The organism is Kluyvera sp. CHPC 1.251 (assembly GCF_036759945.1).
In the GTDB taxonomy this organism is placed as follows: Bacteria; Pseudomonadota; Gammaproteobacteria; order Enterobacterales; family Enterobacteriaceae; genus Kluyvera; species Kluyvera sichuanensis.
The window spans coordinates 75,608-116,199 of the sequence record NZ_JAPKIC010000009.1; the positions used below are offsets into that span (position 1 = coordinate 75,608).

The 40,592-nt window shown below is 58.2% G+C and carries 36 protein-coding genes and 1 tRNA gene; 25 read left to right on the forward strand and 12 right to left on the reverse strand.

Annotated elements, in window-relative coordinates; all coding sequences use genetic code 11:
- Nucleotides 1–99: 99 nt before the first annotated feature.
- The 7 genes from V6940_RS17295 to hypA form a co-directional block, all read right to left on the reverse strand.
- Nucleotides 100–528, reverse strand: coding sequence for a TOBE domain-containing protein (locus V6940_RS17295; protein WP_123650573.1), 429 nt, complete (start codon nt 526–528; stop codon nt 100–102).
- 56 nt (nt 529–584) lie between these two features.
- Nucleotides 585–2,675: a formate hydrogenlyase transcriptional activator FlhA gene (gene flhA / locus V6940_RS17300; RefSeq protein ID WP_333496685.1), complete on the reverse strand. Its 2,091-nt coding sequence runs from the start codon at nt 2,673–2,675 to the stop codon at nt 585–587.
- Between the two features lie 116 nt (nt 2,676–2,791).
- A complete protein-coding gene (gene hypE, locus V6940_RS17305; RefSeq protein ID WP_333496686.1) occupies nt 2,792–3,802 on the reverse strand; it encodes a hydrogenase expression/formation protein HypE in 1,011 nt (336 codons plus the stop codon).
- Entirely contained in the window at nt 3,799–4,920 is a 1,122-nt protein-coding gene (gene hypD, locus V6940_RS17310; RefSeq protein WP_333496687.1) for a hydrogenase formation protein HypD, read from the reverse strand. The genes hypE and hypD overlap by 4 nt, the downstream gene beginning before the upstream one ends.
- The gene (locus V6940_RS17315) at nt 4,920–5,192 is read right to left on the reverse strand and encodes a HypC/HybG/HupF family hydrogenase formation chaperone (protein ID WP_035892574.1); all 273 of its coding nucleotides are present in this window, start codon (nt 5,190–5,192) and stop codon (nt 4,920–4,922) included. The genes hypD and V6940_RS17315 overlap by 1 nt, the downstream gene beginning before the upstream one ends.
- Nucleotides 5,183–6,055, reverse strand: a complete 873-nt coding sequence (gene hypB, locus V6940_RS17320; RefSeq protein ID WP_333496688.1) for a hydrogenase nickel incorporation protein HypB — start codon at nt 6,053–6,055, stop codon at nt 5,183–5,185. The genes V6940_RS17315 and hypB overlap by 10 nt, the downstream gene beginning before the upstream one ends.
- Nucleotides 6,056–6,058: 3 nt before the next feature.
- Nucleotides 6,059–6,409: a hydrogenase maturation nickel metallochaperone HypA gene (gene hypA, locus V6940_RS17325; protein WP_185668044.1), complete on the reverse strand. Its 351-nt coding sequence runs from the start codon at nt 6,407–6,409 to the stop codon at nt 6,059–6,061.
- A 213-nt stretch (nt 6,410–6,622) separates the two neighbouring features.
- On the opposite strand from hypA, the gene hycA reads away from it, so the two are divergent.
- The 9 genes from hycA (at nt 6,623) to hycI (ending at nt 14,601) form a co-directional block, all read left to right on the forward strand.
- Nucleotides 6,623–7,090, forward strand: a complete 468-nt coding sequence (hycA, locus tag V6940_RS17330; protein ID WP_185668045.1) for a formate hydrogenlyase regulator HycA — start codon at nt 6,623–6,625, stop codon at nt 7,088–7,090.
- An 82-nt stretch (nt 7,091–7,172) separates the two neighbouring features.
- Entirely contained in the window at nt 7,173–7,781 is a 609-nt protein-coding gene (locus tag V6940_RS17335) for a 4Fe-4S dicluster domain-containing protein (RefSeq protein ID WP_185668046.1), read from the forward strand.
- A complete protein-coding gene (gene hycC / locus V6940_RS17340) occupies nt 7,778–9,604 on the forward strand; it encodes a formate hydrogenlyase subunit 3 (protein WP_333496689.1) in 1,827 nt (608 codons plus the stop codon). The genes V6940_RS17335 and hycC overlap by 4 nt, the downstream gene beginning before the upstream one ends.
- 2 nt (nt 9,605–9,606) lie before the next feature.
- Nucleotides 9,607–10,530 carry a respiratory chain complex I subunit 1 family protein gene (locus V6940_RS17345; protein WP_333496690.1) on the forward strand — a complete coding sequence of 308 codons (924 nt, stop codon included), beginning with the start codon at nt 9,607–9,609 and terminating at the stop codon, nt 10,528–10,530.
- A gap of 16 nt (nt 10,531–10,546) precedes the next feature.
- Entirely contained in the window at nt 10,547–12,256 is a 1,710-nt protein-coding gene (gene hycE, locus V6940_RS17350; protein WP_333496691.1) for a formate hydrogenlyase subunit HycE, read from the forward strand.
- A gap of 133 nt (nt 12,257–12,389) precedes the next feature.
- Nucleotides 12,390–12,932, forward strand: a complete 543-nt coding sequence (locus V6940_RS17355) for a formate hydrogenlyase complex iron-sulfur subunit (protein WP_333496692.1) — start codon at nt 12,390–12,392, stop codon at nt 12,930–12,932.
- Nucleotides 12,932–13,699, forward strand: coding sequence for an NADH-quinone oxidoreductase subunit B family protein (locus tag V6940_RS17360; RefSeq protein ID WP_035892565.1), 768 nt, complete (start codon nt 12,932–12,934; stop codon nt 13,697–13,699). Before V6940_RS17355 ends, V6940_RS17360 begins: the two co-directional genes overlap by 1 nt.
- Nucleotides 13,696–14,106 carry a formate hydrogenlyase maturation HycH family protein gene (locus V6940_RS17365; protein ID WP_065357866.1) on the forward strand — a complete coding sequence of 137 codons (411 nt, stop codon included), beginning with the start codon at nt 13,696–13,698 and terminating at the stop codon, nt 14,104–14,106. Before V6940_RS17360 ends, V6940_RS17365 begins: the two co-directional genes overlap by 4 nt.
- Before the next feature lie 21 nt (nt 14,107–14,127).
- Nucleotides 14,128–14,601 carry a hydrogenase maturation peptidase HycI gene (gene hycI / locus V6940_RS17370; RefSeq protein WP_185668050.1) on the forward strand — a complete coding sequence of 158 codons (474 nt, stop codon included), beginning with the start codon at nt 14,128–14,130 and terminating at the stop codon, nt 14,599–14,601.
- 153 nt (nt 14,602–14,754) lie between these two features.
- On the opposite strand, the gene V6940_RS17375 is transcribed toward hycI, so the two are convergent.
- Nucleotides 14,755–16,179, reverse strand: a complete 1,425-nt coding sequence (locus V6940_RS17375) for a 6-phospho-beta-glucosidase (RefSeq protein ID WP_333496693.1) — start codon at nt 16,177–16,179, stop codon at nt 14,755–14,757.
- A 19-nt stretch (nt 16,180–16,198) separates the two neighbouring features.
- A complete protein-coding gene (gene ascF, locus V6940_RS17380; protein ID WP_333496694.1) occupies nt 16,199–17,656 on the reverse strand; it encodes a PTS cellobiose/arbutin/salicin transporter subunit IIBC in 1,458 nt (485 codons plus the stop codon).
- Nucleotides 17,657–17,918: 262 nt separating this feature from the next.
- Here ascF and V6940_RS17385 point away from each other — a divergent pair, with 262 nt between their 5' ends.
- From V6940_RS17385 to V6940_RS17405, 5 genes are all read left to right on the forward strand, one after another.
- Nucleotides 17,919–18,932, forward strand: a complete 1,014-nt coding sequence (locus V6940_RS17385; protein WP_333496695.1) for a LacI family DNA-binding transcriptional regulator — start codon at nt 17,919–17,921, stop codon at nt 18,930–18,932.
- 144 nt (nt 18,933–19,076) lie between these two features.
- A complete protein-coding gene (gene hydN / locus V6940_RS17390) occupies nt 19,077–19,622 on the forward strand; it encodes an electron transport protein HydN (RefSeq protein WP_333496696.1) in 546 nt (181 codons plus the stop codon).
- 35 nt (nt 19,623–19,657) lie between these two features.
- Complete coding sequence (fdhF, locus tag V6940_RS17395; protein WP_333496697.1) at nt 19,658–21,808, forward strand: formate dehydrogenase subunit alpha; 2,151 nt, start codon at nt 19,658–19,660, stop codon at nt 21,806–21,808.
- A gap of 4 nt (nt 21,809–21,812) precedes the next feature.
- On the forward strand, nt 21,813–24,038 hold the full coding sequence (gene hypF, locus V6940_RS17400) for a carbamoyltransferase HypF (protein WP_333496698.1): 2,226 nt from the start codon (nt 21,813–21,815) through the stop codon (nt 24,036–24,038).
- A gap of 10 nt (nt 24,039–24,048) precedes the next feature.
- The gene (locus V6940_RS17405; protein ID WP_333496699.1) at nt 24,049–25,065 is read left to right on the forward strand and encodes a HoxN/HupN/NixA family nickel/cobalt transporter; all 1,017 of its coding nucleotides are present in this window, start codon (nt 24,049–24,051) and stop codon (nt 25,063–25,065) included.
- Between the two features lie 223 nt (nt 25,066–25,288).
- Here the strand turns inward: V6940_RS17405 and norW are convergent, their stop codons facing one another.
- A complete protein-coding gene (gene norW, locus V6940_RS17410; protein WP_333496700.1) occupies nt 25,289–26,422 on the reverse strand; it encodes an NADH:flavorubredoxin reductase NorW in 1,134 nt (377 codons plus the stop codon).
- On the reverse strand, nt 26,419–27,867 hold the full coding sequence (gene norV / locus V6940_RS17415) for an anaerobic nitric oxide reductase flavorubredoxin (RefSeq protein ID WP_333496701.1): 1,449 nt from the start codon (nt 27,865–27,867) through the stop codon (nt 26,419–26,421). The genes norW and norV overlap by 4 nt, the downstream gene beginning before the upstream one ends.
- A gap of 191 nt (nt 27,868–28,058) precedes the next feature.
- Here norV and norR point away from each other — a divergent pair, with 191 nt between their 5' ends.
- Nucleotides 28,059–29,585 carry a nitric oxide reductase transcriptional regulator NorR gene (gene norR, locus V6940_RS17420; RefSeq protein WP_333496702.1) on the forward strand — a complete coding sequence of 509 codons (1,527 nt, stop codon included), beginning with the start codon at nt 28,059–28,061 and terminating at the stop codon, nt 29,583–29,585.
- Here the strand turns inward: norR and gutQ are convergent.
- A complete protein-coding gene (gutQ, locus tag V6940_RS17425; protein ID WP_333496703.1) occupies nt 29,582–30,547 on the reverse strand; it encodes an arabinose-5-phosphate isomerase GutQ in 966 nt (321 codons plus the stop codon). The two genes, norR and gutQ, sit on opposite strands and share 4 nt — an antisense overlap.
- Before the next feature lie 203 nt (nt 30,548–30,750).
- Between gutQ and mltB the strand changes: the two genes are divergently transcribed.
- From mltB to V6940_RS17475, 10 genes are all read left to right on the forward strand, one after another.
- The gene (gene mltB / locus V6940_RS17430; RefSeq protein WP_185668068.1) at nt 30,751–31,821 is read left to right on the forward strand and encodes a lytic murein transglycosylase B; all 1,071 of its coding nucleotides are present in this window, start codon (nt 30,751–30,753) and stop codon (nt 31,819–31,821) included.
- 194 nt (nt 31,822–32,015) lie between these two features.
- Nucleotides 32,016–32,726 (forward strand): metal ABC transporter ATP-binding protein, encoded by a 711-nt coding sequence (locus V6940_RS17435; protein ID WP_333496704.1) that lies wholly within the window; start codon nt 32,016–32,018, stop codon nt 32,724–32,726.
- The gene (locus tag V6940_RS17440; protein ID WP_333496705.1) at nt 32,723–33,577 is read left to right on the forward strand and encodes a metal ABC transporter permease; all 855 of its coding nucleotides are present in this window, start codon (nt 32,723–32,725) and stop codon (nt 33,575–33,577) included. The genes V6940_RS17435 and V6940_RS17440 overlap by 4 nt, the downstream gene beginning before the upstream one ends.
- 17 nt (nt 33,578–33,594) lie before the next feature.
- A complete protein-coding gene (locus V6940_RS17445; protein WP_333496706.1) occupies nt 33,595–34,473 on the forward strand; it encodes a metal ABC transporter substrate-binding protein in 879 nt (292 codons plus the stop codon).
- A 138-nt stretch (nt 34,474–34,611) separates the two neighbouring features.
- A complete protein-coding gene (gene pncC, locus V6940_RS17450; RefSeq protein WP_333496707.1) occupies nt 34,612–35,109 on the forward strand; it encodes a nicotinamide-nucleotide amidase in 498 nt (165 codons plus the stop codon).
- A gap of 80 nt (nt 35,110–35,189) precedes the next feature.
- Entirely contained in the window at nt 35,190–36,248 is a 1,059-nt protein-coding gene (gene recA / locus V6940_RS17455) for a recombinase RecA (RefSeq protein ID WP_035892538.1), read from the forward strand.
- A gap of 69 nt (nt 36,249–36,317) precedes the next feature.
- Nucleotides 36,318–36,818 carry a recombination regulator RecX gene (recX, locus tag V6940_RS17460; RefSeq protein ID WP_333496708.1) on the forward strand — a complete coding sequence of 167 codons (501 nt, stop codon included), beginning with the start codon at nt 36,318–36,320 and terminating at the stop codon, nt 36,816–36,818.
- A gap of 251 nt (nt 36,819–37,069) precedes the next feature.
- Nucleotides 37,070–39,697, forward strand: coding sequence for an alanine--tRNA ligase (gene alaS, locus V6940_RS17465; protein WP_333496709.1), 2,628 nt, complete (start codon nt 37,070–37,072; stop codon nt 39,695–39,697).
- 240 nt (nt 39,698–39,937) lie between these two features.
- A complete protein-coding gene (gene csrA, locus V6940_RS17470) occupies nt 39,938–40,123 on the forward strand; it encodes a carbon storage regulator CsrA (protein WP_000906486.1) in 186 nt (61 codons plus the stop codon).
- Nucleotides 40,124–40,441: 318 nt separating this feature from the next.
- Nucleotides 40,442–40,534 (forward strand) — tRNA-Ser (locus V6940_RS17475).
- Nucleotides 40,535–40,592 lie beyond the last annotated feature (58 nt).

Genomic DNA, 40,592 nt, shown 5'->3' on the forward strand with positions numbered 1-40,592 from the left:
ATTATTGTGAACAAAAGGAAAAAATGAGACCCCATTTTTGTCTGGCTGCAATCCCGGGCGTCGCGTTGCCCGGCCGAGCAACGCGACGCCGGGTAAAACTTATGCGCGGGTGGCGATCAGAATCGCGGACGCTTTGATAAGCGCAATCGCGCGGCTGCCTTTCGCCAGCTTCATCTCGCTCTGGCTTTCGTTGGTAACCACGGCGACAATCTCAAAGCCGGCGTCGGTTTTGATATGTACGGTGGCGTTCACCGCGCCTTCGGTAACCTGAGTGACTTCACCGGCAAACTGGTTGCGGGCGGAGAACTTCAGACCGCAGTCTTCGGTTGCCAGCGTGACCCATGGGGCTTTAATCAGGGCAATGGCTTCCTTCCCATTGACCAGGCCCAGCGCTTCTTTACTGCTGTGGGTGACAATCGCCACCAGCTTTGCGCCGCCCGGCAGGGTCAGTTCGATTTCGTCGTTGACCGCGCCGGTGGAGACTGCGCTGATGGTGCCTGTTAATTGGTTACGTGCTGAAACTGCCATACGATACTGCCTCCATTCACTCGTTATTGAATCAGAGGTCAGTATAGCCACAGTTTTTACATTAACGTATCTTTATCAATACCCAGGCGTTTCATTCTTGAGAGCAATGTCGTGCGCTTAAGCCCCAGACGCTGCGCCGCACCTTTCGCCCCGGCCACTACGCCGTTGGTCTCTTTCAACACCCGAACAATCAGCTGATATTCGTCCTCTCCCTCTTTCGGTGCTTCCGCCATCGGTAGTGGCATCGGCTCCGGTGGCTCTTCGTGGGCAAAGGTCAGCTCCGGCAGAGAAAGTTGCAGCACGCTGCCGCGGGTCAGCAGCACCGCACGCTCAATCACGTTTTCCAGCTCGCGCACGTTACCCGGCCATTCCATCTGGCTCAGGGTACGCAACGTTTCCGCCGGAATGCTGTCGATGTTGCGCCCCAGACGGCGGGCGATTTTAAAGGTGAAGGCTTTGACCAGCAGCGGAATATCTTCCGGGCGCTCGCGCAGTGGCGGCAGATGGATCGGGAAGACGTTCAGGCGATAGTAAAGATCGCTACGGAATTCGCGATCCAGCACCATCTGTTTGAGATCGCGGTTGGTAGCGGCGATCAGGCGTACGTCAGTCTGGATCAGCTTATTGCTGCCGAGGCGTTCGAACTCCTGCTCCTGCAACACGCGCAGCAGTTTCGGCTGCAGCTCCAACGGCATATCACCCACTTCATCGAGGAACATGGAGCTTTTATCCGCCAGCTCAAAGCGGCCAATGCGCTGGGCGCTGGCACCGGTAAACGCGCCGCGCTCGTGGCCGAAGAGATCGCTTTCCAGCAGGCCAGCCGGCATTGCCGCGCAGTTCATCTTCACCATACGGCGGCTGTTACGGCCGCTTAGATTGTGGATGGCGCGAGCAATCAGCTCTTTACCGGTGCCGGTTTCGCCGAGGATCAGCACGGTGCTGTCGCTTGGCGCCACCATCTCAACCTGTTTGAGCACGTTGAACATCGCTTCGCTGCGGCCGATTATCTCGCCAAACTCGCCGTCAACGTTGTTGAGCTGCTCGGTCAGCGCGAGGTTCTCGTCCACCAGACGCTCTTTCAGACGGTGTATTTCCTGATAGGCGAGGGCGTTATCGACGGCAATAGAGACGCGTTCGGCAATCTGCTTGAGCAGCTTGAGGTTGGCGGCGCAGAATACTTTTTCATCGCACTGGGCAAGTTTCAGCACGCCGAGCATTTTGTCGCCGGACATCAGCGGCAGCAGGCACAGCGTCTGAATTTTATCGTCCCACATTTCAAACAGCTGGCGTTCGTACGGGGCCAGTTTGTCCTGTTCGTGGAGATTGAGCTTGAGCATCTCCTGGCTCTTAAACACGCGTTCGGTCAGCGTGCCGGATTCGTTCACTTCGCTCTGATCGTGTACCGGATCGTTGACGTCAATATAGTGCGTCGAGTAGATGTTCAGCTTGCCTTTGCGGTTGCCGCGCAGCACCACGCTGATGGCGTCGATATTGAAGTAGTAGTGGATCTCTTTGGCCACCGCGCCGACCAGATCGTCCATGTCGAGGCGCGACAGCACGGCGTTGGTAATCGCCACCAGAATACGGAAATTATCGCGCTCGCGGCACAGCAGATCGTAATCGACGTTGTTGGTCACCCGGCTTTGGATCTGCTCGGTGACGACGGCAACAATCTGGGTAAAGGTATGCAGGCGCTGGTACTCTTTTTCGCTCCACGGCTGGTCGTTCTGGCGGATAAACTCGCAGCCGCCGAAGATGCGTCCTTCCGCCGCCAGCGGTAGCAGACAGTAGTGCCCGAACGGCGAGTAGAGCCCGCTGTGGGCCAGCTGCGGCCAGGCTTCATGGAACTCGCTGTAGCTGCAGTGCAGGGCGTCGGGGCGAGACAGCAGTCGTCTGACCGGGCCGTTTGCCAGCGTGCTATCGTCTTCATAGGCAATGGGTTTACCCGCTTCATGCGTGGCGTGGTAGCCCGCGCGGTGGTTTCCCGGCTGCAGCAGGATGATCGCCGCGCTGTCCGCTAGCGCAGATTGTTTTGCCAGCTGCGCCAGCGTTTCGCTGAGTGCGGCCAGATCGGGTTGTTGGAGAAGAGTCCGGGTGATATCAAACAGCCCTTGCTGGCCGAGATCGCCCATCGGTGTATACGACATGTAGCTTGCCCATAAATGCACCGCAGTGGGTGCGATCGCCAAAAGCCTATCCCGTCATCATACTGACGGGGATAAGCTCTAATAATAATAATAAATTTCAGACCTTGAGCGGCCTGTTAACAGATTCGTGGCAGCGGTTCGGCGTGAGGAAGATCCAGCGTGCGTTTCACGCCGTACAGCCCGGCTACGCGAACCCCGCGGCGTTCCGTGACTTCGCCAATGATAGCGGCATCACGCCCCAGCGGATGGGCGCGCAGTGCGGCGAGCACTTCATCGGCTGCCTCGCGGGTCACGCCGATCACCAGTTTACCTTCATTTGCGAAGTTAAGCGCGTCAAGCCCTAATAATTCGCACACGCCGCGCACCGCGTCTTTCAGCGGAATATGTTGTTCATGAATTTCAACGCCGTGGCCGCTGGTGGCGGCAAACTCATGGGCCACCGCGTTTACGCCGCCGCGAGTAGCATCACGCAGCGCTTTCACGCCAGCAATCGGGCGCAGGCTCTGGATAAGCGGAGTCAGCACCGCACAGTCGCTTTGCAGTTCGCCGTCAAGGCCAAGCTGTTCGCGCAGGTTGAGGATGGTCGCGCCGTGGTCGCCGAGCGTGCCGCTGACAATCAGCAGATCCCCCGGGGTGAGCGTTGCCGCGCCCCAGTGAATATCGGATGGGATAGCGCCCATTCCAGCGGTATTGATAAACAGCTTATCCGCTGCGCCACGACCCACGACCTTGGTGTCGCCGGTCACAATGGCGATATCCGCTGCTTTGGCCGTCTCCGCCATGCTGTTGACCACCGCCTCCAGCGTCTCCATCGGCAGCCCTTCTTCAATAATAAAGCCGCAGGAGAGGTAGCGTGGCACCGCGCCGCTCACCGCCACATCGTTGGCGGTACCGCAAATTGCCAGCTTGCCGATATTGCCGCCGGGGAAGAACAGCGGGTCAATGACGTAGCTGTCGGTGGAGAAGGCGAGGCGGTCGCCGTGGGCGGTCAGCGAGGCCAGTGACAGACGCGCCTGATCTTCCTGCTCTGCCAGCCAGGGATTAGCAAAGGCTTTCATAAACAGGCTGTCGATCAGCTGCTGCATCGCCAGACCGCCGCTCCCGTGCGCTAACTGAATACTTTTCATGCTTCTGCCTCCTGACTGCGATATTGATACCAGGCGGCGCAGGCGCCTTCCGACGACACCATCAGCGCGCCAAATGCGCTCTGCGGGTTGCAGGTGGCGCCAAACAGCGGGCACTGATGTGGTTTGCAACGGCCGGTGAGCACGTCGCCGCAGCGGGCGCGCGGATCGTCACAGACGCGCTGCGGCTGCGGTTTGAAATGCGCTTCCGCGTCGAACGCTTGATAGTCTGGCGTCAGTTGCACACCGGAGTCGTTGATTAACCCCAGGCCACGCCATTCGCTGTCGCCCTTGACCGCAAACACCTCGGCAATGGCGTTTTGCGCAAGCAGGTTGCCATCGTCCGGCACCACGCGACGGTACTGGTTTTCGACGCAAGGCGCGGCGGCAATTTTCTGCTCCACCAGCATGTTCACGCCCTGCAGCAGGTCAACCGGCTCAAAGCCCGCCACCACCAGCGGGCGCTGATAGTCGCTGGCGATAAAGCCGTAGGCGTGGGTGCCAATGACCATGCTGACGTGGCCAGGTGCCAGAAACGCATCGATACCGTTGTCCGGTTGGTCGAGCAGACTGCGCAGCGTTGGAATAAGCGTAATGTGCTGGCAGAAAAAGAAGAAGTTGCTGACCTTCTGCGCCTTCGCCTGTTGCAGCGTGATGGCGGTGGTCGGCATGGTGGTTTCAAACCCTAAGCCGAAGAACACCACTTTACGATCCGGGTTCTGCTGCGCCAGCTTTAAGGCGTCCATCGGCGAATAGACGATACGGATATCCGCACCGCGTGATTTCGCCTGCATCAGCGAGCCGTTTTTCCCCGGCACGCGCATGGCGTCGCCGAAGGTGCAGAAAATCACCTCTTTATGGCTGGCGATTTCAATACAGGTGTCGATGCGCCCCATTGGCAGTACGCACACCGGGCAGCCCGGCCCGTGGATAAATTCGATGTTCTCCGGCAGCAGCTGGTCGAGGCCGAATTTGAAAATTGCGTGCGTATGGCCGCCGCACACTTCCATGATGCGCAGTGGGCGTTCAGCGGTATAGGCCAGATGCTGCGCCCGGCTTTTCAGGTGGGCAATCAGCTGCATCACCTGCTCGGGCGCGCGGTACTCATCAACAAAACGCATTACCGTTCCTCGCCAAAAAGCAGCGCGCCAACGTCTGGCTCGACTTCAAACATATTTTCCAGCGCCGCGAGAGTATCGCGCGCCTCTTCTTCGTTGATGATGCTCATGGCAAAGCCCACGTGCACCAGCACCCACTGGCCGATGCGCGACTGACCGTTTTCGTCCACCGCGCCGACCAGCGTCAGGTCGACGTCGCGTTTAATCCCGCACACGTCCACCTTCGCCTGCACGCCATCAATGGCAGAAATTTGTCCCGGAATGCCTATGCACATCGCTGCGTCTCCAGCCAGTTCAGCCAGCTATCCATGCCTTCGCCGCTGGTGGCGGAGAGCAGGATGATATCAATATTAGGGTTCACTTCGCGCGCGCAGGCGAGGCACTTCTCAACGTCGAAGTTGAGGTACGGCAGCAGGTCAACTTTGTTGAGCAGCATGACCGACGCGGCGGCAAACATATGCGGGTACTTCAGGGGCTTGTCTTCACCTTCGGTGACCGACAGCACGGCGACTTTGTGGCGTTCGCCCAGATCAAAGCTCGCCGGGCAGACCAGGTTGCCGACGTTCTCAATAAACAGAATTCCGTTGCTCTCAAGCGGTAGACGCGGGGCGGCGTCGGCAATCATCTGCGCATCAAGGTGGCAGCCCTTACCGGTGTTGACCTGAATGGCCGGCGTGCCGGTGGCGCGGATACGCGCGGCGTCGTTCACCGTCTGCTGGTCGCCTTCGATAACGGCGCAGGAGACGCGGTCTTTCAGACGCATCAGGGTTTCGGTGAGCAGGGTGGTTTTACCGGAGCCAGGGCTGGAGACCAGATTCAGCACTAGCTGTTCGCGGGCGGCAAAGCGTGCGCGGTTACGGGCGGCAATCTGGTTGTTTTTATCCAGCACGTCGATTTCGACTTCCAGCATCCGGCGCTGGCTCATGCCCGGCGCGTGGGTGCCCGCTTCGCCGTGGCCATAGTGCAGGTCGCCGTTGTCCGCGGCCTGCGGTTCAAATTCTCGGGTTCTGACGCCGGTAATGGACATTGCCGGACGGCCTGCCGGGGCGAAAGGCGCGCTGCGGAACAGCGAGTGCGGGTTACGTTCATCGCCCTCTATATAGAGGTTGCCATCGGCACAACCACAGGTGGTACACATACTTTACTCCTGATCAATTTCAATTCGCTGAATCTGTAAACCGTCGTCGGCGACGATGCGCAGGTTGTCGCTATGGCACTGCGGACAACGGCGCACGTGAACTGACACGAGCTGAACATACTGCTGGCAGGATTCACACCAGCATTCCGCCTCCTGTTCCTCGACGTGCAGTGTACAGCCTTCAGCCAGCGTGCCGCGGCACACCAGATCAAAACAAAAGGTCATTGCGCTCGTCTCTACACAAGAAAAAGCGCCGACCTTCATCCAGACGCCGGTAACGCGCTTCGCACCGTTTTGTATCGCCTGTTGTTCGACAATTTCCAGCGCTCGCTGGCAGAGCGTGATTTCGTGCATAACGCCTCCTGGTACATCACTCGCAGGAGTAATGCAATAACGGTGCCAGAGATGAAATATGGGGCGTAAAGACTGTCGATGACGATGTCACACTGACGAAATGACATGTCATTACGGCAGTGTCATTTCGCTAAAATCAAATGAAATCAATTATTTAAAAACATGGCATGAAAAGTGCTTAGGAGGCTTGTTTCTATTAACCGGGTAACCGACATGACTATTTGGGAAATTAGCGAGAAGGCCGACTATATCGCCGATCGTCACCGCCGCCATCAGGATCAATGGCGTGTCTACTGCAACTCTCTGGTTCAAGGGATTACGTTGTCCAAAGCGCGTCTGCATCACGCTATGAACTGCGCACCGGAGAAAGAGCTGAGCTTCGTGCTGTTCGAGCACTTCGTGGTTTCCGTGAGCCTGGCCAGCGGCTTTAACAGCCACACCGTTGAGTACGTAGTTGAAACCCGCGACGGCCTGAATAAACAGTGCGTGGGCAGCGCCGAGATGAGCATGAACGGCTTTATTGACGGCACCGTCAATATCCGCGACCGCGAGCAGGTGCTGGAACATTACCTGGAAAAAATTTCGCCGGTATACGACACCCTGTATGCGGCGCTTGAAAGCGACAGCCCGGTGAGTTTCAGCCAGCTGGCACAAGAGCCTCAACGGGCTTCTCACGCTTGATTATCGGTGTGTCGACGGGTGTCGAAATGACACTTGCTCTGCATGATTTCGTCAAAAATGACTGTCACCTGAGGAAGACCTGGTGAATCGTTTTGTAATTGCTGACTCTACCGTTTGTATCGGTTGCCGTACCTGTGAAGCGGCCTGTGCGGAAACGCATCGCCACCACGGCCTGCAATCTATGCCGCGGCTTAGAGTAATGCTCAATGAAAAAGAATCCGCGCCACAGATGTGTCACCACTGTGAAGACGCGCCGTGTGCCGGGGTTTGCCCGGTAAATGCGATTACCCGCGTCGATGGCGCCGTACAGCTGAACGAAAGCCTGTGCGTTAGCTGCAAACTGTGCGGCATTGCCTGCCCGTTTGGGGCGATTGAATTTTCCGGTAGCCGTCCGCTGGATATCCCGGCCAACGCCAACTCGCCTAAAGCGCTGCCTGCGCCGCCGGCTCCGGCTCGCGTCAGTACGCTGCTGGACTGGGTGCCTGGCATCCGCGCCATCGCGGTGAAATGCGACCTGTGCCACTTCGACGAAGAAGGCCCGGCCTGCGTACGTACCTGCCCGACCAAAGCGCTGCATCTGGTGAACAACATGGACATCGCCCGCGTCAGCAAACGCAAACGTGAGCTGACCTTCCATACCGACTTAGGCGATTTGACGCTGTTCCAGGCGCAACAAGGAGAGGCGAAATGAGCGTCATGACGTTGATTAATAGCGCAGTGGCCTGGTTTGCCGCCGCCGCCATGCTGTCCTTTGTGCTGTCATTTAATAAATCCCTGAGCGGTTTCGTTGCCGGTATCGGCGGCGCGCTGGGCAGCCTGTGTGCAGGTCTGGCGGGCGTTCAGGTGCTGGTTCACGGTTTCCCGGTGATGGGCAGCCTGTCGCTGGTGCACTACACCGTGCTGGTCTCCCCGCTGAACGCGGTATGGCTGATTGCGCTCGGCCTGTGCGGCCTGTTTGTCAGCCTCTACAACATCGACTGGCATCGTCATCCGAACGTCAAAAGCAACGGCCTGCTGATTAACATCCTGCTGGCGGCTGCTGTCTGCGCGATCGTGGCGAGCAGCTTCGGTTCGCTGGTGGTGATGGCGGAAATCATGGCGCTGTGCGGCGCGTTCCTCACCGGCTGCGCCTCCTCCGGCAAGCTGTGGTTTGCGCTGGGCCGTCTGGGCACTATTCTGCTGGCGATTGCCTGCCTGCTGCTGTGGCAGCGCTACGGCACGCTGGATCTGGTGCTGCTGAACGAACGTGCGCAGATGCTGCCAATCGGTTCTGACATCTGGGTGCTTTGCGTGATGGGCTTCGGCCTGCTGGCAGGGATTATCCCGCTGCACGGTTGGGTGCCGCAGGCGCACGCCAACGCCAGCGCCCCGGCCGCTGCGCTGTTCTCTACCGTGGTAATGAAAGTGGGTCTGCTCGGCATTCTCACCGTGTCGCTGCTGGGTGACGTTCAGCCGCTGTGGTGGGGCATTGCGCTGCTGGTGCTGGGTATGATCACCGCGTTTGTCGGCGGTCTGTACGCACTGATGGAACATAACATTCAGCGTCTGCTGGCGTACCACACGCTGGAAAACATCGGCATCATCCTGCTCGGTTTAGGCGTCGGCGTGACCGGCCTGGCACTGCAGGAGCCGGTGATGGTGGCGCTGGGTCTGACCGGTGGTCTGTACCATCTGCTCAACCATAGCCTGTTCAAAACTACGCTGTTCCTCGGCGCGGGCTCGGTCTGGTTCCGTACCGGCCACCGCGACATCGAGAAGCTGGGCGGTATCGGTAAACGTATGCCGATGATCTCCCTGGCGATGCTGGTTGGCCTGATGGCGATGGCTGCGCTGCCGCCGCTGAACGGCTTTGCTGGCGAATGGGTTATCTACCAGTCCTTCTTCAAGCTGAGCACCAGCGGGGCGTTTATTGGTCGTCTGCTGGGGCCATTGCTGGCCGTTGGCCTGGCGATCACCGGCGCACTGGCGGTGATGTGTATGGCGAAAGTCTACGGCGTGACCTTCCTTGGCGCACCGCGTACTAAAGAGGCGGAAAACGCCTGCTGCGCGCCGCTGCTGATGGCGATCAGCACCGTGGTGATGGCGCTGCTGTGTATCGTTGGCGGCGTTGCCGCGCCGTGGCTGCTGCCAATGCTGAGCGCCGCCGTGCCGCTGCCGATGGCTACTGCGCATACCGTGGTGTCCCAGCCGATGATTACCCTGTTGCTGATTGCCTGTCCGCTGCTGCCGTTCATCATTCTGGCGCTGCTCAAAGGCAACCGCCTGCCAAGCCGTTCCCGCGGCGCGGCGTGGGTCTGTGGTTACGACCACGAACAATCCATGGTGATCACCGCGCACGGTTTCGCGATGCCGGTGAAACAGGCCTTTGCCCCGGTACTGAAGCTGCGTAAGTGGCTGAACCCGGTCTCTCTGGTTCCGGGCTGGCAGAACGCGGCGGCGCCGCTGCTGCTGCAACGTCTGGCGCTGGTTGAACTGGCGGTGCTGGTCGTGATTGTCATCTCTCGAGGAGCCTGAACATGACGTTCCTATTTGCTGTACTGCAGGCGCTGGTGCTGTTTGCCGTGGCGCCGCTGCTGTCTGGTATCACCCGCGTGCTGCGCGCACGGTTGCATAACCGTCGCGGGCCGGGCGTGATGCAGGAGTATCGCGACATCATCAAACTGCTGGGCCGTCAGAGCATTGGCCCGGATGCCTCCGGCTGGGTCTTCCGCCTGACGCCGTTTGTGATGGTCGGCGTGATGCTGACGATTGCGACCGCGCTGCCGGTGGTGACCGTCGCTTCCCCGATGCCGGGTCTGGGCGACTTGATTACCCTTATTTACCTGTTTGCCGTCGCGCGCTTCTTCTTCGCCATTGCCGGTCTCGACACCGGTAGCCCGTTCACCGCCATCGGCGCAAGCCGTGAAGCGATGCTCGGCGTGCTGGTGGAGCCGATGCTGCTGCTGGGTCTGTGGGTTGCTGCGTTGGTTGCAGGCTCTACCCATATCAGCAATATCACCAACACCCTGTACCACTGGCCGGTCAGCCGCAGCATTCCGCTGGCGCTGGCCTTCTGCGCCTGCGCCTTCGCCACCTTTATCGAAATGGGCAAACTGCCGTTCGATTTAGCGGAAGCGGAGCAGGAGCTGCAGGAAGGTCCCCTGTCTGAATACAGCGGCAGCGGCTTCGGCGTGCTGAAGTGGGGCATCAGCCTGAAACAGCTGGTGGTACTGCAGATGTTTGTTGGCGTCTTCATCCCGTGGGGACAGATGACCAGCTTTAGCGTTGGTGGTCTGGTGTTTGCCGTGATTGCCGCCATCGTCAAGCTGGTGGTTGGCGTGCTGATTATCGCGCTGTTCGAAAACAGCATGGCGCGTCTGCGTCTGGATATTACCGGTCGTATCACCTGGACCGGGTTCGGTTTAGCCTTTTTAGCCTTCGTCTCCTTGCTGGTGGCGTGATAAGAGAGTTTTGAGCATGTCTGAAGAAAAAGTGGGTCAACACTACCTCGCTGCGCTGCACCAGGCCTTCCCGGGCGTGGTGCTGGACGAAGCCTGGCAGACCAAAGACCAGTTAACGATTACCGTGAAGGTGAACTACCTGCCGGAAGTCGTCGAGTTTCTTTACTACCAGCAGGGCGGCTGGCTGTCGGTGCTGTTTGGCAACGACGAACGTAAACTGAACGGACACTATGCGGTCTACTACGTGCTGTCGATGGAAAAAGGCACCAAGTGCTGGATTACCGTGCGCGTCGAAGTCGACCCTAACACCCTCGAATACCCGTCCGTGACGCCACGCGTTCCGGCGGCGGTCTGGGGCGAGCGCGAAGTGCGCGACATGTACGGCCTGCGCCCGGTGGGTCTGCCTGACGAACGTCGTCTGGTGCTGCCGGATGATTGGCCAGACGAGCTGTACCCGCTGCGTAAAGACAGCATGGATTACCGTCAGCGCCCGGCACCGACCACCGATGCCGAAACCTACGAGTTCATCAACGAGCTGGGCAGCAAGAAAAACAACGTCGTGCCAATTGGCCCGCTGCACGTGACTTCCGATGAACCAGGCCACTTCCGCCTGTTCGTTGACGGCGAGAACATTATCGACGCCGATTACCGTCTGTTCTATGTCCACCGTGGCATGGAAAAACTGGCGGAAACCCGCATGGGTTACAACGAAGTCACCTTCCTGTCCGACCGCGTGTGCGGCATCTGCGGCTTTGCCCACAGCACCGCCTACACCACCTCCGTCGAAAATGCGATGGGCATCGTGGTGCCGGAACGTGCGCAGATGATCCGCGCCATTCTGCTGGAAGTTGAGCGTCTGCACTCGCACCTGCTGAACCTCGGCCTGGCGTGCCACTTCACCGGTTTTGACTCCGGCTTTATGCAGTTCTTCCGCGTTCGTGAAGCCTCCATGAAAATGGCGGAAATTCTCACCGGCGCGCGTAAAACCTACGGTCTGAACCTGATTGGCGGCATCCGTCGTGACTTCCTGAAAGACGACATGATCCAGACCCGCCAGCTGGCGCAGCAGATGCGTCGCGACGTGCAGGATCTGGTGGATATTCTGCTGAGCACCCCGAATATGGAACAGCGCACCGTGGGTATCGGTCGCCTGGATCCAGAAATCGCCCGTGACTTCAGTAACGTCGGCCCAATGGTTCGCGCCAGCGGCCACGCCCGTGACACCCGTGCCGATCACCCGTTTGTGGGCTACGGTCTGCTGCCGATGGAAGTACACAGCGAGCAGGGCTGTGACGTTATCTCCCGCCTGAAAGTGCGTATCAACGAAGTGTTCACCGCGCTGAACATGATTGATTACGGCCTCGATAACCTGCCGGGCGGCCCGCTGGCGGTGGAAGGGTTCACCTATATTCCTAACCGTTTCGCGCTGGGCTTCTCTGAAGCGCCTCGTGGCGATGATATTCACTGGAGCATGACCGGCGACAACCAGAAGCTGTACCGCTGGCGCTGCCGCGCAGCGACCTACGCCAACTGGCCAACCCTGCGCTACATGCTGCGCGGCAACACCGTTTCCGATGCGCCGCTGATTATCGGTAGCCTCGACCCTTGCTACTCCTGTACCGACCGTATGACCGTGGTCGACGTGCGTAAGAAGAAGAGCAAGGTCGTGCCGTACAAAGAGCTTGAGCGCTACAGCATCGAGCGTAAAAACTCGCCGCTGAAATAATTGGGGCATTGCGTGGGGGATTCCCCCTCACCCCGACCCTCTCCCCAAAGGGGCGAGGGAGGTTCTGTTCCCTCTCCCTTAGGGAGAGGGCTAGGGTGAGGGTAAAACCCCCGCACGCAAGCCGGGAGCAACTATGTTTACCTTTATTAAAAAAGCTATTAAAACCGGCGTAACGACATCGTCCTATCCGCTGGAACCGATGCCGGTTGATAAAAACTTCCGCGGCAAGCCGGAACACAATCCGCAGCAGTGTATCGGCTGTGCGGCGTGCGTGAACGCCTGCCCGTCGAACGCCCTGACGGTGGAAACCGACCGCGTCAGCAATCAGCTGGCGTGGCAGTTCAACCTCGGCCGCTGCATCTTCTGCGGCCGCTGCGAAGAAGTGTGCCCGACGGCGGCGATCAAGCTGTCGCAGGAGTACGAGCTGGCGGTGTGGAAGAAAGAAGATTTCTTGCAGCAGTCCCGTTTTGATATCTGCAACTGCCGCGTCTGCAACCGTCCGTTTGCAGTGCAAAAAGAGATTGATTACGCCATTGCGCTGCTCAAGCACAACGGCGACAGCCGCGCGGAAAATCACCGCGAAAGCTTTGAGACCTGCCCGGAATGTAAGCGTCAGAAATGTTTGGTGCCTTCCGACCGTATTGACCTGACTCGCCACATGAAAGAGGCCATCTGATGAGCAACTTAATAGGGCCACGCGACGACAACGGCATGCCGGTGCCGATGACGGTAGAAGAATCTATCGCCAGCATGAAAGCGTCGCTGCTGAAAAACATCAAGCGTTCCGCCTACGTGTACCGCGTGGACTGCGGCGGCTGTAACGGCTGCGAAATCGAAATCTTTGCCACGCTTTCACCACTGTTCGACGCCGAACGTTTTGGTATTAAAGTGGTGCCGTCACCGCGTCATGCGGACATTCTGCTGTTTACCGGTGCGGTCACCCGCGCCATGCGTTCGCCAGCGCTGCGCGCCTGGCAGTCCGCACCGGATCCGAAAATTTGTATCTCCTACGGCGCCTGCGGCAACAGCGGCGGTATCTTCCACGACCTGTACTGCGTCTGGGGCGGCACCGATAAAATCGTACCGGTAGACGTGTACATTCCAGGCTGCCCGCCAACGCCTGCGGCAACGCTGTACGGCTTCGCCATGGCGCTGGGTCTGCTGGAGCAGAAAATCCATGCTCGTGCGCCAAGTGAACTGGACGCACAGCCGGCTGAAATTCTGCATCCGGACATGGTCCAGCCGCTGCGCGTGCAGGTTGACCGCGCTGCGCGCCGCCTGGCGGGCTACCGCTACGGTCGTCAGATTGCCGACGACTATATGCTGCATCTGGGCCAGGGTGACACTCAGGTTCAGCAGTGGCTGGCCACAGAAAACGATCCGCGTCTGACGGAAATCGTCACGCAGCTTAACCACGTAGTAGAAGAGGCACGTATTCGATGAGCGAACAGGTGGTGTTCAGTCAACTGAGCCGTAAATTTATTGATGAGAACGATGCCACGCCTTCCGAGGCGCAGCAGGTTGTCTATTACAGCCTGGCGATTGGCCACCACCTCGGGGTCATCGACTGCCTCGAAGCCGCGCTGACCTGCCCGTGGGATGAATATCTGGCGTGGATTGCTACGCTTGAAGCGGACAGTACGGCGCGGCGCAAGATGGAAGGCGTGCCGAAGTACGGCGAGATTGTCATCGACAGCAACCACGTGTCGATGCTGGCGAACGCGTTTGATAAAGCGCGAGCGTCACAAACCCCGCAGCAAAAAGAGTGGAGCCAGGCGATGCTCAATATGCTGCACGCCATTCATCAGGAGAGCGCCATCTATCTGATGGTGCGCCGCCTGCGCGACTGATTTTACGATTGAGGAATGACCATGACTGACGTTTTACTCTGTGTCGGCAATAGCATGATGGGCGACGATGGCGCTGGCCCTCTGCTGGCAGAAATGTGTGCAGCCCAGCCGAAAGGGGCGTGGGTTGTGATTGACGGCGGCAGCGCGCCGGAAAACGATATTGTGGCGATCCGCGAGTTGAACCCGGCTCGCCTGCTGATTGTTGATGCCACCGATATGGGGCTGAACCCGGGCGAGATTCGCATTATCGACCCGGACGACATCGCCGAAATGTTTATGATGACCACCCACAATATGCCGCTGAACTACCTGGTGGATCAGCTGAAAGATGACGTGGGCGAGGTGATTTTCCTTGGTATTCAGCCGGATATCGTTGGGTTTTACTATCCAATGACCCAGGCAATTAAAGACGCGGTTGAGGTGGTTTATCAGCGTCTTGAAGGGTGGCAGGGGAACGGTGGGTTTGCGCAGTTAGAAGCTGAGGACGAAGAGTAGGCGTCGTTTGTACCCTCACCCCGGCCCTCTCCCTGGAAGGGAGAGGGAGAAAACCCGTGCCGCTTTAACGTAATGAGTTCATATCCCCAAGCCGCACCTGACGGTCCCCTCGCCCCTTTGGGGAGAGGGTTAGGGTGAGGGGATACCAGGCACCTACGCCAAATCTTCCCCATTGCTGGCAATCACCTTCTTATACCACCAGAACGACTTCTTACGCGTCCGCGCCAGCGTCCCATTCCCCGCATCATCGCGGTCAACGTAGACAAACCCGTAGCGCTTGCTCATTTCACCGGTGGATGCCGCCACGAGATCAATACAGCCCCAGGTGGTGTAGCCGATAACCGGAATACCGTCCTCAATCGCTTCCCCCATCGCCCGAATATGTTCACGCAGATAGCTGATGCGGTAATCGTCATCAATCTGTCCGTCGGCGTTAACCACATCTTTCGCGCCAAGACCGTTTTCGACCAGGAACAGCGGCTTCTGGTAGCGGTCGTACATCATGTTCATGGTGATGCGCAGACCGAGCGGGTCGATGCCCCAGCCCCATTCGCTGGCTTCGATATACGGGTTTTTCAGCGACTTCACGATGTTTGCCGCGTTGGTATTGTTGGCATTCATCTCCGCCGACGCGCAGCGCGAGGCGTAGTAGCTGAACGAAACAAAATCGACGGTGTGCTTGAGGATCTCGTCATCGCCCGCTTCTTTAACAATCGTTACGCCTTTTTCGCGGAACACCCGTGCGGAATAGGCCGGGTAGCGGCCGCGTGCCTGCACGTCGATAAAGAACAGGTTCTCGCGGTCTTTCTCTAGCGCCGCCCACACGTCTTCTGGCTTACAGGAGTAAGGGTAGAAGTTGCCGCCCGCCAGCATGCAGCCGACTTGGTTTTGCGGGTTGACCTCATGGGCGATTTTGGTCGCCAGCGCGCTGGCTACCAGCTCGTGGTGCGCGGCCTGGTATTTCACCTGATCCTGATTTTCACCCTCTTCAAACACCAGCCCCGCGCCGGAGAACGGGCTGTGCAGCATGATGTTGATTTCGTTGAAGGTCAGCCAGTACTTCACCAGTCCGTCGAACGCCTCAAAGCAGGTGCGGGCGTAACGGGCGAAAAAATCGACCATTTTGCGGTTGCGCCATGAACCGTACTCGGTGACCAGATGCATCGGCACGTCGAAGTGGCACAGGGTGACCAGCGGCTCAATGCCGTACTTCCGGCACTCGAGGAACAGGTCGCGATAGAAAGCGATGCCCGCTTCGTTAGGGGTCAATTCGTCGCCGTTCGGATAGAGACGGCTCCAGGCAATCGAGGTGCGGAATACGGTAAAGCCCATCTCCGCCATCAGCGCGATATCTTCTTTGTAGCGATGATAAAAATCGATCGCCTGATGGCTCGGATAGAACTCATCATCACGCAGCGTAAAGCGCTTCTCTTGCCCCAGCTTCACCGGCAGGCGGTTCACGCCGTGCGGGATCATATCCACGGTGGTCAGCCCTTTGCCGCCCTCAAGATAAGCCCCTTCGGCCTGGTTGGCGGCAATGGCGCCGCCCCAGAGAAACCCTTGCGGAAATGTCGACATGCGTTACCTCGCTAAAAAATTATGAAATTCGTGCCGCTGCCGCACCGGCAGGCGCGGTGGCCTGACGCTTGCGCGCCTCAGCGGCGGCCTCTTCGACGGGAATATCTTCAAAACCAAGAATCAACGTCAGCACAAAGGAGAGCACCACCGCCAGCGCCATCACCCCAAATACCCACACGATGGTCATCGGGTTAGCCGGGTCGAAGAACTGCACGCTGGTGAACAGGCCCGGTGCGGCCATAGAGTGGCTGGCAAGCCCGACGGCACCGGCAATGCCGCCGCAGATAAAGCCGCTTATCAGGCTGGCGATCAGCGGGCGTTTCAGACGGATGGCGACGCCGTACAGCGCTGGTTCAGAAATCCCGGCCAGAATCGCGGAAGCGGCGGCCGCCAGCGCGGTCTGACGCAGCTCCGGGTTTTTGGTTTTCCATGCCACCGCCAGCGACGAACCGCCGAGCGACAGGTTGGCGCCGATTTCCGACGGCATGACCATGCCTTCTTTGCCGGTTTCAGCGATGGTCTGAATGATGGTAGGCGTAAAGACGCGATGCATCCCGGTCATCACCAGCAGCGGCCATAGCGCGCCCATAATGGCGACCGACAGCCAGCCGAGGTAGCCGTGAATGGTGTAAACCAGCGCGGAGATGGCGCTACCGATCCAGATGCCAATCGGGCCGATGAGCAGGATTGCCAGCGGTGCGGCGATCAACACGATCAGCATCGGTTTGAGGAAGTTTTTGGTGACCGCCGGGGTGATCTTATCGACCCAGCGTTCAATGTAGGAGAGGCACCAGGTCATCACCAGCGCCGGGATCACGGTATAGGTGTACTTCACTGCCGTTACCGGGATAAAGGCAAATTCGACGTGCTCGCCCTGGGCCGCTTTCGCCATCAGCTCAATAAAGCTCGGATGCACCAGCACCCCGGCAATAGCAATCGCCAGCGACATATTGGTTTTGAACTTCACCGCCGCAGAGGCGGCGACCATCAACGGCAGGAAGAAGAACGCGCCGTCGCCGATCACCGTCAGAATAGTGAGCGTCGGTGCGCCTTTTGGCAGCACGCCGGTCATCTCGAGGATCATCGCCAGCAGCTTGACCATCGATCCGCCGATAATCGCCGGGATCAGCGGCGACATGGTGCCGATCAGCGCGTCGAGGATCCCCGCGCCGATGCGGCGTAAGGTGAGCTTCGGTTTTCCGATCGGGGCGGCAGGCTGTAGGTTGCTCGGCAGCAGGTTTACCACCTCACGGTAGGCCTGGGAGACGGTGTTGCCGATAATCACCTGGCACTGGTTATCGTTACGCACCACGCCCAGCACGCCGCTGATGCCCTTGAGGCTGGCGCTGTCGACCTGCGTTTCATCTTTCAGTACAAAGCGCAGGCGGGTCATGCAGTGCGTGACGGCGGAGATGTTCTCCACGCCGCCAAGTGCGCCCACTACGGATTGCGCCAGAGCCGCATAATTTTTAGACATCGGAAAATCCTGTTTTATCAGTAGGATACTTATCGCTCATCGCCCGGTGTGGCGGGGTGATGAAACGTTGCATAGGAAACCGGTTCCACATAATATTCATGTGTTATTTTTGTTACATCAAGATCTAATTTTTGTTTTTGGTTAATTCGTGAAACCGATCACATGAACCAGCGTTGGGCGAAAAGCGCGCAGATCGGTGGATGCTGAAAATAGCGAAACGGTGAAGTACACTGCTGGCAAATGATTTCTCAAAGGTATGACTATGACGACAATGCTGGAGGTGGCGCGACGGGCGGGCGTGTCGAAAGCCACCGTATCCCGGGTGCTATCGGGCAACGGTTATGTCAGTCAGGAGACGAAAGACCGGGTGTTTCTGGCCATTGAAGAGAGTGGTTATCGGCCCAATCTTCTCGCGCGTAACCTGGCGACCAAAAAGACGCAGACGCTGGGGCTGGTGGTCACCAACACGCTCTATCACGGGGTCTATTTCAGCGAACTGCTGTTCCACGCGGCAAGCATGACCGAAGATCAGGGGCGGCGGTTGATTCTGGCGGACGGTAAGCACAGCGCGCAAGAAGAGCGGGACGCGATTCAGTACCTACTCGACCTGCGCTGTGACGGCATTATTATTTATCCCCGTTTTCTGAGCGTCGACGATATTGACGACATTATTCAGCAGCAACAGCAGCCGATATTAGTGATTAACCGTCGGCTACGGCGAAATAGCAGCCACTGCGTGTATTGCGATCAAAAATCCGCCAGCCAGAATGCGGTGGAGCGATTAATTGGTCTTGGGCACCGCGATATTGCGTTTATTACCGGCTCGCTCGATTCCCCTACCGGTATTGAACGCCTGTCCGGCTATAAAGACGCGCTGACGAAGCACGGCATCGCAGTGCGTAATGAGCTGATTGTGCAGGGAAAGTGGACGCCCGCGACCGGTGCCGCCGGGGTGGATGCGCTGCTAGAAAGCAAGGTGAACTTTAGCGCGCTGGTTGCCAGTAATGACGATATGGCGGTCGGGGCGATTAAACGTCTGCATGCGCGCGGAATAAACGTACCGCAGCAGGTTTCGGTGCTGGGTTTTGATGATATTACTCTCGCACCGTATATGGTGCCGTCGCTCTCCAGCGTGCGGATTCCGGTCACGGAAATGATCAAAGAGACCATCCACCGCCTTATTTTCATGCTCGACGGCGGGGATTTTAAATATCAGCAAACCTTCCCTGGTGAACTGATTGAGCGTGAGTCCATCGTCCCCGGTCCGCACGCTTAGCGTCGTCATCTGTCATCGTCATAAGTGACGATGACAGCTTATTCCTCATCATCCGCAATAAAATCTCCTTAAAAAACAGCAAACTAAAAGTTGGCTCGAATAATGCATTCTCCCGCGAATTCACTGTCATTGCTGGAGAAGTTGATGAACCGTTTCATCATTGCTGATGCGAGTAAATGTATTGGCTGCCGGACATGCGAAGTCGCATGCGTGGTTTCCCACCAGGAAGATCAGGACTGCGCCGCGCTGACGCCGCAATCTTTCCTGCCCCGTATTCACGTTATTAAAGGCGTAGATGTCTCTACCGCCACCGCCTGCCGCCAGTGCGAAGACGCGCCGTGCGCCAACGTCTGCCCGAATGGCGCAATCAGCCGCGATAAAGGTTTTATCCACGTGATGCAGGAACGCTGCATCGGCTGCAAAACCTGCGTGGTGGCGTGCCCTTACGGTGCGATGGAAGTGGTGGTGCGTCCGGTGGTTCGTAACAGCGGCGCGGGCCTGAAGGTGCGTGCGGAGAAAGCGGAAGCCAACAAGTGTGACCTCTGCTACCACCGTGAAACTGGCCCAGCCTGTATGGAAGCCTGCCCGACTCACGCGCTGTTTTGCGTCGACCGCAGCAAGCTTGAACAGCTGAGCGCGGAAAAACGCCGTCGCGCCGCGCTCGATAGCGCCGCGTCTATCTCTCTTTAATCATCCTTATTTCTCTTTTAACAGGTCTGTTACTGATGAAAAAAATCACGAGTGTGTGCCCTTACTGTGGGGCTGGTTGCAAACTGAAGCTGGTTGTCGACAACGGTAAAATTATCCGCGCCGAGGCCGCCGACGGCAAAACCAACCAGAATGAGCTGTGCCTGAAGGGCTATTACGGCTGGGACTTTCTTAACGATACCAAGCTGCTGACCCCCCGATTAACGCAGCCGATGATCCGCTATGAAAAAGGCGGCAAGTTCACTCCCGTGAGCTGGGATGAGGCGATTCGCTATACCGCGAAGCGTCTTGGCGATATCAAAGCCAAATTCGGGCCGCGCGCCATTATGACCACCGGGTCATCGCGCGGCACCGGCAATGAAACCAACTATGTGATGCAGAAATTCGCCCGCGGCGTGCTGCACACCAATAACGTCGACTGCTGCGCGCGCGTCTGCCACGGCCCATCGGTGGCCGGGCTTCAGGACGTGCTGGGCAACGGTGCAATGAGCAACAGCATCGGCGATATTGAAAACTCCCGCTGCCTGCTGGTCTTTGGCTACAACTGCGCGGACTCGCACCCGATCGTGGCGCGTCGTGTGATTAAAGCCAAAGACAAAGGGGCCAAAATTATCGTCTGCGATCCGCGCCGTATTGAAACCGCGCGCATCGCCGACCAGCATTTACAAATGCGCAACGGCAGCAACATGGCGCTGGTGAACGCCTTCGCCCACGTGCTGCTGGAAGAAGACCTGTACGACCACGAGTACGTTTCTCGCTACACCACCGGGCTTGATGAACTGCGCGAAATCGTCAAAGACTACGCGCCGGAAGCGGTGGAATCCCTGACTGGCATTCCGGCCATGCAGGTTCGTCAGGCGATGCGCACCTACGCGGCCGCGCCGTCGGCGACCATTATGTGGGGCATGGGCGTCACCCAGTTTGGCCAGGCGGTTGACGTGGTGAAAGGGCTGGCAAGCCTGGCGCTGCTGACCGGTAACCTCGGGCGAGAAGCGGTCGGTGTTGGTCCGGTGCGTGGGCAGAACAACGTGCAGGGCGCGTGTGATATGGGCGTGCTGCCAAACCAGTTCCCTGGCTATCAGGATGTGGTGGACGCCGCCGTGCGCGAGAAGTTCGCCAAAGCCTGGGGCATCGACGCCAGCCTGATGGACGATAAAGTCGGCGTGCGCATTACCGAAGTGCCGCATCTGGCCATTGAAGGGAAGGTGAAAGCCTACTACATCATGGGCGAGGACCCGCTGCAAACCGAGGCGGATTTAGGTCTCGTGCGCAAAGGGTTTGAAGCGCTCGACTTTGTGGTGGTGCAGGACATCTTTATGACCAAGACCGCCGAGCAGGCTGACGTACTGCTGCCCGCTACCTCATGGGGTGAACATGGCGGCGTCTTCACCTGCGCCGACCGCGGCTTCCAGCGCTTCGAAAAAGCCATCGAACCGACCTATAACGTGAAGCGCGACTGGGAAATCATCAGCCTGCTGGCAAGCGAAATGGGCTACCCGATGCATTACGACGACAACCAGCAAATCTGGGACGAAATGCGCGAGCTGTGCCCGCTGTTCTACGGCGTAACCTACGAGAAAATGGGTGAGATGGGGCACGTACAGTGGCCGTGCCCGACCCTTGACCATCCGGGAACACCGTATCTGTACGAAGGTAATCAGTTTGCCACGCCTGATGGCAAAGGCCACCTGTTTGCTGCTCCGTGGCGCGCGCCGGCTGAAAGCCCGAACGACGACTACCCACTGGTGCTCTGTACCGTACGTGAAGTGGGGCACTACTCCTGTCGTTCAATGACCGGTAACTGCGCGGCGTTGCAATCGCTCGCCGATGAGCCAGGCTTTGTGCAGATGAACCCGCAGGATGCTAAACGTCTGGGTGTGCGCGATAAGCAACTGGTGTGGGTCTCCTCCCGCCGCGGCAAAGTGATTAGCCGCGCCAGCGTCAGCGAACGCATCAACCTCGGCAGCGTCTACATGACCTATCAATGGTGGGTCGGTGCCTGCAACGAACTGACCCAGGATAACCTCGACCCTATCTCGAAAACGCCGGAAACCAAGTACTGCGCGGTGAAAGTCGAAGCGATAGCGGATCAGAACTGGGCCGAAACCTTCGCGCTGGACAGCTATCAGTCGATGAAAACGCGCCTCAACGCGGCGCTCAACGGGTAATCAGATGAACGCAAACGGCGTGCAGATCCGTATCTGCGGAAAAGTACAGGGGGTGGGCTTCCGCCCCTTCGTCTGGCAACTGGCACAGCAGCGCGGCTGCCTTGGCGATGTCTGTAACGACAGCGCTGGGGTACTGCTGCGCCTGTACGGTGACGAAGCGGACTTTATCGCCGCGCTGTACCAGTACTGCCCGCCGCTTGCGCGCATTGATAGTACCCAAGTCGAGTCATTCGAGTGGCCGACGCTGCCGACCGATTTTACCATCCGCCAGAGCGGTGCCGGGGCGATGAGCACCCAGATTGTCCCGGATGCGGCAACCTGTCCGGCCTGCCTGGCAGAAATGAACGACCCGCAGGAGCGGCGCTATCGCTACCCGTTTATCAACTGCACCCACTGCGGACCGCGCTTTACCATTATTCACGCCATGCCCTATGACCGCCCGTTGACGGTGATGGCGGCGTTTCCGCTCTGCCCGCAGTGCGAGGCGGAGTACCGTAATCCTTATGACCGCCGTTTTCACGCCCAGCCGGTGGCTTGCGCCGAGTGCGGGCCGTGGTTGATGTGGCAAAGCGGCGAGCAACGCGCGGAAAAAGAGGCGGCGCTTGCCGCCGCTATCGCCATGATTGACGCCGGTGGCATTGTGGCAGTGAAGGGCATTGGCGGCTTCCATCTGGCCTGCGATGCCGGAAATTCTGCGGCGGTGGCGACGCTTCGCGCGCGCAAACATCGCCCGGCAAAACCGCTGGCGGTGATGGTGGCGAACGCTGACGCGCTGTCAATTGACGCCCGCTCGCTGCTGAAAACCCCCGCCGCACCGATTGTGTTGGTGGATAAACACCTGATTTCCGGTGTCTGCCCGGAGATTGCGCCGGATCTTGCGGAAGTCGGCGTGATGCTGCCCGCTAACCCGCTACAGCATCTGCTGATGCAGGCGCTGGCGCGCCCGCTGGTGATGACCTCCGGCAACCTGAGCGGTAAACCACCGGCGTTGACCAACGATGATGCATTGACCGATCTGGCCGATATTGCCGACGGCTTTTTGCTGCACAACCGCGATATCGTGCAGCGGATGGACGACTCGGTGGTGCGCCAGAGCGGCGAGATGCTGCGCCGTTCGCGCGGCTATGTGCCGGATGCATTGACCCTGCCGCCGGGCTTTCGCGATGTGCCGCCGATGCTCTGCCTTGGCGCGGACATGAAAAATACCTTCTGCCTGGTGCGCGGTGACCGGGCGGTTCTCAGCCAGCACTTTGGCGACCTGACCGACGACGGCGTGGAAGCCCAGTGGCGACAGGCGCTGGCGCTGATGCAGTCCATTTATGACTTTGCGCCGCAGGCGGTGGTGGCGGACTACCACGCGGCCTATCGCTCGTCTCAGTGGGCAGCGGAACTGGCGCTGCCGCAGCATCAGGTGCTGCATCATCACGCCCACATTGCCGCCTGCCTTGCCGAACACGACTGGCCGCTTGACGGCGGCGAGGTGATCGCGATGGCGCTCGACGGTATTGGCATGGGCGAACACGGCGCGCTGTGGGGCGGTGAGTGTCTGCGCGTGAGCTACCGCGAGTGTGAACATCTCGGCGGCCTGCCGGCCGTGGCGCTGCCGGGCGGTGACCTGGCGGCGCGTCAGCCGTGGCGTAACCTGCTGGCGCACTGCCTGGCGTTCGTGCCCGGTTGGGAAGCGTTTGAAGAAACACAGGCCGTGCAGCAGCAGAATTGGCCGCTGCTGGTGCAGGCGATTCAGCGCGGGATCAACAGTCCGGTGGCGTCCTCCTGTGGTCGTCTGTTTGACGCGGTGGCCTGTGCGGTGGGCTGCGCGCCGCTGGCGTTGAGCTATGAAGGCGAGGCCGCCTGTCGACTGGAAGCGCTGGCGTCGGGCTGTGCGGGCGTAACCCATCCAGTGACGATGCCGGTTGTTGATAATCAGCTGGATCTTGCCACCTTCTGGCAGGCATGGCTGAGCTGGCAGGCGACCCCGGCGCAAAAAGCGTGGGCGTTTCACGATGCGCTGGCGCAGGGCATTGCCGCCCTAATGCGTCAGCACGCAGAGCGTCTGTCGCTATCGACGCTGGCTTTCGGCGGCGGCGTGCTGCACAACGCGCTGCTGCGCAGCCGCCTTACGCACTCTCTACACGATTTCACTTTGCTCTTTCCGAAGCGTTTACCCGCGGGGGATGGGGCAATTTCATACGGGCAGTCTGTGATTGCTGCAGCTCGCCATCTGGTTTAAGGAGTTACTCATGTTGTGGAATGTTCTTCGTCAACAGCCGCGCGCAACGCTGCTGGTTATGGTTCTCGTGTTGGCGAATTTACTGGCCTGGGGTTGGGCATGGCAGGCATTTGGTCATAACGGCGCGCTGATGGCCGCCAGTCTGCTGGCGTGGGGCTACGGCCTGCGTCATGCGGTGGATGCTGACCACATTGCGGCGATTGATAACGTCACCCGTAAAATGATGCAGCAGGGTAAACGCCCGTTCGGCGTCGGTGCCTGGTTCTCACTCGGCCACTCCTCTATAGTGGTGCTGGCATCGGTGGCGATTGCCGCCACGGCGACCGCGTTCCAGCATAAGATGAGCTGGTTCCACGACACCGGCAGCATCATCGGTACCACCGTGTCGGCGGTGTTCCTGCTGGCGATGGCGCTGGTCAACCTGATTATTCTGCGCGGCGTGTGGCGCAGCTTCCAGGCGCTGAAAAAAGGTGAGTCGGTCTCCGCCGACCTGCCGGTGACGGGCGGTATGATGAGCGCGCTGTTCAGCCGTACTTTCCGCCTGATTGGCAAGAGCTGGCACATGTATCTGGTTGGCTTCCTGTTTGGCCTCGGTTTTGACACTGCCACTGAAATTGGTGTGCTGGGCATCTCTGCCGCCAGCGCGTCGAGCGGGATGTCGATGTGGTCAATTATGGTTTTCCCGGCGCTGTTCGCGAGCGGCATGGCGCTGGTCGACACCCTGGATAATATTCTGATGGTGGGCGCGTACGGTTGGGCTTTCAACAAGCCGCAGCGTAAGCTTTACTACAATATGACCATTACCGGTGCCTCCGTGGTGGTCGCGCTGTTTATCGGTGGGCTGGAAGCGCTGGGGCTGATTATCGATAAGTTCGACCTGACCGGCGGCGTCTGGAGCGGCGTATCGATGCTGAGCGACAACCTTGGCAATGCGGGCTTTGTGGTGATTGGCCTGTTCGCGCTGTGCTGGTTGGTGTCGATGGTGAACTACCGCTGGCGAAACTATGACGCGCTGGTGGTGCGGTAGGCCTGATAAGCGTAGCGCCATCAGGCTGAATGGAGCAGGTTGCCGGATGGCGGCGTTGCCTTATCCGGCCTACATTCAGCCTGTAGCCTGGCCAAGCGCAGCGCCGCCGGGGAAGCACCAGACGCAAAAACAAAAAAAGCCCCGGGGCAGCGGGGCTAAAATCAGACGTTAGCGCGTCCATGCGCTTGAGGTTAAGTTATACAGTGAACAGCGCGTTGACGTCTTAACTCGCGAGCGACTTCAACAGACCAAAGGCCTCTTTCATTCGCTCCTCGCTAACCACGAACGCCCGCAGTTGCTGGCCTTCGTCGTAGCCTTGCGCCAGCATACCGTCGGCGCGGGTTTCAATTTTCCAGTTCAAATCCTGACGGCGGGTTTCACCGGCCAGATGCAGCGGCAGATCCGGGGTTTTCACCTTCACCAGCATGTTCGGCAGCTTCAGCTCGCCGGACTGGCCGAGAATGTTTTTTGCCAGACACATGGCGCTCATCAGAATCGGCTGCAGGAACGGCAGCACGGTACCGTTGATCTCCGCACAGTCGCCCAGCGCATAGATATCCGGGTTGCTGGTGCGCAGGGTACTATCGACCTTCACGCCGCGGTTAATTTCAAGGCCCGCCATCCGCGCCAGCGCCGTTTCCGGACGCAGGCCGGTGGCGGCCACCACTGCATCAACCTCCACCTGGCGGTCGCGGTCAAAGGTGGCGCGAATACCGGTGGCGGTCTGCTCCAGCGACTGCAGCTGAGATTTCAGCAGCAGATGAATGCCCATGTCGGTCAGACGATGCTGCAACCGGCTGCTCACTTCCGGCGGCATCAGCGAGGCCAGTACGCTGGCGGAGTTATCCACCACGGTGACCGCTTTACCGGCGCGGCTGAAGTCCATCGCCAGCTCGCTGCCAATCAGGCCACCGCCGATAATCAGCACGCGCTGGGCATCGCGCAACGTACTCTGCGCGGCACCGAACTCCTGCTGGCTGTTGAGGGTTAGCATCAGCTCCTTGCCCGGTACCGGCGGCACGATGGTTGACGCGCCCGTTGCCAGCACCAGCTTGTCGTACTGCCATTCATGACTCTGGCTTTTCACCACATGCGCGTTGGCGTCGATGCCGGTCACCCAGGTCTGCGGGAACAGATTCAGGTTGTACTGCTCGGCGAACTCGCCTGCGGTTTGCAGGGTGAGGTCGGCGGCGGTTTGCCCCCGGCTCACCACGTGGCTTAAGTCCGGTTTGTTGTACTCGTCGATGCTGTCGGCGGCGATGAGCGTCAGTTTGACGCTCGCATCGAGCTTACGAATATTCTTCACCAGCTGGCGGGCCGCGAAGCCCGAGCCGATGATCACGATGCCATGATTCATTTTGCCTCCGTTGCCATCACGTCAAAGACATCTTTCCCTAATGAACATTCCGGGCACAGGAAGTTGTCCGGGACTTCGCTCCACGGGGTGCCTGGCTGGACGTCCTGGTTTGGTTCGCCTTTCGCCGGGTCGTAAACCCACTGACACACGCTGCACTGCATGCTTGGGCCGAGGTCGGCTGCGGCAGCGGCGGCACAGGCGCAGGCCTCTTTCGCGGCGTCTGGTTTTGCCGTGGCTTCAGGCAGCGGAGCCAGTGCCCACTGGCGGGCAATTTCACGGCCGTGCTGACGGCAGACTTCCAGTGCGTCGATATCCGGGCGCCATTTCGCCTTCAGGCTCAGAGACATTTCAAAGCCCGCATCCTGCAAACGAGTAGACAGACGGTCAACCGCGCCGCCGCTCCAGCCGTGAGAACCAAAGGCGCTGGCGCGTTTGTTACGGAAGCGCAGGCCGGTCATCTCTTCTACCAGGCCAGCGATTTTCGGCATCATCACGTTGTTCATGGTTGAAGTCCCCACCAGCACGCCTTTAGAACGGAAGACGTTGGTCAGAATTTCGTTTTTATCACTGCGGGCAACGTTGAAGATTTTCACCGCCACGTTCGGGTCAACTTCGTTGATCCCCTGGGCAATCGCATCCGCCATCATGCGGGTGTTGTTGGACATGGTGTCGTAGAAGATGGTGATACGGTCTTCCTGATAGTCTGCTGCCCATTTCAGATACAGTTCGACGATCTGCGTTGGGTTTTCGCGCCATACCACACCGTGGGAGGTGGCAATCATATCGACCGGCAGGTTGAAGCCGAGGATCTCGGTGATTTTTGGCGTCACCAGGCGGCTGAACGGGGTCAGGATATTGGCATAGTAGCGCTGGCACTGTTCGAACAGTTCGGTCTGGTCAACTTCGTCGTTGAACAGGCGTTCGTCACAGTAGTGCTGGCCGAAGGCATCGTTACTGAACAGCACCGCATCGCCGGTCATGTAGGTCATCATGCTGTCAGGCCAGTGCAGCATCGGGGTTTCCACGAAGACCAGCTGTTTGCCGTTACCGATGTCCAGACTGTCGCCGGTTTTCACCACGTGGAAGTTCCACTCTGGGTGATGGTGGTGGCCGTTGATGGAGTCAATGGCGTTGGCGGTGCAGTAGATTGGGGTGTCCGGAATCTGCGACATCAGCTCAGTCAGCGCACCGGCGTGGTCTTCTTCGGCGTGGTTAATGATGATGTAGTCGATATCAGCCAGGTCGATTTCGCCGCGCAGGTTCTGTACGAATTCACGGCTGAATTTATGGTCGACGGTATCAATCAGGACGTTTTTCTCTTCACGGATAAGGTAGCTGTTGTAGCTGCTGCCGCGCAGCGTTTTGTATTCGGTACCGTGGAAATCACGCACTTCCCAATCACGTTGACCAACCCAATGAATGTTATTTTTAACCAGAATAGACATAGCAACCTCAATTAATTCAGCGTTTTTTCAAAAAAGATGTATTGCTAATTGCAGGTTGCGTGCCAACTTTTTAATTGATTGATTTAGTTAATAAAATTAATTTATACCTCTTTGTTGTTAGTCAAAATGACTATGCTTGATATTGTCAATATGACATTATGCATTGTCAAAATGACTGTAAGAGGTACGCCATGAGCTTTTCCGTTGATGTGCTGGCGGGCATCGCCATTGAACTCCAGCGCGGCGTCGGCCATCAGGACCGATTTCAGCGTCTGATCACCACGCTACGCCAGGTGCTGGAGTGCGATGCCTCCGCGCTGCTGCGCTACGACGCGCGGCAGTTTATCCCGCTGGCGATTGATGGGCTGGCGAAAGACGTGCTCGGCAGGCGTTTTATCCTCGAAGGGCATCCGCGGCTGGAGGCGATTGCCCGTGCGGGTGACGTGGTACGTTTCCCGGCGGATAGCGATTTGCCCGACCCGTACGACGGCCTGATCCCCGGTCAGGAGAGCCTGAAGGTCCATGCTTGCATCGGGCTGCCGCTGTTTGCCGGGCAGAACCTGATTGGTGCATTAACCCTCGACGGTATGTCGCCGGACCAGTTTGACGTCTTTAGCGATGAAGAGCTGCGGCTGATTGCCGCGCTGGCGGCGGGAGCGCTCAGCAACGCGCTGCTGATTGAACAGCTTGAAAGCCAGAACATGCTGCCGGGCGCACCGACCGACTTCGAGCAGGTGAAAGAGACGCAGATGATTGGTCTGTCTCCGGGCATGACGCAGCTAAAAAAAGAGATTGAGATTGTCGCCGCCTCTGACCTGAATGTACTGATAAGCGGCGAAACCGGCACCGGGAAAGAGTTGGTGGCGAAGGCCATTCACGAAGGGTCGCCCCGCGCGGTCAGCCCGCTGGTTTACCTGAACTGCGCCGCGCTGCCGGAGAGCGTGGCCGAGAGTGAACTGTTTGGCCACGTCAAAGGGGCGTTTACCGGGGCTATCAGCAACCGCAGCGGCAAGTTTGAAATGGCCGACAACGGCACGCTGTTCTTAGATGAAATTGGTGAGCTATCGCTGGCGCTGCAGGCCAAACTGCTGCGCGTACTGCAGTATGGCGATATTCAGCGCGTCGGCGATGACCGCAGCCTGCGCGTCGATGTGCGGGTACTGGCCGCCACCAACCGTGACCTGCGCGAAGAGGTGCTGGCGGGCAACTTTCGTGCCGACCTGTTCCATCGCCTGAGCGTGTTCCCGCTGTCCGTGCCGCCGCTGCGCGAACGGGGCGACGACGTGGTGCTGCTGGCTGGCTACTTCTGCGAGCAGTGTCGGCTGCGGCTGGGGCTGTCTCGCGTGGTGCTCAGCGGCGGCGCGCGGGCGCATCTGCAAAGCTACGGCTGGCCGGGTAACGTGCGCGAGCTTGAGCACGCGGTACACCGTGCGGTCGTGCTGGCACGGGCAACCACGCGCAGCAACGGCGAGGTGGTACTGGAAGCGCAGCACTTTGCGTTTCAGGAAGGTACGCCGACGGCAGCGGTTGTGGAGATGGCGGCGCCTCCCGTGGCGGCAGTGAACAATCTGCGCGACGCCACCGAACATTTTCAGCGACAGATGATTCGTCGGGCGCTGGAGACACATCAGCATAACTGGGCGGCAAGCGCCCGGGCGCTGGAGACAGACGTCGCCAACCTGCACCGGTTGGCGAAGCGTCTGGGGCTGAAGGATTAAAGGATCCCGGCCTGGTAGAAGTTTTGCAGGTTAATTGCGCCGACCAGCCGATGGTTGTCATCCACCACCGGCGCGGCGCTGATTTTCTGCTTCATCAGCTGTTCTTTGGCGTCAACGGCGCGGGCCTGATCGTGCAGGGTGACGCCGCCTTTGGTCATCGCGTCGTTAACGCAATCCGCCAGCGAACCGCCGCTCACCAGCCAGCGGCGTAGATCGCCGTCGGTGAACACCCCCTGAACCTGTGATTGTTCGTTGCAGACCGCTACCATCCCCATGCCGGTGCGGCTGAGTTCCAGCATCGCGTCCATTACGCTGGCATGAACGGTGACCTGCGGGACATCGCTCTCGTGACGCATCAGATGGTGAACGCGGTTGAGCAGGCGAGCGCCCAGTGCACCAGCCGGGTGAGAGCGCGCAAAATCTTCTTCGTTAAAGCCGCGCGCCTGCATGACAGCAATCGCCAGCGCGTCGCCCATCATCAGCGTGTTGACGGTGCTGGAGGTTGGCGCCAGGTGCATCGGGCAGGCTTCACGTTCAACGGAAATATCGATAACGGCGTCGGCCGCCTGGGCCAGCGCGGAGTTGGCTTTGCCGGTCATTGCCAGCAGCACCACGGATTTCTCTTTCAAACGTGGAATGATGTAGTCGAGCTCTTTGGCGCTGCCGGAGTAGGAGATAAACAGCATCACGTCGCGGCTTTCCACCATGCCCAGGTCGCCGTGCAGCGCTTCCGCCGGGTGGACGAAGAATGCCGGGGTGCCGGTGCTGGCGAAGGTGGCTGCCAGCTTTTTGCCGATATGGCCGGATTTGCCCATCCCGGAAACAATCAGTTTTCCTTTGCAGTTCAGGATGGCGTTGGCGGCCTGAACAAAGGTCTCGTCAAGACGGTCGGGTAGGCGGCTTGCTTCCTGCAGTTCCAGTAACAGGGCCTTACGCCCGGCCTCTAACAAAAAATCACTCATGACTTTCTCCGATAATTAGCGCGTTACACGGTCCAGTTTTGCGCGGCGATGATAAAACATTCTCCGTCGGAAGATCATCGATTGAATCATGGATAGTTCGTCTGCGGAGTTTTTTTTCCCCTCGCGGCCTCCAGCGCTTCCTTGCAGCGTGGCGGATGCTTTACCATATTTAACTCTTGCTGATATTGTTAAACGGATGTCCCATGTTGAAGCGTCGTGTTCTGGCTTTACTCCCCCTGTGTGTCCTGCTCGCTGCCTGTAGTAGCAAACCTAAAACGGCTGAATCTCCGGCAACCACCTCCGGCGGTTTTCTCCTTGAACCTCAGCACAATGCGCTAATTCCGACCGGTGATTTTGCTAACAACCCGGCGGCAGAGCAGTTCATTGACAAGATGGTGAGCAAGCACGGTTTTGACCGACAGCAGCTGCATGAGATTCTCTCTCAGGCCAAGCGCCTGGATTATGTGTTGCGCCTGATGGACAGACAGGCGCCGACCGGTCTACCGCCAACCGGCCCGAACGGGGCGTGGCTGCGCTATCGCAATCAGTTCATTACGCCGGATAACGTCCAGAACGGCGTGGTGTTCTGGAACCAGCATCAGGACGCGCTGCAGCGTGCTTCGCAGGTATACGGCGTACCGCCGGAAATTATCGTCGGGATTATCGGTGTGGAAACTCGCTGGGGCCGCGTGATGGGTAAAACGCGCATTCTCGATGCGCTGGCGACGCTCTCCTTCAACTATCCGCGCCGCGCGGCGTACTTCTCCGGCGAGCTGGAAACCTTCCTGCTGATGGCGCGTGATGAGCAGGATGACCCGCTGGATCTGAAAGGTTCATTTGCCGGGGCGATGGGCTACGGGCAGTTTATGCCGTCCTCCTACAAAGAGTATGCGGTTGATTTCAATGGTGATGGCCATATCAACCTGTGGGATCCGGAAGATGCGATCGGCAGCGTGGCGAACTACTTCAAACAGCACGGTTGGGTGAGCGGCGACGCGGTGGCGGTGCAGGCGATGGGTCAGGCCCCAGGACTGGAGAATGGCTTCAAAACCAAATACAGCGTTTCGCAGCTGGCGGCGGCAGGCTTAACACCGATGCAGCCGCTGGGTAATCATCAGCAGGCCAGCCTGCTGCGGTTGGATATCGGCACGGGCTATCAGTATTGGTACGGTCTGCCGAACTTCTACACCATCACCCGCTATAACCACAGCACCCACTATGCAATGGCCGTCTGGCAGCTGGGTCTGGCAGTCTCTCAGGCGCGCGGTCAGTAATCCTTCCTTCTGGCTCCTCTCGGTTCAGAGGGGAGCTTGTTACATTTCGCATCATTTTCTGCCGTTTACATCTTACTGCTAATTCAATATTGTTACGTTATAACATTAAATGATGAGGCGAAGATGTTCACTCCTGTTTTTATGGCCGGCAGCGTTACGCGGGTTTTGCTGGCCTGCGCGCTATTGAGCGTGCTGTGGCTGATGGTCTGGTGGGCGGTGTCGCTGCCATGATTGAACTGGACAACCTGGTGGCAGGCTATGAAGGCGTGGCGATTACGCCATCGCTGAGCGGCGTTATTCACAAAGGCAGCATGACGGCGATTGTCGGCCTGAACGGCTGCGGAAAATCCACTTTACTGAAAACGCTGGCGGGATTTATTCCACCGGTAAGCGGCGTCATTCGCTGGGCGCCTTCACGCCCGGTGATTGGCTGGCTGGCCCAGCGTCATGCGCTGGAGTCACAGTTTCCGTTAACCGTGCTGGATGTGGTGAGCCAGGGGGCGTGGCCGCGAATTTCGTTGCTGCGAGGCCTGCGTAGCGACACGCGCCAGCGTATTGCCGCTGCACTGGCGCGAGTGGGTCTGGAAAGCATGGCGAAAACACCCATTGACGCACTTTCCGGCGGCCAGTTCCAGCGTATGCTCTTTGCCCGCGTGCTGGTACAGCGCGCGCCGCTGGTGATGCTTGATGAGCCCTTCACCGGGATTGATGAAGCCACCAGTCATGACCTGATGGGGGTGATTCAGGAGATGCATCAGCAGGGGCAGACCGTGCTGGCGGTGCTGCATGATAACCAGCGCGTAGCGGAATACTTCCCCGAAACGCTGTTGCTGGCACCACAGAACGCCTGTTGGGGGCATACCCATGACGTGCTGCCCGCGTTTAACTCCGCGAGGCACGCATGATCTGGCACACCTTCTTCCAACCCTTTATCGAGTTTGGCTTTATGCGCCGGGCATTGGTGGTGTGCCTTGCGCTGTCGCTAAGTACCACAATCCTCGGCGTCTTTTTATTGCTGCGGCGGATGAGTCTGATGGGGGATGCGCTGTCGCACGCCATTCTTCCCGGCGTGGCGGTGGGCTATCTGGTGAACGGCATGTCGCTGCTGGCGATGACCGTTGGCGGCTTTATTGCCGGTATTACGGTGGCGCTGGTGGCCGGTTGGGTTAGCCGACGCACACCGCTGAAAGAGGATGCCAGTTTTGCTGGATTCTACTTAGGGTCGCTGGCGCTGGGGGTCACGCTGGTCTCGCTGCGCGGCTCTAACGTTGACCTGCTGCATCTGCTGTTTGGTTCGATTCTGGCAGTCGATAACGATGCGGCGCTGTTTGTGGCGGGTGTCGCCAGCCTGACGCTGCTCTGCATTGCGCTCTTCTACCGGGGGCTGGTGAGCGAAGCGTTTGATAGCAGTTGGCTACAGGTGAATGCGCGCTGGCTGCCCGTGTTGCTGCACGGGCTGTTTCTGGCGTTGCTGGTGCTCAACCTGGTGGCCGGTTTTCAGGTGCTGGGCACGCTGATGGCGGTGGGGGTCATGATGCTGCCCGCCGTTGCGGCGCGCTGCTGGGCGAAAACCTTACCGTCAATTCTGCTGCTGGCGGCGCTAATCGGGGGCGTATGCGCCTGGATGGGGCTCAGCCTGTCGTGGGCAGCCAATCTGCCTGCAGGGCCGTCGATTGTACTAACTGCGAGCGGTATCTTTTTGATTTCTTTGTTGTTTGGCAAGCGAAGCCGGCTGACCGTGAGCTGGTTAAAATGAAGAGGAAAGGGGACAAGATGAAACGTATTGGGGTGATTATGGCGCTGGCGTTAGGGCTGGCGGCGCAAGGCGCGATGGCAAAGACGCTCAACGTGGTCAGCAGCTTTTCGGTGCTGGGCGACATGGTGAAGCAGGTGGGCGGCGAGCACGTTCACGTCGACACGCTGGTTGGCCCGGACGGTGACCCGCATACCTTCGAGCCGTCGCCGAAAGATAGCGCACTGCTCAGCAAAGCGGATGTCGTGGTGGTCAACGGTCTGGGGCTGGAAGGATGGATGGACCGCCTTATCAAAGCGTCGGGCTTTAAAGGCGAGCTGGTGGTGGCCTCAACGGGCGTAAAAACCCACACCCTGGATGAAGATGGTAAAACGGTGACCGACCCACACGCCTGGAACAGCGCGGCAAACGGCGCATTGTACGCGCAGAACATCCTGACCGGGCTGGTGAAGGCAGACCCGGAAGATAGCGCGGCGCTTAATGCTTCCGGCAAACGCTATATTGGCGAACTTAACGATATTCATAGCTGGACGAAGCAGCAGTTCAGCGCCATTCCGCAGGCGAAGCGTAAGGTGCTGACCAGCCACGATGCCTTTGGCTACTTCTCTCGCGCCTACGGCGTCACCTTCCTGGCACCTCAAGGGCTCTCTTCAGAAAGCGAGGCCAGCGCGGCGCAGGTGGCGGCGTTGATTACGCAAATTAAGGCCGATGGCGTACACACCTGGTTTATGGAAAACCAGCTCGACCCGCGCCTGGTGAAACAGATTGCCGCGGCCACCGGCTCGCAGCCGGGCGGGGAGCTGTATCCGGAAGCGCTGTCGAAACCGGGCGGCGTGGCGGACAGCTACGTCAAAATGCTGCGTCATAATGTGGAGCTTATCGCCGCCAGCATGCGCTAAATCTGGCACTCCCTAGCCCCGGTTCTTCCGGGGCGTTCAATTTCGGAATCCCCCTCGTAAAATCGCCATGCCGTCCCCACATCTGTTCTGAAAGTGCTATCTTTGATGGCCTCTTTATCGAGCTGAAGCGGAGCGATGATGACAGATTCAGAATTAATGCAGCTGAGTGAAAAGGTTGGCCTGGCGCTGAAGGCGCGTGGGGCGACAATGACCACCGCAGAGTCCTGCACCGGCGGCTGGATAGCCAAAACCATTACCGATATTGCCGGCAGTTCTGCCTGGTTTGAACGTGGGTTTGTGACCTACAGCAACGAGGCCAAATCGCAGATGATCGGCGTGCGCGAAGTCACGCTCGAACAGTACGGCGCGGTGAGTGAGCCGGTGGTGGTTGAGATGGCCATTGGTGCACTGCGCGCGGCGCGGGCTGACTTTGCGGTGTCGGTTAGTGGCATTGCCGGGCCGGACGGCGGCAGCGCAGAAAAGCCGGTTGGCACGGTCTGGTTCGGCGTGGCAAGCGCCACCGGGCAAGGTATTACCCAGCGTGAATGCTTCGACGGCGACCGTGAATCGGTGCGTCGACAGGCGACCGCTTATGCGCTCAATCTCCTCTGGCAACAATTTCTACAAAATACTTGATACTGTATGACCATACAGTATAATTGCCTCAACAGAACAGAATTCACTATCCGGTAACACCCGGTATGACAGGAGTAATAATGGCTATCGACGAAAACAAACAGAAAGCGTTGGCTGCAGCGCTGGGCCAGATCGAAAAGCAATTCGGTAAAGGCTCCATCATGCGTCTGGGTGAAGACCGCTCCATGGACGTGGAAACTATCTCTACCGGTTCGCTTTCACTGGATATCGCGCTGGGCGCTGGCGGCCTGCCAATGGGTCGTATCGTCGAAATTTACGGGCCAGAATCCTCCGGTAAAACGACCCTGACGCTGCAGGTTATTGCCGCAGCACAGCGTGAAGGCAAAACCTGTGCGTTTATCGATGCTGAACACGCGCTGGACCCGGTTTATGCTCGCAAGCTGGGCGTTGATATCGACAACCTGCTGTGCTCCCAGCCGGACACCGGCGAACAGGCTCTGGAAATCTGTGACGCGCTGGCGCGTTCCGGTGCCGTAGACGTTATCGTTGTTGACTCCGTCGCGGCACTGACGCCGAAAGCGGAAATCGAAGGCGAAATCGGTGACTCTCATATGGGCCTCGCGGCACGTATGATGAGCCAGGCGATGCGTAAACTGGCCGGTAACCTGAAGCAGTCCAACACCCTGCTGATCTTCATCAACCAGATCCGTATGAAAATCGGCGTGATGTTCGGTAACCCAGAAACCACTACCGGTGGTAACGCGCTGAAGTTCTACGCTTCCGTACGTCTTGATATCCGTCGTATCGGCGCGGTGAAAGAGGGCGACAACGTGGTGGGTAGCGAAACCCGCGTGAAGGTTGTGAAGAACAAAATTGCTGCACCGTTTAAACAGGCTGAATTCCAGATCCTCTACGGCGAAGGCATTAACTTCTTCGGTGAGCTGGTCGACCTCGGCGTGAAAGAGAAGCTGATCGAAAAAGCGGGCGCCTGGTACAGCTACAACGGCGACAAAATTGGTCAGGGTAAAGCGAACGCTATCTCCTGGCTGAAAGAGAACCCGGCTGCGGCGAAAGAAATTGAGAAGAAAGTGCGTGAGCTGCTGCTCAACAACCAGGACTCTACGCCGGACTTCGCCGTTGATAACAACAGCGTCGAAGAAACCAACGAAGACTTCTGATAATCTCTTAACAGAGACGAAGGGCTGCTTATGCAGCCCTTTTTGCATTTATCACGACGGTAAAAAATCATGACCGAAAACTCACCGCGCCGTTCTGCCTACGCCAGACTGCTGGACCGCGCTATTCGCATTCTGGCAATGCGCGATCACAGCGAACAGGAGCTGCGACGTAAACTTACCGCCCCGGTGATGGGGAAAAATGGTCCTGAGCCTATCGACGCGCCGCCGGAAGACGTTGAAAAGGTGGTGGCCTGGTGTTTTGAAAATCGTTATCTCGACGATAGTCGCTTCGTGCAGCAGTTTATGGCCGGACGCAGCCGTAAAGGATATGGCCCGGCGCGCATCCGTCAGGAGCTGGGGCAGAAGGGCATTGCCCGAGAAGCCATCGAGCAGGCCATGCGCGAGTGCGACATTGATTGGGTTTTACTGGCGCGCGATCAGGCGGTGAGAAAATACGGGGAGCCGCTGCCAACCGCCTTTGCGGAAAAGGTCAAAATCCAGCGTTTTTTGCTCTATCGTGGCTACCTGATGGAAGATATCCAGGAAATATGGCGAAATTTTGCTGATTGACCGCACTGGGGATTTTACTTCCCTTTAAAGAAAACTTATCTTATTCCCACTTTTTCCGTCCGGAGGCGGGTTGTTTTTAAAGCAATCCGCGTCGGTGACGAATATTCCTTAATACACAAAATCATTCAAACCGCATCAGAGTGGTGGGAAAGAGAAGCCTCAGACGCGAACTTCAGTACGTGATTGGGGGTGAAAACAGCCGTTGACTCGGCGGTTTGAAGGATGAAGTGTAGCTTGATGTCAGGATAATTATGAGCAAGAGCACCGCTGAGATCCGTCAGGCGTTTCTCGACTTTTTCCATAGTAAAGGCCATCAGGTAGTTGCCAGCAGCTCCCTGGTGCCGAATAACGACCCTACTTTGCTGTTTACCAATGCCGGGATGAACCAGTTCAAAGATGTGTTCCTCGGTCTCGACAAGCGTAATTATTCTCGCGCGACCACCGCGCAGCGTTGCGTGCGTGCGGGCGGTAAACACAATGACCTGGAAAACGTCGGTTACACCGCACGTCACCACACCTTCTTCGAAATGCTGGGTAACTTCAGCTTTGGCGACTACTTCAAGCACGACGCTATTCAGTACGCGTGGGAACTGCTGACCGGTGAAAACTGGTTCGCCCTGCCGAAAGAGCGTCTGTGGGTCACCGTTTATGAGAGCGATGACGAAGCTTACGAAATCTGGGAAAAAGAAGTCGGCATCCCGCGTGAGCGCATCATCCGTATCGGCGACAACAAAGGCGCGCCGTACGCATCGGATAACTTCTGGCAGATGGGCGACACCGGTCCTTGCGGCCCGTGCACCGAAATCTTCTATGACCACGGTGACCACATCTGGGGTGGCCCTCCGGGTTCCGCAGAAGAAGACGGCGACCGTTACATTGAGATCTGGAACATCGTCTTCATGCAGTTCAACCGTCAGGCTGACGGCACCATGGAACCGCTGCCGAAGCCGTCCGTGGACACCGGTATGGGTCTGGAGCGTATCACCGCTGTTCTGCAGCATGTGAACTCCAACTATGACATCGACCTGTTCCGTAAACTGATCGACGCGGTGGCGAAAGCGACCGGTGCGACCGATCTGAGCAACAAGTCTCTGCGCGTTATTGCGGACCACATTCGTTCTTGTGCGTTCCTGATTGCCGATGGCGTGATGCCGTCTAACGAAAGCCGCGGTTACGTGCTGCGTCGCATCATTCGCCGCGCCGTCCGTCATGGCAACATGCTGGGCGCGAAAGACACCTTCTTCTACAAGCTGGTTGGCCCGCTGGTAGAAGTGATGGGTGCAGCAGGCGAAGAGCTGAAACGTCAGCAGGCGCAGGTTGAGCAGGTACTGAAAACCGAAGAAGAGCAATTTGCTCGTACGCTGGAGCGCGGTCTGGCGCTGCTCGACGAAGAGCTGGCAAAACTGACCGGCGATACGCTGGATGGCGAAACCGCTTTCCGTCTGTACGACACCTACGGCTTCCCGGTTGACCTGACGGCAGACGTTTGCCGTGAGCGCAACATCAAGGTTGACGAAGCTGGCTTCGAAGCCGCAATGGAAGAGCAGCGCCGTCGTGCGCGTGAGTCCAGCGGTTTTGGCGCAGACTACAACGCGATGATTCGCGTTGATGGTGCTTCAGAATTTAAAGGCTATGACCACCTGGAACTGAACGGCAAAGTGACTGCGCTGTTCGTTGACGGCAAAGCGGTAGACGCTATTGCTGCTGGCCAGGAAGCGGTTGTGGTGCTTGACCAGACTCCGTTCTATGCAGAGTCCGGCGGTCAGGTTGGCGATAAGGGCGAACTGAAAGGCGCGGGCTTTAGCTTTGCGGTCAGCGACACCCAGAAATACGGCCAGGCAATTGGTCACCTCGGCAAGCTGGCGACCGGCGCGCTGAAAGTGGGCGATGGCGTGCAGGCTGACGTTGATGTTGCACGCCGTGCACGCATCCGTCTGAACCACTCTGCAACGCACCTGATGCACGCGGCGCTGCGCCAGGTTCTGGGCACGCACGTTGCGCAGAAAGGCTCACTGGTGAACGACAAGGTTCTGCGTTTCGACTTCTCTCATTTCGAAGCCATGAAGCCGGAAGAGATTCGTGCGGTTGAAGATCTGGTCAACGCCCAGATTCGTCGCAACCTGCCAATCGAAACCAACATCATGGATCTCGAAGCGGCGAAAGCGAAGGGCGCGATGGCGCTGTTCGGTGAGAAATATGACGACCACGTTCGCGTTCTGAGCATGGGCGACTTCTCTACCGAGCTGTGCGGCGGTACCCACGCTTCTCGTACCGGTGATATCGGTCTGTTCCGCATTGTGTCTGAATCCGGCACCGCGGCAGGCGTACGTCGTATCGAAGCCGTGACCGGTGAAGGCGCGATTGCCACGCTGCACGCTGAAAGCGATCGCCTGAGCGATATTGCGCAGCTGCTGAAAGGCGACAGCCATAACGTCACCGAAAAAGTGCGTACCGTTATTGAACGTACGCGTCAGCTGGAAAAAGAGCTGCAGCAGCTGAAAGAGCAGGCCGCAGCACAGGAGAGCGCAAACCTTTCCAGTAAAGCTGAGACTATTAACGGCGTTAACCTGCTGGTGAGCGAGCTCGCCGGCGTTGAGCCGAAGATGCTGCGTACTATGGTCGACGATCTGAAGAACCAGCTGGGTTCTGCGGTTATCGTACTGGCGACGGTCGCAGAAGGTAAGGTTTCTCTGATTGCAGGCGTGTCTAAGGATGTGACCGACCGTGTGAAAGCAGGGGAGCTGGTTGGCATGGTCGCTCAGCAGGTGGGCGGCAAAGGGGGCGGTCGTCCGGATATGGCGCAAGCTGGTGGTACCGACGCGGCTGCACTCCCTGCTGCACTGTCCAGTGTGAAAGGCTGGGTCAGCGCTAAACTGTAATAACAATAAACGCATGCGGGTGCCTTAACGTTAAATGTTAAGGCACCTTGCATATGCGGTACTGATAACGATAAAGTCAGGTTGAAGTCATGTAGATCGGCTAAACTTACATTTAACAGAGTGTGATGCCGTGACCGCTTACACGAAGGTGTTTGTCATAGCTGACCTTTTGGCGTTATATGATGGAGAATGCCGGGATACAGAGAGACCCGACTCTTTTAATCTTTCAAGGAGCAAAGAATGCTGATTCTGACTCGTCGAGTTGGTGAGACCCTCATGATTGGAGATGAGGTCACTGTGACAGTTTTAGGGGTGAAGGGTAACCAGGTGCGCATCGGCGTAAATGCCCCTAAAGAAGTCTCTGTTCACCGTGAAGAGATCTACCAGCGTATCCAGGCTGAAAAATCCCAGCAGTCCAGTTACTAAGTTCTCGCGTCTCACCCCGCGGGTGAGACGCACCTCCCGCAGTTTTCTTCGTGTTGCTCTCGTTTTTCTCCCTTTTTTCCTCGATCCAGCACCTTTGCACCCATTTTCTTTTTTGCTGCTATACCGGCAAAAACGCAATTTATCTGTTGATAAAACGTGCATTCTGTCTTTTTTAACAGCTTATTGCGTGTGAAATGTGCAAACGAAAAAAATCTGCGGAAAATTGTTTGACTTATAAGTCCCAGAAAGTAATATGTGCGCCACACAGCGACGATGAGCAGAAACAAGTTCTTCGAAGCACTCGCAAGAGGTGTTGTTGGTGAGGTGGCCGAGAGGCTGAAGGCGCTCCCCTGCTAAGGGAGTATGCGGTCAAAAGCTGCATCCGGGGTTCGAATCCCCGCCTCACCGCCATTTGCATCCGTAGCTCAGCTGGATAGAGTACTCGGCTACGAACCGAGCGGTCGGAGGT

Coding starts and splice junctions, on each gene's coding strand:
- csrA (WP_000906486.1), top strand. CDS start 39,938: ATGCTGATTCTGACTCGTCGAGTTGGTGAGACCCTCATGATTGGAGAT.
- V6940_RS17345 (WP_333496690.1), top strand. CDS start 9,607: ATGACGTTCCTATTTGCTGTACTGCAGGCGCTGGTGCTGTTTGCCGTG.
- alaS (WP_333496709.1), top strand. CDS start 37,070: ATGAGCAAGAGCACCGCTGAGATCCGTCAGGCGTTTCTCGACTTTTTC.
- fdhF (WP_333496697.1), top strand. CDS start 19,658: ATGAAAAAAATCACGAGTGTGTGCCCTTACTGTGGGGCTGGTTGCAAA.
- hycC (WP_333496689.1), top strand. CDS start 7,778: ATGAGCGTCATGACGTTGATTAATAGCGCAGTGGCCTGGTTTGCCGCC.
- hycE (WP_333496691.1), top strand. CDS start 10,547: ATGTCTGAAGAAAAAGTGGGTCAACACTACCTCGCTGCGCTGCACCAG.
- ascF (WP_333496694.1), bottom strand. CDS start 17,656: ATGTCTAAAAATTATGCGGCTCTGGCGCAATCCGTAGTGGGCGCACTT.
- recX (WP_333496708.1), top strand. CDS start 36,318: ATGACCGAAAACTCACCGCGCCGTTCTGCCTACGCCAGACTGCTGGAC.
- hypF (WP_333496698.1), top strand. CDS start 21,813: ATGAACGCAAACGGCGTGCAGATCCGTATCTGCGGAAAAGTACAGGGG.
- V6940_RS17360 (WP_035892565.1), top strand. CDS start 12,932: ATGAGCAACTTAATAGGGCCACGCGACGACAACGGCATGCCGGTGCCG.
- gutQ (WP_333496703.1), bottom strand. CDS start 30,547: ATGAGTGATTTTTTGTTAGAGGCCGGGCGTAAGGCCCTGTTACTGGAA.
- pncC (WP_333496707.1), top strand. CDS start 34,612: ATGACAGATTCAGAATTAATGCAGCTGAGTGAAAAGGTTGGCCTGGCG.
- hypE (WP_333496686.1), bottom strand. CDS start 3,802: ATGAAAAGTATTCAGTTAGCGCACGGGAGCGGCGGTCTGGCGATGCAG.
- norV (WP_333496701.1), bottom strand. CDS start 27,867: ATGTCTATTCTGGTTAAAAATAACATTCATTGGGTTGGTCAACGTGAT.
- mltB (WP_185668068.1), top strand. CDS start 30,751: ATGTTGAAGCGTCGTGTTCTGGCTTTACTCCCCCTGTGTGTCCTGCTC.
- V6940_RS17440 (WP_333496705.1), top strand. CDS start 32,723: ATGATCTGGCACACCTTCTTCCAACCCTTTATCGAGTTTGGCTTTATG.
- hycA (WP_185668045.1), top strand. CDS start 6,623: ATGACTATTTGGGAAATTAGCGAGAAGGCCGACTATATCGCCGATCGT.
- hypB (WP_333496688.1), bottom strand. CDS start 6,055: ATGTGTACCACCTGTGGTTGTGCCGATGGCAACCTCTATATAGAGGGC.
- recA (WP_035892538.1), top strand. CDS start 35,190: ATGGCTATCGACGAAAACAAACAGAAAGCGTTGGCTGCAGCGCTGGGC.
- V6940_RS17445 (WP_333496706.1), top strand. CDS start 33,595: ATGAAACGTATTGGGGTGATTATGGCGCTGGCGTTAGGGCTGGCGGCG.
- V6940_RS17355 (WP_333496692.1), top strand. CDS start 12,390: ATGTTTACCTTTATTAAAAAAGCTATTAAAACCGGCGTAACGACATCG.
- hydN (WP_333496696.1), top strand. CDS start 19,077: ATGAACCGTTTCATCATTGCTGATGCGAGTAAATGTATTGGCTGCCGG.
- V6940_RS17315 (WP_035892574.1), bottom strand. CDS start 5,192: ATGTGCATAGGCATTCCGGGACAAATTTCTGCCATTGATGGCGTGCAG.
- hypD (WP_333496687.1), bottom strand. CDS start 4,920: ATGCGTTTTGTTGATGAGTACCGCGCGCCCGAGCAGGTGATGCAGCTG.
- V6940_RS17375 (WP_333496693.1), bottom strand. CDS start 16,179: ATGTCGACATTTCCGCAAGGGTTTCTCTGGGGCGGCGCCATTGCCGCC.
- norW (WP_333496700.1), bottom strand. CDS start 26,422: ATGAATCATGGCATCGTGATCATCGGCTCGGGCTTCGCGGCCCGCCAG.
- hypA (WP_185668044.1), bottom strand. CDS start 6,409: ATGCACGAAATCACGCTCTGCCAGCGAGCGCTGGAAATTGTCGAACAA.
- V6940_RS17365 (WP_065357866.1), top strand. CDS start 13,696: ATGAGCGAACAGGTGGTGTTCAGTCAACTGAGCCGTAAATTTATTGAT.
- norR (WP_333496702.1), top strand. CDS start 28,059: ATGAGCTTTTCCGTTGATGTGCTGGCGGGCATCGCCATTGAACTCCAG.
- V6940_RS17405 (WP_333496699.1), top strand. CDS start 24,049: ATGTTGTGGAATGTTCTTCGTCAACAGCCGCGCGCAACGCTGCTGGTT.
- flhA (WP_333496685.1), bottom strand. CDS start 2,675: ATGTCGTATACACCGATGGGCGATCTCGGCCAGCAAGGGCTGTTTGAT.
- V6940_RS17385 (WP_333496695.1), top strand. CDS start 17,919: ATGACGACAATGCTGGAGGTGGCGCGACGGGCGGGCGTGTCGAAAGCC.
- V6940_RS17295 (WP_123650573.1), bottom strand. CDS start 528: ATGGCAGTTTCAGCACGTAACCAATTAACAGGCACCATCAGCGCAGTC.
- hycI (WP_185668050.1), top strand. CDS start 14,128: ATGACTGACGTTTTACTCTGTGTCGGCAATAGCATGATGGGCGACGAT.